Raw genomic sequence first — 51,739 nt, 5'->3', positions numbered from 1 at the left:
GCCCGCCCCCGCCGCCCCCGCCGAAAGCCCCGAGCTCAAGCGGGTCCTCACGTTCGACCGGGAACACCGCGGCGATCCGTCCTCCTACGAACGTATCCTGACCGAGTACGACACCTTCATCGCCTCCTCCGCCGATCCCGTCTTCATCGAACGGGCCCGCAAGGCCCGCGCGGAGTTCGAAGCCTTCATGGAGCGTCGCGCCGAAGAGGAACTCGCCCGCCTCCCCGCGGCCGGCGACCCGGTGGCGCGACGGCGCGCCCTGGAAACCTTCCCCCCGCCGCTTCTTCGCCTCACCGCCGCCGGACGCCGCGCCGCCGAGGAGATCGAACGCCTCCCCGCCCTCGTGCGCCGCAAGTTCGAGGAGGACGAGCGTCGCGTTCACCGGCTCCTCGACGAAGGCGCCTTCCGCGAAGCCCGCGCGCTTCTGGAATCCATGCGCGACTACGCCGAGGACGCCCAGCGCCGCCGCGCGGAGGAACTGCTGGCGGACCTGCCCCGCCGCGAACGCGAGTTCGAGGATCCGCTCGTGCGCGCGTATGAAGCCGTCCGCCGCCGTTTCGAGGAACTTCTCGTCAAACGCCGCGCCGGCGCCGCCTGGAGGGAAGCGGCCGACTTCCTGCGCGCTCCCCGCCCCCCGGCCGAGCGCGACCGGCTTCGCGCCGAGGGCGTCCCCTACGATCGATTCCTCGCCCTGGCCCCGGAATCGAGCCTTCCCTACGAAATCCTGGCCGACGCGCGCACGGACCTGGGCCATCTCCTCCGGACGGCCGGCGAAACGCTTCCGTACCGCATCCTGACCGATCTGCTCGACGCGCTCGACCTCGAGTGGCTGCTGCGCCGCGTCGCCGTGGGGCTGGGGACCCTGCGCGACTCCGGCCGCGAGGTGACGCTGGCGACCTTCGGCGCGGCGGGCCGGATCGACTTCGGTCCCCAAGGCTACCTTTTCCAGGCCAAGGGCCGTCCCGCGCGGCCTCTGTCGATCGCGGAACTTCGTCCCGAGGACCTTGTCCTCCTGGCGGCGGCCTCGCAGGGCCGCACGCTCGAGGAGGCCTACGAAACGGACGCGTCGCTCGCGCGCGCGGCGGCGGTGGCGTTCCTCTATTCGGCGGATCCGGAGCGCCTTCCCCGGGCGCTCCGGTGGCTGGAGCAGGCGGCGCGGCTGGACCCCGAATTCCCCGCCCCCCGGCTGGCGCGCCTGCGCGCGGAAGGCCGGCGCCGCGCGCGGGAGGACCTGGCCGCGGTCCGCGCCGAGGCGGCACAGGGAAAGCTCGAGGAGGCCCGCAAGGCGGCCGCCGCGCTCGAGGACGCCTGGGCCCACGATCCGGAGATTCGCGACGAGGCGGCCCGCCTCTCCTCGGAGGTGATCACCCTCCTCCTGGAACGGGCCCACGAGGCGCGCGATTCCGGGCGGGTCAAGCAGTACGCCCGCGAGCTCCGCCGCCATCATCCCGGCCGGCACGACGAATCCCGGGTGTTGCGCCTCTATGGACAGGCGCTCCGCGCCACCGGCTTCTGGGACTTCCTGGCCGCCGACCCCGCCGGCGACGCCTGGACCTGGGACGGCAAGGCCCGGGGCGCCCCGGCCCCCGCCCGCCTGGAGGGCGCCGAGCTGCGCCTGGCGGCGGGACGCTCGATCGCCCCGGCCCCCGGTCGCGCCCGCGGGGCCTCGGGACTCTCCGCCCAGGTCCGCGTTCCCGAGGCCGCCCCGTCCTTCCACGCGGGCGTCCGCCTGGGAAAATTCCGGCTGGTCCTGGCCGACGCCTCCCGCGCCGCGCTCCTGGAGGAGGTCGAAGACACTTCGCGCCTGGTGCGCTTTTTCCCGCTGGAACGGCCGCGCGGATCCGACGACTGGACGGAACTGGCGCTGGTCGCAGAGGCGGGGGACGTGGCCGGATTCGTAGACGGAAAGCCCGTCTTCATCCTTCCCGCCGCCGCTCCGGCCGAAGGCGCGATCGCGCTCGTGACCGATGTGGAAGCGAGCTTCCGCCAGGTCCGCCTGCGCAAGTAGCCGCGGCGCCTATTTCCCCGCGGGCTGGGCCAGACGGCCGGCGCTGAACAGAAGAAGCCCCGCGATCAGATAGGCCAGCTCGGCCTTCAGGTTGTTGTAGGAAAGCCCCACAAGAAGGCCGACTCCGACCACGCAGATGCCGAACCCCATGAGGATCCGGCTGACGGCATAGCGAACGATGGGAGACTCCAGGGGTTCTGAAACCCCGTACGCTCAGGGTTCCTTTTTCGGTTCTTCCTTGGGCGCTTCGGCGGGAGGCGCCGCCGGCGCTTCTCCTCCTTCCTCGCTCTTCGCGGCGGCAGCCTTGGCGGCTCGCTCCTTGAGAACGTCGGCCGAAACCTTGCCCTCGCCGGCGCAGAAGTCGCACTTCCGCGATCCCTTGCAGACCGGGCACGCCCCGGGCTTGGCGTCCTTGCCCGTGGCGCAGTTCGGACACGGAGGAGACTTGCCGAGGTACGTGATGTAGCCGTTCCCCTTGCAATTGAAGCACTTCCCGTCCGGCTGTTCCATGAGGAAGCACGCCTGGCAGGAGCCGGAACCGCGGCAGTAGCCGCACCGGTAGGCGTTGGCCCATCGGACGCGGGCATCGCACCCCTTCCGGTCGGGGCATCGCTCCGTCCCGAGCTCCAGGGTCCGGCCGCACCCCGGACAGGCGGTCTTGACGGAGCGCACGTCCTGGGCGAGCTGCTTTGCGGTGTTCGGCGAGGGCCCGAGGAACTGGACCACTCCGTCCTGGACGCCGCCTCCGCACGCCGAAAGCGCGGCCGCGCCCACCCACAGCCAGGCGTCTCTGAGCCTCATGCGATTCGCCCTCCAGGGCACCCGCCCACTATATAAGGACGCGCGAGAACCGTCAAACCCCGGCGACCGTCACGTCACGATGGCCAGGACCTGGCCTTCGTAGACGAGCTTTCCGCGCACGACGGCCTGAGTGGCCGCGCGGGCGCCCCGGCGGGACATCTCGAGCATCTTGGCCACGATAAAGACGCGGTCCCCCGGCCGCACCACGCCCCGAAAGCGCACCCCGTCGATCCCGCCGAAGACGACCAGCCGGTCGGCGATCTCCGGGACGCCCGTCTTGTAGGCCACCAGCGAAACCTGGGCCGCCGCTTCGACGAGAAGAACCCCGGGAAGGATCGGGTTGCCGGGAAAGTGCCCCGAAACCCAGAACTCGTCCGGCCGGACGTCCTTCCACCCCACGGCGATCATCTCGCGGGGATCGTTATGACAGATCCCGTCCACGAGGGCCATCGCGTCGCGATGCGGGAGAATGCGGGCGACCCCCTCGCGGTCCAGAAGCGGCCGGAGAGGCTCGAAGCGGGACAGATCCGCCAGAAGAGGGCCGGGCATACGCGCGGATTCTATCGGCGTGCGCCGGCCTTGCCAACAAAAACGCCTACACCCCGAACTGTTTGCGGATCTCGTCCTTGAAGCGCTGCTTGGGCTGAGCCCCGACGATGCGCGAAACTTCCTTGCCTCCTTTGAAGAAGACGATCGCGGGAATCGACATGACCCCCAGGTGAGCGGCGGTCTCCTGGCTGTCATCCACGTTGGCCGCCACGATCTTGACCTTGCCGCCGTACTCCTTGGCCAGTTCCTCCATCACGGGAGAGAGCCGCACGCAGCTGGGTCACCACTCCGCCCAGAAGTCCACGACCGCCGCCGGGGCGCCGAGGACTTCCTGCTGAAAGTTCTGATCGGTCACTGCGGGTAGGTGGGCCATGAGAAATGCTCCTTTCCGGCTGCACGTTGTACCACGGCCGGGGGCGGAATCAAGGGTTACTTGCGCCCGCCGCGGCCGGGAGGCCTTTCTTCAGAAACTCCACGAATTCGGACACCGACGGACGGCCGCCCAGGCGCGCCACTTCGCGCCCGTCCGGCGTGAAAATCACATAGAGCGGCAGCGCCCCGCCGAACCGCTCGTTGAGCAGGCGGTTGTTTTCCTCGTCCATCGCCCGGCTTCGGGGACCTTTCCGGTCCGTCCAAAGCTCGGCCACGACGTAATGCTCCGAAAGGATCTTCTCGACCTCGGGAGCCGCCAGAACCGTCCCGCGGTTCGCCAGGCAGTTCGATCAGGTGACGCCGGTGAATTCCACGAAGAGAGGTTTGCCCCGGCGCTTCGCCTCCTCCAGTCCGGCCGGAAGCGTGGTCCCGTGGATGGGCGGCGGCGGCACGATGGTTTCCAGCAGTCCCAGCCGCCGGCCCGTGAACCCGTAGGCCATGACGCCTCCCAGCGCCAGGAACAGCCCCGCCGAGACGAGCCGGAAGAACCCCGGCCGCGCGCGGAAGAAGCGCAGCAGGTAAAGCGCCACGCCCACCCCCACCGCCGTATAGAGCGCGAGCACCACCCAGCGGTTCAGGACCCCGATCTCCCAGGACTGATCGGCCTTGGACAGATAAAAGACCGCGAGCCCGAGTTCCACGAACGCCATCGAGGTCTTCACCGTCCCCAGCCAGCCCCCGCTCCTGGGCACCTCCCGGAGCAGCCCGGGAAAGATTCCCATCACGAAGAAAGGAAGCGCCATCGTCGCCGAATAGGCCAGCATCGCAATGAGCGCCGAAAGGCGGTGCCCCTGGGCGGCCAAGGTGAGGATCGTCGCGGCGATCGGAATCGTGCAGGTGAAGGTCACGATCGAAAACACCAGGCCCAGGATGAAGGCTCCGCCCACGCCCTGCCGCGGCGTTCCGGCGAGGCGGGACTCCAGTCCGAACGGAAGCCGGATCTCGTACCATCCGAAAAGCGACCCGGTGAACCAGAGGAACAGAAGCCCCACGCCCACGTTTACCCACGGATTGGCGGCGAACTCGCGCGCCCCGCCGGCTCCGAGCAGAATCGTGAGTAGAAAGCCGAGCCCCGTAAAAGACAGGATGATCCCCAGCGAGTACGCTCCGGAAAGGACCATGCCGTGCGAACGCGATCCGGCCGCCTGCTTGAGAAAGTACGTCAGCGTGATCGGGATGAGCGGATACGTGCAGGGCATGACCAGAGAGATCAGGCCACCCGTCATTCCGAGAAGGATCAGCGCCCAGACGCCCCGGCGCTCGAAGTCCTCGGCCCCCGCCGCCGGCTGAACTTCGCCCTGCGCCACGACGATGGGGAACGAAAACGGCGTCCGCGCGGGAATGCAGACCGCCGAGCAGATCTGATAGTCCACCAGGCCCTTCACTTCGAAAGGACCGGGAGCCGGGCCCGGCTTGAGGTAGACGGGAACCGTGAACGTGACCGTCCCTTCGTGGTAATCGTACGCCTCCAGTCCCGCCTCGGCCGGCTTGGTCTTGGGCTTGGGTTCCTCCACCTTGCCCGCCGGCTCGGCCGCTTCGAAAACGAATTTCGTGGGCGTTCCGGTCGTGGTGGGATAGGTCGGATAGATGTACCATCCCTTGGGGATTTCGACCTCGAAGGACACCCGGAAGGTTTCGCCCACGCGGACTTCGCTCTTCTCGGGACGGATCGCGACGATCCGGATTTCGGGCTTCTTTCGCGCGAAGCCTCCCGGCTCCTGCGGCGCCGGCGCCGCCGCGGCAACAGCCAGAATCGTTGTCCAAAGAAACATGGCGGTATTATATAGGGAACGGGGAAGGACGGAACCGAATTCCCCCGATGCAACGGAGCCGACCATGGCCAAACACGCGATTCTGGAAACCGAACGCGGCACGATCACGCTGGAACTCTTCGAGCGGGAGGCCCCCAGAACGGTGGCCAACTTCGAGAAGCTGGCCAACTCCGGCTTCTACAACGGCGTCTCGTTCCACCGCGTCATCGCGGACTTCATGATCCAGGGCGGCGATCCGACCGGCACGGGCCGCGGCGGACCGGGTTACGAGATCGAATGCGAGATCCACCCCGACCGCAAGCACGTCCGCGGCGCCCTTTCGATGGCCCACAAAGGGCAGTGCCGCCACGACCCGAAGACCGGACGGCGGCTGTCCGGCCGCTGCACCGGCGGATCCCAGTTCTTCATCACCCACGTCGCCACGCCCCGCCTCGACGGCGTGCATACGGTCTTCGGGCAGGTCCTCTCGGGTCAGGACGTGGTGGATCGCATCGTCCAGGGAGACCGGATGCTGCGCGTCGAGGTGCGGACCGTCTCCGGGCCTACTCCGGCAACCGGTTGAGAAGCGCCACGAACTCCTCAGGCGGCGCAAAATCGATCGACCGGGCCCGCACGCGCGAGGGCAGATCCGTCATCCTCCCGTCCCGCCACCAGAAGAGACCCGGATGGATGGACCCCGGGCCTTCCTGGTACATGCCGAAGGCCACCGCGATCATGGACTGAAGAACGGGCACTACCTTCATGTCCGCGATCGGGTGGTAAAGGACGGCGTGACGGTGGGGCACGGCCACCAGCGCGCCGTGCTCGGGGGCCGGCCCGAGATATTCCCGCAGGAAAAGCGCGTGCGAGGCGGTGAAGAAGCTGTCCCCGGCCAGTGCGTAGAAGGCCGCCCCTCCTTCCACCTCGAAACGGCGCGGCTCCAGAAGCCCCTCGGCGCGCACGTTGGCCAGGCCCAGCGCGAAGAGCTCCTCCTCCGGGCGACCCCAGGCGCCCAGGTGCTCCCGAGGCACGGTGCTCACGGACGAAGGCAGATCGTAGACGAGCGTTTCGACCAGGCCCGGCGCGGGCACGCGATGGACCAGCCGCTCGGGCCCCATGTGCCGCAGGTAGTCCGGATGGTAGAGCCGCACCTTGAGAAGGGAGCGCACGTCGTCGAAGCGCCGGGCGCGGGCGTCGATCTCGCGGGATTCCTCGGAGAAGCGGAACGTGCTGTCGAAGTGGCGGGCCACCACGGACGGCCACTCGCCGCGGGGAGAGGCGTGACAGAGCTGGGCCAGGTTCAGCAGGCCGTACTCGGAGGGATCCGGACCGGGGGCGGGCAACCGCAGGATCCCCTCGTCCAGCTCATAGGCCAGTCCGCGGCGCTTCATTTCGGCGTCGAGAACGGCCAAAAACGCCCGATACCCCTCGGCGTCGAAAAAGCAGGCCCATCCGGGAACGTCGTCCCGGGAGCCGAAAAAGCGGCCCACCAGGCTCACGCGAGGAGGATAACCGCGCCCCGGCCGGGAAGCAACGGCAAGTCCGCGGCCGCGGAACCTATTTCGCCAGCGCGGCCCGGATCACGGGTCCCACCGCTTCGTTCCAGATCTTGTAGCCCTCTTCGTTCAGGTGGAGGCCGTCCTCCCGCAGCAGCTCCGGCCGGGCCTTGCCCTCGGCGTTCTCCATGCGCGGCCGGGGATCGATGAAGCCCAGACGGGAATCGGTCTTCGCGAACGCGCGGATGAGCTCGTTGACCCGGCGGCACGCCGGATCCTGGGCGGCCCTCTTAAGATTCGGAAAGAGGGAGATGAAGTAAACGCGCGTTTCGGGAAGCGCCGCGTGAATCTTGCCCACGAGGTCCTTGAACGCGGCCAGAACGTCCTCCGGCGATTTCCCGGCGTTGATGTCGTTGCCCCCGGCGAAGACGACGACCACCCGGGGCTTATAGGGAATCACGATCCGCTCCGCGTAGCGCGCCGCGTCGGCCATCTGGGACCCGCCGAAGCCGCGATTGAGGACCGGGAGATCGGGAAACGCCTCGCGGAGATTCCAGAGGCGGATCGAGGAGCTGCCCACGAAGACGACGCCGCCGGGGGCCGGCGGAGCGGCGCGGTCCTGCGCCTCGAACGCGCGGATGTCGGCTTCCCATCGGTCCTGAAGCGCCAGGGCCAGGACCAGCCCGATCGCGGCTCTCATCATGACAGGTGTCCTCCTGCGTTCGAAACGGTCCCCGAAGGATCTACGCCGGAATCTCCGGCGTCGCCCTTGCCGAGAGCGCTTCTTCGGGCGGGAATGGAGCCGGGCATGGGATTTGAACCCACAACCCCCGCTTTACGAAAGCGGTGCTCTGCCGTTGAGCTAGCCCGGCCCGCGCGGGAGGGCATTAGAATACACCGCGACGGGGATTTTTCAAGGACCGCCGCCCCGCCACGACAACGCCAGCCACGCAACCCCGACGCCCGCGCAGGCCGCCGACGCCGCCCCCAGCGCCCAGCGGTAAAGCCGAAGTCCCCGCTCCGTCCGCGCCGGCGCCGCCCAGCCCAGCGCCGCCGCGAAAAGCGTCATCGCCCCCACCGTCCCCGCCGCGAACCCGGCCAGATACGCCGCCGCCTCTCCTCCGGGCAGCGCGAACCCGGGAATAACTCCCAGAAGGTGCGAAGCCCCCGCCGCGCCGTGCAGCACCCCCACCCCGAACGCCGTGTGGCGGTGAACGTGCGCGCCGGGCGCGTCGTGGTCCTCGCCGGACGCGTGAACGTGGAAGTGAACGTGCTCCTCATCCCCGTGGCGGTGCGCGTGCGCATGAAGCCGCCGGCCCAGGAGACGGCGAAACCCCCACACCCCAAGCGCAATCAGCGTCGCCCCCACGATCCGCTCGCCCCACTCGGAGATCGCCTCCAACGGAAGCGCCAGCCGCATCCCGAACGCCAGGGCGGCCAACGCCCCCCCCCCCTCCGAGTGCCCCAGGCCCCAGCGAACCCCCACCTTCCACGCCTCTCCCCGTGCCCAGAGCGAAAGCGGCGCCAGCGCCGCCAGATGGTCCGGCCCCGTCAAGACATGCGCCGCCCCGGCCAGAACGCCGGCCGCCAGCATCGCGATCCCCGTCATGAGGGCGCCCATCTTACCAGCGCCGCCTCCCCAAGGCAGGAGAAAAGAGCCCTTGACTCGATCGACCCGAGGCGGCGACAATGCCGTTGGTTCCACCGGACCGGACCCAAGGACCCTACTTTAAGGACCCCGCCCGTGAATCCCGCGAAAATCGGCGACACCGTCCAAGTCCATTACGTCGGCCGCCTCGACGACGGCACCGAGTTCGACTCCTCCCGCGATCGCGATCCCATCCAGTTCACGATCGGCAACCACGAGGTCATCCCCGGCTTCGAAAGCGCCGTCGTCGGCATGACTCCGGGAGAAACGAAAACGCAGAAGGTCCCCGCCGCGCAGGCCTATGGACCCTACCGCCCCGAGCGCATCTTCGCCATCGAGCGCGCCGGCTTCCCGCCCGACATCGAGCCGGAACCGGGCCTGCGCCTCCAGGTCACCGACCGGATGACCGGCAAGGCCTTCCCCGTTTCGATCCTCCGGGTCACCGACGATGAGGTGACGCTCGACGCCAACCATCCGCTCGCGGGAAAAGACCTCTCGTTCGAGATCACGCTCGTCTCGATCCGATAGCGCCCTGCCGCGGATTTTGGTAGCATCCCCGGCGGTGCGGGCCTTCCGAATCTTCGCGACCGCGCTTGCGGGCCTCTCCGCCGGATGCTCCTCCCCCGCGCCGGCGGACCCGCCCCCGCTCCGCCTGCGCGAACGCTGGGTCTACGCCCCGTTCGACCTTCGCGAACCGCGCGCCGTCGAGAAACTCGAATCCCTCATGGCCCGCGCCGCCCGCGCGGGCTACAACGCGTTCCTCCTCGAAGACCCCAACTTCGGCAAGCTCCCCCTCATGGACGCCGCCTACTACGCCCACCTCGAACGCGTCAAGCGCGCCGCGGCCGCCCACCGCCTGGACCTCGTCCCCGCGCTCTTCCAGATCGGACACTCCCAGAACCTCCTGGCTCAGGACCCCAACCTCGCCGAAGGGCTTCCTGTCCGCGATGCGCTCTTCGTCGTCCGCGGCGGCACGGCGCGCCTGGAACCCGACCCGCCCGTGGCGCTGCGCCCGCGCTGGGACTGGAAGGATCCGATCGTCGGCGACGACGGAACCGTCCGCGACCCCCGCGGCCGCTACGCCCGCATGGTCCAGAAGGTCGCCGTCCGCCCGTTCCGGCAATACCATGTCTCCGTCCGCGTCCGCACCCGCGAGTTCCGCGGGACCCCCCGCGTTCTCGCCGTGGGCAAGGGCCGCCTCCTGAACTACCGCTTCCTCGGCGTGCGCCCCACCCAGGACTGGACCGAACACCACGCCTTCTTCAACTCCCTGGACAGCTCCGAGGTCCGCCTCTACCTGGGATGCTGGGACGGCGAAACGGGAGAACTGTCCTGGGCCGAGCCCCGCCTGCGCGAAATCGGCCTGTTCAACCTCCTGCGCCGCCCCGGCGCGCCCCTCTCCGTCCGCACCGAGGACGGCCGCCCCCTCGTCGAAGGCCGCGATTTCGAGCCGGTCTCCGACCCCGGCCTCGTCGAAATCCTCGAACGCCGCTCCTACGACGCCTGGCACGACCCCCCCGTCCTGCGCACCGCCCTTCCGGACGGCACGCGCCTTCGCGTCTCCTACTACCACGCCCTCTCCATGCCCGACCACGGACAGACCATGATCTGCCCCTCCGAGCCCAGGACCCTCGAGATCCTGCGCGACCAGGCCCGCCGCCTCCACCGCCTCTTCCGTCCCCGCGCCTTCTTCATGACCCACGACGAAGTCCGAGTCCTCAACTGGGACGAGTCCTGCCGCCGCCGCGCCCTTACCCCCGCCGGCATCCTCGCCGAGAACGTCCGCTCCTGCGTCTCCATCCTCCGCGACATCGACCCGCGCGCGGACATCTACGTCTGGAGCGACATGTGGGATCCCTACCACAACGCCCGCCCCAACTACTGCCTGGTCAACGGCGACCTGACCGGCTCCTGGGAAGGCCTCGATCGCGACGTCATCGTCGCCGACTGGTACTTCGACCGCCGGGAAGAAAGCCTGAGCTGGTTCGCCTCGCGCGGACACCGGACGCTCCTGGCGGCCTACTACGACAAGATGCCCGAACGCGCCCGCGACTGGATCGAAACCGCCCGCCGCACGGGAGGCGCCGTGGGCATCATGTACACGAGCTGGTTCGACAAGTACGAGGATCTCGAAGTCTTCGCGCGCCACGTGGAGGACGCCCTCGCCGCCCGATGAACTCCCGCCGCCTCATCGTCAACGTCGCCACCCACGACTACGTGGCCCTCCAGAAGGAGCTGGCCCGCAACCTCGCCGCCCTCGGATATCCGGCCGAAAGACTCCGCCTCTGGACGGACGAACTTCCCCCGGAAAGCCCGCCCCACGCGGAGGCCCCCTACGCCTTCAAGCTCTTCGCCTTCCGCGAGGCGTTCCACGCCGGCTTCCGCTCGATTCTCTGGGTCGATTCGCCCTGCCGCTTCCTGGAGCCGCCCGACGCGCTTTTCGAACGGATCGAGTGCGAAGGCCACCTCCTCGTGGCGGGCGACGAGCGCCTGGGCCACTGGACCTCCGATCTCTGCCTGGCCGCCTACGGCCTCACCCGCGACGACGCGCTGGGGCTGCCCCTCATGAACGGAAGCCTCATCGGCCTGAACCTCGCCCACCCGCGATCCCGCGCCTGGCTCGAGGAGCTTTTCGACGCGCTGCGCCGGGGCCTTTTCGCCGGACCCTACTTCAGCGAACACGCCCCCGCGTCCCTCCGCGCCCGCAAGCCCCGCAAACCCGTGGGCTTCGTTTCCCCCGACCCTCGCTGCTGGGGACACCGGCACGACGAAGCGATCGGAACCTGCGCCGCGCGGCGCCTGGGCCTTCCTCTCGTCCCCGCCGCCGAAATCTACAGCGCCGTCCGGATCGCCACGTAGACGAGCGCCCCGGCCAGAAGAACCGCCCCGATCACCGCGGCGGCCACCGCCGAACGCTTGAACGCCCGCGACAGGAGCGTCCAGACCGGGTTCGGAGCGCGCGCCACCGCCAGCGGCGCCCGGATCCCCGCCCGCGTCGTCTGTCCCCGCCCGCCCCCACGACGCCGTCCGCGCCGCGACAGAGCCGCCGGGGTCGGAAAAAAGAACGGCCGAAACGGCTCGAACACTTCCTCCTCGAGGAGCGGACGCTCGGGATCGAACGACACGTGATCCAGATCCAGAAGCTTCAGGATCGGGCTCTCCTCCACCCGGCTGGTCAGCGGATGCGGCCGCAGCGTGGAACGCCCCCGTCCCGCCCAGGCGTCCAGCGTCCGCACCAATCCCCGCCTCCGCCGCAGCGCGCGCCGCGAGGCTTCGTCGCCCCGCCCCGTGTGCTCGACGAGCAGGTTCACCCGCGCGCGCCGGATCGCCGCGATCCGCTCCGCCTCCCCGGGCGATTCCGCCTCCCAGCTCACATTGAGCTCCGTGTCGAGCCCCATGCTCCGGTTGTTCGTGTTGGCCGACCCCACGCTCAGGAAACGGTCGTCCACGACCAGCACCTTGGAGTGAATGTAGCGGTCCCGCTCCACGCCGCCCGGTCCCGGCGAGGCGACCCAGTAAATCCCGAGGTCGTGCCCCGTCCGGGCCGCCGCCCGCTTGAGGCCGCGGAAGAGCGAACATTGAAGCGCCCCCATAGAGAACTCTTCCGTCAGCGAGTGCATCCCGCGGGGATAGACCAGCACGATATCGAGCCTGCCGCGCCGCGGGTCCGCCATCCGGCGCAGGAGCGCCTGGTATACGGCGGCGGAGCCGAAGTATTGGCTCTCGATGTAGATCAGCTCCTCCGCGGCGTCGATCGCGTCCACGTAAAGCCGCCGGATCTCGCGGATCGAGGGCTGATCCGGCACGAGCGTCCGGGCCACGGTACGGCTGAGACCCACGGAACCGGGCCCCAGCGCGACGCTGGGACGCGGCTCCTCAACGGGCGCTCCCTCGGCCGGCGGAAGGTCCAGCTCCGGTCCGCCCGCGCTCCTCCAGCGGGCACGGAAGAGCTCCGCCAGCTCCGCCGCCGCCGGGCCTTCCAGATACGCCTGCACCTCGTGGTACGGTCCGTAGTCGGCGCGTCCCGGCTGAAGGCGCGCGGAATCTTCGGCCCGGTGCGCCCGATCGTCCCACCGATCGTGACAGAGGTCCATGGAACCGGCGAACGCCAGCCGGCCGTCGATCACGGCGAACTTCTGATGGTGGCTGGCCCCCACGGCATGCCGGTCGTCGAAGCGGAACCGGAGGCGCCCGTGATCCCCGCGGCTGAAGAGGCGCGCCTGGAACCATTCGCGCTGAAGCATGAATCCCGGGCTGTAGTCCCAGCACAGAAGATAGATCCGCAGCTCCGGAGCGCGCCGGCACAGGCCGTCCAGGAACGGCAGCAGCCGCACGTCCTCGCCGCCGGCCGCCGCGCGGTCCGGCCCGCGCAGAAGCTCCACCGTGCTGTCGAATTGCCATCCCGCCGCCGCAATCGTGCGCCGCGCCCGGCGCGCGGCCTTCCAGAACTCCCGAAAGTACGCGCGCCCGTCCACGAGGAGACCCGAGGCGCGGACGTCCCGCAGGGTCCAGCAGGTCCGGCCCGGCACGAGGATCCGGCGGAAACGGCCCTTCATGACGTCACGGCCTCCACCGCCGGCCGGGCGAAGCGATCCCCCAGAACGCTCAGCAGCACCACCCCCGGTCCGGTGCCCAGAAGCGTTCCCAGGAAAAAGTCCCGAAACCGCACTTCGGAGGCGCCCGCCGCGAGATTCACCAGCCCGTAAGGGGCCGGGATCTTGCGGACCAGGAACACCGCCAGAATCCCGCGGCGGACCACGCGTCCCTCGAAACGCCGGATCCGCTCCCCGAGCAAGCGCCGCAGGCGCTCCCGTCCCAGCCGCCTCCCCACCGCGAAGCTGGCCGACGCGCCGGCCATCGCCCCGGTCAGCGCGTACGCCGCTCCCGGCCAGGCGCCGAACACCATCCCGCACGCAAACGCGAGCGCCAGAAGCGGCACCATCATGAAGCCTCCCGCGATGAAGACCGCCACGGCGAGCGGCCCCGCGTACCATCGCGCCCCCAGCGATCCGGCCCATGCGGAAACGTGCTCCGGCCGGAGCCAGTTCCCCAGCGGCGTCCCTTTCCACACCGCCGCCAGCACGGCCACCGCCAGCGCGAAGATCGCGATCCCCGTCCAGGGATACGGCGGACGCGCCGCGCCGACGACTTGGTCAGATTTCAAGATCCACCACGACGGGAAGATGATCCGACGCCATCCACACGGACCGATCCGACGGCACCTCGACGCCGCGCACCTCGACTTCCGGATCCGCGAAAACCCCGTCCAGCGGCACCAGGGGGAGGAAGCTGGGCCATGTCGCCGGCGGCCGATCCCCCGCGACGGCCCGCAGCGCCCGCGCCAGCCGCCGCCACGCCGGCGATCGCGGCGTCATGTTGAAGTCCCCGCACAGGATGCGCGGCGGACGGCAGTCCGGATGGCCCAGCCATTCTTCCCCCAGGAGAAGGTCCGCCTGAACCCGGCGCTCTCCCCGCGTAAGCCCCAGATGGGCCGTGAGCACCTGCACCGGCCGTCCCCGGGCCCGAACCTCGACCCAGAGCGCGGCCCTCGGCTCCAGCTTCATGCCCAGAAGGGTCGGAAGCGGGCCCGAGCGCACCTTCCGCATCGGAAGCCGGCTGAGAACCGCGGCGCCGAACTCCTCCTCGGCCACCCGCACGGCTCCGTGGAAATGCGCATCCATCTGGAGCGCGTCGGCGATCCGGCGGGGCTGGTCCATGCGGCCGGTCCGCGGCCGGTTCACGTCCAGTTCCTGAAGGCAGGCCACGTCGGGATCGAATCGCGCGAGGATCGCCGCGATCCGCTCGGGCCGGTGGCGGCCGTCGAGCCCGATGCAGCGGTGCACGTTGTAGGTCATCAAGCGGACCGTGGCCATCCCGGCGCGCGGGGGAGGGCCTTTCGAGCCGGCCCGGATCTTCCCTCAAGAGGATCCCCTCGCCCGATCCGCCGTTACGCCGCCGCCCCGTAACAATCCCGGGCTCACCGGATCAGGGGGACCGGTGCGGGTAGGAGGACAGGTCATGAGCATGCGTTCGGGCTTCTGGCGCGCGGCCGGGGCGGGCGCGCTCCTGGCGATCGCCCCCCTGGTCGGGTGCAGCGACGACGACGAGGACGGCGCCCCCGCGGGACCGCCCGGGGCTCCCCCCCCCGCCGCCGGCGCGGGCGAAATCCGGTTCGTCTCTCTCGCGGCCACGGGCTCCGAGAGCGCCGCTTCCGCCGAGGTGCGCGTGGCCCGCGTCGGCGGCACGCGCGGGCGCGTGAGCATCTTCTGGGCCGCCCATCCCGGCAGCGCGGACCCCTCCGACTACGCGTTCGATCCCTCCGCCCCGCATGAAATCGTCTGGGCCGACGGCGAGGGCGGTGAAAAGCCCATCGCCGTCCCGCTCGTCAACGACGCGCTGCCGGAGGGGGACGAGCACTTCTTCGTCTTCCTCGGCTCCCCCTCGGGAGGCGTCACGATCGGGGGTCCCGACGGAGCCACGGTGACGATCCAGGACGACGACGCCGGCCCGGGCGGGGCGTTCCAGTTCCGGCTGAGCCGGCATTTCGTGGACGAGCGCGCGGGCCAGGTGCCGGTGGAGATTTCCCGCTCCGGCGGCGCCGCGGGGGCGGCCACCGTGAACGTGCGGCTCCAGGACCACACCACGACGCCGCCCGACACGTCCTTCGTCTCCCCCCTGACCGTCGCCTTCGCCGACGGCGAAGTCTCCAAGACGATCGCCGTCGAGATCGTCAACGACCCGATCCGGGAAGGCGAGGAGCATTTCACGCTCCATCTGGAATCGCCCTCGCCGGGATCCTTCGTCGGCACGCAGTCGCAGACCCGCGTGGACATCCTGGACAATGACGATCCCGGCACGATCGGCTTCCTCGTGGACGCCGTGTCGGTGCACGAGGGAGCGGCCACGCTCTCCCTGATTGTCCGACGGACGGGCGGAACCCAGGGCGCGGTGACCGTGGAGTTCTCCGGAGTGGACGGCACCGCCCTGGCCGGCTCGGACTATTCGGTGACCCCCGGAACGCTTCGCTGGGAAGACGGCCATTGGGGCGACCGGACGATCACGGTCACCCTCTTCGCCGACGCCGTCCCGGAAGGCTCCGAGACCTTCGACGTCGTTCTATCCTCCCCGACGGGCGGCGCGGTTCTCGGAACGGCTTCCCTCCGGGTGACCGTCACCGAGTAGCTCGACCCTCCGCCTGAGACGCGGGCCCCGCCCCCGGCGTTACACAGGTGAGGACGCCGGGGGCGTCCCCCATAAGGATCCCCATATTCCCGCTTGACAGAAACGGCCCCGTTTCCGAGACTCTCGACCATGCGCGGCGGCGACGCGGAGCTTGAGCCCGAGGCGCTGGAGCGCCTCCGGTCGGCGCGCCGTCTGCGGGAACGGCTGGAGGCGGCGGGCGTGCCGCTGCGCCCCTGGGAGGCTTATGCGCTCGTGTCCTCGGGCCTCCTGCCCCTGCGGACGCTGGCCTGTGCGGGAAGCCGGCCCGACCCGGAGATCGCCGAAGCGCTGCATCGGTTGCGGCTCGAGCGCGCGCCGCGGGTCGAACTTCTCGAGGAGTTCCTCGCTCCCAGCCTCCTTGACCCGGAGGCGATCGAGCGCCGCGAGATCCTGCTGGGATTTGCGGCCTGCTCGCCGGCCGCCCTCGAGGCGGCGGCGCGCTGGGCGGCCGATCCCGCGACCGCCGCGCGCGAAGCGGACGGCCGGCTGCGCGTCATGGAGCGCATCGCCGAACGCTACCGGCGCGCCCTGGCCGGCGAGGGGCCCGAAGCGCCCGCGCCGTCCGCTCCTCCTCCCCCTCCTCCCCCGGCGACGCCCGACCCGGTGCCGACCCTCGAGGAGATGGCGGCTCCCGCCTGGGGGGCCCTGCCGCCGGGAGTGGATCTCGAGCGCCTCCTGGACCTGCGGCTGGTGCGCCGCCTGGCGCGCGTCTTCGAGGCCCAGGGCCGGCGCGTCGAGGACTGGGAGGTTCTTTGTCTGCTTTCGGAGCACCCGCATCAGGCCCGGGCGGCCCTCGAGCGCGCGCTCCTCCTGCATGCGAAGGGCGATCCGGAGGCCCCGCGCGCGCTGGCGACGCTGGACCGCCTGCTCCTGCGCGTGCGGGCCCGTCACGGAGATCTCTTCCTGCGCCTCCAGGATCTGGCCCGCCGGCTCGAGCTGGCCCCCGGCGAACCGGAGGTGCGCGACCTGGCGCTGGGCTTCGTCCTGGCGGCGCCGCGAAGCCGCCGGCGCGCCGAACGCTGGACCCTCGACGTCGAAGGGCACCGGCGTCAGGCCGCGTTCTACCTTGAGCACGTCCTTGAAAGCGCCCGCGCGCACCGGGCGGCGCTGCCGTCGGAGGAGACCGAGCCGGTGCCGTGAACCCCGCGTGCCCGACGCCTGGATGAGGAGGGATGGACATGATCCTCGAATGCGCCTGCGGAAAGATGTACCGGGTCCGCGACGAAGCCGCGGCGAGCGGCTCGCGGTGCCCCGCCTGCAACGGCGAGCTGCGCCCCGCCGCCCCCACGGCCGCCCCCGATCCCCGCGGGCGCGACCTCGAGGCCCGGGCCGCCCGCCTTGAGCGCGACCTCGAACGCGAGCGCGAAGAGCGGCGGCGGCTCGAGGAGAGCCACGCCCGGGCTCTCGCGGAGAAGCAGAAGACGCTGGAGGCTCTGGACGCCAGCCTGGCCTCCTATCGCGGCCGGCTCGAGGAGCTCCAGAAGCAGCTCGAGGCCGCCGAAGCCCGCCGCCTGGCGGACCTGGACGCGTTCCGGGAGCGCGCGCGGGAGCAGGAGGAGAAAAACCGCGCGGCTCTCGAGCGCCTGGCCGAAACCCACCAGCGTTCGCTGGCCGAGCTCAGAGCCGAGATGGAGCGGAGGATCGCGGAGAAGGACCGGGCCCTCTCCGAGGGCCGCCAGCATCTCGACCGCGAGGCGGCGGAGCGGCGGCGCCTGGCGGAAACCCTTTCCCGCCTCCAGGAGGCCGCCGACCGCTCCGTGCGCGAGAAGGACGCCGCGCGGGCCGCGCTCGAGGCCACGCTGTCCACGTACCGGGAAAAGGCCGACGAGCTTCAGAAGCGCCTGGACGAGCTGGAACGCCTGCACCGGTCGGAACTCGAGTCCGCCGCCGGCCGGCTCCGCGCGGCCGAAGGCCTTCTGGCGCGCCTGGACAGCGCCGAGCGCTTGGCCGCGGACCTCGACCACAGCCTGGACGCCATGGAGACGCTCGTCACGGGCCTTCGCGAGCGCGTGCGCCGCCTGCGCGACGGGCTGCGGGTTCCGGCGGACGCCGCCCCGCCGGTCCCGACGTCGGTGGAAAAGCCCGTTCCGGCCGAGGTCGAGGCGATCGTCCCGAGCCGGCCCGAGGGGCCCGCGCCCTCTCCCGCGGGGGCGGCGGCCGAGGCGGTTCCTCTCATCTCGCCGCCGGAATAGGCGCCGGCGGCTTCAGATTTTGATTGCCTCCGGAGCCGCGCCTCATTGTAATCAAGGGGTCCCGCCGGACGTCGGGGCGGCGGGGGGGTTCGAGTCCTTTTTCGGAGTGGACATGTACCAGGACAAGCAGTTGACGTGCGTCGAGTGCGGCACGACGTTCACCTTCACCGCCGCCGAGCAGGAGCGCTACGCGCAGCGCGGGTTCACCAACGAGCCCAAGCGCTGCTCGCCGTGCCGCGCCGCCAAGAAGGCCGCCGGCGGGGGCGGCGGGATGGGCGGAGGCATGGGAGGCGGCATGGGCGGCGGCGCCCGGCGGGAAATGTTCCAGGCGGTTTGCGCGGAGTGCGGCAAGCCCGCCCAGGTCCCGTTTAAGCCCCGCGGCGACCGTCCCGTGTACTGCAGCGATTGCTTCGCCAAGAGGAGATAGGGAGAAACGCCATGCCCAAGAAGGCCGAAAGCGCGTTCATGAAGCCGCTGCAGCCCAGCCCGGCTTTGGCCAAGGTGACCGGGGAGAAACCCCTCCCCCGCAGCGAGGTCGCCAAGAAGCTCTGGGCCTACATCAAGAAGCACGGCCTGCAAGACCAGAAGAACAAGCGCATGATCAACGCCGACGACACCCTCAAGGAGATCTTCGGCGGCAAGAAACAGGTTTCCATGTTCGAGATGACCGCCCTGGTCAGCAAGCATCTCAAATAGCCGGCCCCGGCCCGCTCGGGAAGCCGTTCCCTTTCCCGTGGGATCGAGGGAGATGCTCCGCCTGCAGCCCGGCGGCCGGGAATCTGCGACGGGGGCGGCCCGCGCGCCGTAAGAGAAGAGTGAGGAGGATTTGCTCATGAGAACGCTTGCGCTCGCGACCGCCCTGTGGGGCTGCCTTGCCGCCGCACCGGCCGCCCAGGAAAGCTCCGAGGGAGGCCTGCCGACCGTCCCGGCCGCCGACGCCCAGGCGCTCGAGAAGCTCCGCCAGCTCGGGGCTCTGGCCATGCCCCTGGCCGCCAACACGAACGCCCTCACGGTGGACTTCCGGTCCGCGGCCGATCAGGTCGGAGACGCCGCTTTGGAGGCCCTGGCCCCCGTGGCCGAGCAGGTGGTCTGGTTGAATCTTGCCGCCACGAAGGTCACCGACGCCGGCCTGGCCCGGCTGGCGGGCCTCAAGCACCTCCAGCGGCTCCACCTCGAAAGGACCGGCATCGGAGACGAGGGGCTCGCCCATCTCAAGGGGCTGGCCGACCTGCGGTATCTCAACCTGTACGGCACGAAGGTCTCCGACAAAGGACTCGAACACCTCAAGGGCCTCAAGAAGCTCCGCAGCCTGTTCGTCTGGCAGACCCAGGTCACCGAGGCCGGCGCCGAGGCGCTCGTCAAGGCCGTCCCCGGCCTCTACGTGAACCGCGGGTGGGAAGCCGAACAGGCCAAGCTTCCGCCCCCGCGCGAGGAACCCAAGCCGGAAGCCGGCTCCTCCGCCAAGCCGATCAACGCGAAGTGTCCCCTTTCGGGCAAAGAGGTCAAAGCCGACGCCACATTCCTCTACAAGAATCAGCTCATCGCCTTCTGCTGCGCCAACTGCAAGGCCAAGTTCGAAAAGGAGCCCGAAAAGTTCGTCTCCAAGGTCGAAGGCTTCAAGGACCCGGAGAAAAAGTAACGCCCGCAAACCAAGGGGGGCGTTCCTTCCCCCGGGGAGGGAACGCCCCCCACACTTCGACTTCCGTAACGCCCGATGCCGGTTCCGCCTCTCCCGAAGGAGGGCCTCTTGCTCCGGAGAAGCGGAATCCGATCCCATCATGAGCGAACCGGCCCCGCCCGCGCTTTGCTTTGTCGGACCTGCGGCTCCGGCGGGCCCGGCGTCCCTTCCCGATAACGGACCGCGCCCCTCACGGCTCGGTTATTGAGAAAACCATGTCCGCGTGCGAGGCGAAACCGCGCATCCCGAAGGGGGACGGGCGCCCGCGATTCGCTCTTCGTGATGGACGATCGATTCCCCGAGAGCTTCGTTCCCCACAATGCCGTCCGGCGCCCCGGCCGCCCAGGCCCGGGGCGGCGCCCGAAGGAAAGCGTTCGACCGCCGGACCGGCGGGATTCGGCGGTATAATGGAAGGCGGCGTCACCGCGCCGGGGGCGCGGACGGACCGCCGGTCGTGCGAGGTTCAGCCATGAAGATCAACCCCGAAAAACCCCCCAGCGAGGTCCGCGAACCCGCCGCGCGCGGAGGGGGCCGCGCCGTCGAAATCCTCGACGTCACCAGCAGCGCCTTCGGGAACGGCCAGCGCATGCCCTCCGAACACGCCCGCGACGGAGCCAACCGGTCGCCGTCTCTGAGCTGGACGCGCGTGCCGCGCGGCACGCGGGCCTTCGCCCTCCTCTGCGAGGATCCCGACGCTCCGGGCGAGGAACCCTTCGTCCACTGGCTCATCGCCAACATCCCCGCGGCGATCGACGAACGGCCGTTGACCTCTCTTCCGGAAGGGATCTCCAAGGAAGGCCGCCCGCCCGCACTTCCCGGATCGGTCCAGGGCGCCAACGATTTCGGCGAGATCGGCTACGACGGGCCGGCTCCGCCGCGCGGCCACGGCACGCACCACTACCACTTCCGGCTGTACGCGCTGGACGCCCCCCTCGAACTGGGCCCCGGCTTCCGAAAGCCTCAGCTCCTGCGCGCGCTGGAGGGACACGTCCTGGGAACCGGAGCCCTCATCGGAACCTACAGCCGCTGACGCTCCGCCGCGTCAGAGGTCCAGGATCCGGACCCGCTCGCCCGCCGGCCGATTCAGGTCCACCCATGCGGCCGAACCCTCGGCCAGCTCGCCGGGGTTGACGACCGTGGTGCGGACCACGCGCTCGACGCCGCGCGCCTCCTGAGGCCCTCCCACGGCGCAGAGGTGCGGATGGCCCGTGTGAAGAAGCTCCGACACGATCGGGTTCCCCTCGGTCCCGCCCAGCCGGCCCGTGGGCGGCACCGCCAAAAGAAGCACCTTGAGCGAAGGCTTCGAGTTCCAGAGAGGGCGCAGGAAATACTCCGCCGTCGTGTGCGACTGGCGCACGACGGGCGCGCCGGCGTCCTCCGACGGGGTCAGCTCCCCGCCGATGCCCGCCACCGCCCAATCGCCCTGCGCCAGAAACGAGGCGTGCGCCAGGCGAACCCCCGGGTACTCGACCTCGGCGTTCATGCCCAGGCGCAGAAACGTCCCCAGCGGCGCGTCCGAAGGTCCCGGAATCGCCACCGTCCGCGCCGGCAGGCGTCCTGCCGTCTGGAAGAATCGCTCGAGAAACTCCGCCTCCTCGCGGGAACGTTCCCGCCGCGAGGCGGGCGGAAGAACATCGCCCACGAAGAGGACCGCGTCCGGCCGCCAGCGCCGGACGGCCTCCTCGAGGCGCCGGAGCGCCGCGCCGCGGCCCCGGATCCTCCCCGCAATCAGGAAGCGCCGCACAGCGGAATCTCTCCCGCTTGAGGAGCCGCCGGAGGGATGCCGCGTTACCGGGCCGCGCACTCCGGGCATGCGGGATCCCGCCGCAGGCGCACCGTCCGAAACTCCATCGACCGCAGGTCGCCCACCAGGAGCCGCCCCGCCAGGGGTTCGCCCAGGCCGGAAAGCACCTTGATGGCTTCCATGGCGCCGAGCGTGCCGGCCACCCCCGCCGCGGCCCCGAAGACCGGAAAGCGCCGCTTCCAGCCGGGAGGCTCCTCCGGATAGAGGCACCGAAGGCACGGCGTCCGGCCGGGCAGGATCGTCGTCACCTGAACCTCGAGCGCGTACATGGCGCACTCGACGAGAGGCTTGCCCTGCCGCACCGCTTCGCGGTTGAGGAGAAACCGCTCCCGAAAGAGCGGCGCCGCGTCCACGATGAGGTCCGCCCGCGCCGCCAGACGCGCCGCGTTTTCCTCCCCCACGTTCTCTCCCACCGCCACGATCTCCAGGCGCGGGTTGAGTTCCCGCAGGCGCCGCGCGGCGGACTCCACCCGCGAACGTCCCACACCCTCCGCCGTCATCAGGATCTGCCGGTTGAGATCGCTCGGACGCACCACCCCTTCATGCGCCAGGACGAGCCGTCCCACGCCGGCCGCCGCCAGGTAGTACGCCGCCGCGCCGCCGACGCCCCCCACGCGGGAAACCAGAACGGTCGCACGTCGAAGCGCCTCCTGGCCCCGCTCGCCGAAGCCGGGGATGTCGAGCTGCCACTCGTAGATCGCCCGATCGTCGGGTCCCATCCCCGCTCTCCCCTACCCGCCCGAAATCGGCGTGGAAACCCACACGGTCTGTCCGTCCGAAAGCGCATCCCCCGGCCGCGCCTGCTCGTCTCCCACCGCCACCAGCACCGAGGGATGGAGCGTCCCGTCCGGCCGCAGGAGCAGCGCCCGGAGCCGGTCCCCGTGGCGCTCGGCCAAATGGGTCAGGAGACGCGCGACCGTGGCGGGGCCCGGAAGATCCACCACTTCTCCTTCCCGCCCGGCCGCCTCGCGAGCCTGGGCCCCGTACCGCACCGTCAGCTTCATGCGGACGCCTCCTCCCGTTCCAGCGCCTCCCGCCCCATCGGCCTCACGCGCCCGGCCTCCAGGACGAACAGCCGGTCTCCCAGCCGCAGCGCCTCCCTCCGGCTGTGCGTGACGTGAAGCGTCGTCACGCCCATCCCGCGGCGGACCTCCTCGAGAAGAGCGAACATCTCCTCCCGCGTCTCCTCGTCGAGCGCCGTCAGAGGCTCGTCCAGGATCAGAACCCGCGGCGCCGCCGCCAGCGCGCGGCCCAGCGCCACCCGCTGCGCCTCGCCGCCGCTCAGTCCCGCCGGCCGGCGGTCGAGCAGCCTTTCCAGACCGAGCCGCCCCGCCAGCTCGACCACGCGGCGGTCGATCTCGACCTCCGGCCTCCCGCGAAGCCGCAGCGCGAAGGCCAAGTGCTCCCGAACCGTGAAGGTCGAAAAGAGCGCCCGATCCTGGGGCACGTACCCCACGCCCCGCTCCGCGGGAGGAAGCCCCGTCACGTCGCGCCCCCCCAGGACGATCCTTCCGGCTTCCGGCCGCCGCAGACCGCAGATCGTTTCCAGAAGCGTCGTCTTTCCGCCGCCGGTGCGGCCCATGAGAACCCCGTAGCCCCCTTCCGGAACCTCGAGATTCACGCCCTCCAGGAGAAACGCTCCGGCCCGGACGCGCAGCCCCTCCACCGAAATCACGGGCGCATCCCCCGGGCGAACATCCCCTCGGCCCCGAGGCGGCGCACCCACACGATGACCGCGAGCGAGACGACCACCATGAAAAGCGATACGGCCACCGCGCGGTTGAGCTCCCCGATCGAAAGCTCCAGGAAAACCGTGGTCGACAGCACCTCCGTCCGAAGGCGCGTGGCGCCCGCGAAGACGAGAACCGGCCCGAACTCCCCGAACGAACGCGCCCATGCCAGCGTCGCCGCCGCCAGGATCCCCCGACGGGCTTCCCGCAGGGCCACCTTCCGGAACGCCTGCGCCCGCGTGCAGCCCAGGGTCATGGCCACCTGCTCCGCCCGCGGGCTGATCTCCTCGAAGGTCACCCGCAGCGTCCGCACCGCGAAGGCCGCCGCCACCGCGAACTGCGCCAGAATGACGCTCGGCACCGAGTAGGCCACCCCGGGCACCGCCCGGAAGAGAATAAGCAGGCTCAGCCCCACAACGAGCGGCGGAAGCACCACCGGAATGTCCACGATGGCGTCCACCCAGCGCTTGCCCGGAAACGACGTCCGCGCCAAAAGATAACCCAGCGGGATGCCCACCGCCAGCGACGCCGCGGCGCTGGCGGTCGAGGAAACCAGGCTCAGGATCGTCGCGTACCGGATCTCCGGGCTCCGAAAGACCGCGCCGAGATCGCCCCACCGGATGAAGGCCGCGTCCGCCGCGATCATCGCCCCGACGAGCACGACGTACGATCCGCCCAGGAGACTCAGCCCGATCCAGAAGGGGCGCTCGCCGTTCATCGGCCCCGGATTCTCCCCGCCCCCCACGCCGCCCCCGTCAGGAGCGCCACGATCCCGGCGCCCATCGCCGCCCCCCAGGGGCTGCCGGCCGGCTCCGCCGCCGGCGCGGCGCCCTGCGCGCCCTCGGCCGGCTTGAGAAGCGGCGCCCCTTCTTCGATCACCTCCAGGCCGCACAGGAGGGGACGCCCTTCCCGCGCCCGGAACTCCACCGCAAGCTCCCGCGCCGCCTTCACGCCGCGAAACTCCCGCACCACGCCCCGGCGGGGCCCTCCGGCCTCGCGAACCACGTCGAACCCGGCCAGCGCCGGCCGTCCCTGCAGCGCCACGTCGAAGATCCGCTCGCCGGGCGCCCGGTCCCCGGGCTCCGCAAAGAAAAGCCGGACCGTGTAAGGACGCTCCTCCCGGGCGGCCGGGTCGAGCGTGACCGTCACGGACTCCAGGCCCTCCAGGCCGGAAGCGACCACCCAGGCGGGACCCTCGCCCCCCATCGCGGAAGAATGCCGGCGGAAGGAAGACGCCTCCTCGGGCTCAACGCGCACCTGGACGGCCGGGGACTTCCCCGCCACGGAGGGCCACTCCAGCCAGAGGGTCCCGTCGTCCGCCTTCCGGTCGCCGGGAGCTCCGAAGTTCAACCCCAGCCGCCTCACGCGTCCGCGCAGGTCGGTCGAACCGAAGAACGTCCACATTTCGTTCTCCGGCATCGGCACGAGCGCGAGAGACCCCTGGTTCTGGTAGCTGCAGGTGCAGGTGCGCGTGTAGTCGGGCGCGACGAGAAGCCCGCCGGCCACGACGAGGTTGTTCGTGCAGCCGGAGCGGAATCCGCCCAGATTCCCCGTGCCGCCGTCGCGCGCCAGATCGAAATACCCCGCGGCTCCCGACCGGAAGGTCAGCAGGTGCTCCGAGGCCATCGGCGTGTTGCACCCGTAGTTGCGCGTCCACGTCCAGGGGACGCTTTCGAGCGTCACCGGATGAACCCGCTTCAGCGGCTCGCCCGTCCGCAGATCGCACGCGCGATCGGCCATGAACACCGTACCCCCGCGGATCATGGCGGGACCCGAATATTCCCTCCGTTCCCACAGCACCCGGCCGTCCGCCCCGCGGCGGGCGCGCATCCCGCGCGGCTCGTCCTTGAGCGTATCGCGCGCCACGCGGCCGGCTTCGACAAGAACGTCGTGCTCCTCCGAGTAACTCAGCCACGTGCCGAAAACCTTCTCTTCCGTCTCCCAGAGCACGCGCCCCGTCGCCAGGTCGAAGACCACGAGGCGCGGCGGCGGAGGCTCGGGCGCTCCGTCCCTCTTCAGGCGCGCCGCCTGCATTCCGGAAAGACGGTCGATCGCGTAGAGCCGCCCGCCTCCGGCGCAGACGGCGTTGTGCCGGAATCCGCTGCGCGCCTCGGCGGTCCAGAGCGGCTTTCCCGTAAACCGGTCCAGGACCGCGAGGCGGCGGCTGGACGACATCGCGTCCTGGTCGCCCAGCGCATGCAGAAGCCGGCGCATGAAAAGGTCGTCATCGTCGTCGTCGGGATCGTCCCCTCCCTCGGGCGTCTTCCCGCGGAGCGCCTCATGGCCGCCCAGAGGCTCCGCCCCCCCGATGAGGTAATCGCCGACGACGTTAATGTAGCCCCAGAGAGGCGGATCCTTGGCGTGGGGGCCGGGAGGGAGCGTGAACTCGCCGATCCGGGCGCCGGTCGCCGGATCGAGCTTCACGCAGGATCTCCCGTACGCCACGTAGATCCCGTCGCGGGTCGAGATGAAGTTCGTACCGCTGGCGTTGGCTCCGGGCTGGTGAAGGGTGTTGTCGAAGAACTTTCCCACGCCGGGGAGCGGCGCTTCCCAGAGCAGGCGGCCCGTGTAGATGTCCAGCGCGCGGAGTTTGTCCACGCCCTCGATCAGAAGCCGTCCCTCGATCACCTGCGGCTGGGGGCCGTGCCCGTGCCGGGGGAGGATCCCCTCGTTCGACGGCCCGCCGAACCAGAGAAGCCCCAGCGGCGCCTTCACGATCCGATCGCGGGAAACCCGCGTGTTGGCCGCATCGGCATGCTCGTGCGTCCAGTCGGCCGCGCCGGGCAGGGGGCCGCGAACGAAGATCCGCCGGCCCTCCGCTTCCCGCTCCCGAAGCTCGCCCGTCCGCACGAAGCGCGAGAACGCTTCGGCGGCCGGCGCGTCCGCCGGGAAGGAGGCCGTTCCGCCATAGGGACGCAGGAGGCGGAAAAGCGCTTCGGCGAAGCGACCGTCGATCGCCGTTCCCGCAGCGAGGGCCTCGTCGGCCACCGCCAGATCCGCCCCGTAAGGCGGCCAGGGAAACTCGCAAGGATCGCCCACATGGGCCTCGACCCGATCGCCGTAGAGTCCCGCCGCCGCCAGACGCCCGCGGAAGGCGGCGACGCGGACGGGATCGGGATCCACCGCAAGGATGCGAAGGCCGCTTTGCCGCACGAGTTCCACGACGAGATCGCCGTCGCCCAGCCCCCACACGGCCGCATACCCCTCGCGGACGCCGGCTCCCTGAAGAATCCGGCGGGCGCGATCGCCGGCGGGCGTTTCTCCGAGCGGCTCCGCCCTCCAAGGATGGACCGCGGGCGGCCGGTTTTCCGCGCCGAAGCAATAGATCCTTCCCTCCTTCGTCGCGGCGAACAGGCGCCCGCCGGCGGCGGCGAGGGACAGCGGGGCTCCTTCGATCGGCGCCTCCCAGACGCGGCGTTCGGGGTCCTCGAGATCGACCGCGTAGAGACGACCCTCCGTTCCCGCATAGAGGCGCGGCCCGGCCCGGAGAAGGGCCTCCACCCGCGGGCCGTCGAATTCGTCGGGCCGTTCCAGGCGCGCCCGGGCACGCCGCACCGTCCGCCCCCGGCGGTCTTTCGTCTCGACGATTTCGATCGCGGAAGGAAGGGCCAGGCGGCGCAACCCTTCCTTGCGGTCCGCCCACCAGACGTCGCCGTCCGCCGCGACGAGAGGTCTTCCCAGATCGGCCACCCAGAGACCGCTTTCGCGGTCGAACATCGAGCCGCCGCAGAAATACACCCGCCCGGCGGCGGTCACGTCGAATCCCCCCTTGCGGTTGCCCTCGGCGAGGCGAAAGTGGACCAGCCGGCCGGTGCGCCGGTCGTAGCAGGCCGGAACCGAACGTCCGCCGGGGACGAGGAGCCATTCCCCGGAGACCGCCAGCGGCCCCTGGGGCGCCACGCCCGCGAAGGCATCGGCGTTGTGCGGCTGGGGGATATAGAGCGCGCCGTCGCCGTCGTTGGTCCAGAGCACCCGGCCCGTGCGGGCGTCCACGGCATGCAGAAAGGTGCCCATGAACGGCCAGATGCCGGCGGCGAAGTAGACCACGCCGTCGGCGACCACGGGGGCGCCCCGGGCCGGCCACGAGGACACCAGCCGCTCGTGTCCGAGAACCCGGCGATCGGACGGCCCGCCGCGCACGCTCCAGAGGAGGGCGCCGCGTTCGGCGTCCAGGCATCGGAGCCGGCCGTCGTCGGAAACGAAATAGACGCGCCCTTCCCAGACGGCGGCCGGAAACCGCACGGGTCCGTCGGCGAAGAAGCTCCATCGGAGCGCGCCGGTGCGGACGTCGAAGGCGAAAAGCCGGTCCGTGCGGGAGGAACCCACGAAAAGGGTGCCTCCGGCCACAACGGGCTCATCGACGGCGTCGAAGGGCAGGCGCGTCTGATCGGGCCAGGCGGGTCGAGGCGGCGGAAGTTCGCGGACCCACTGAAGGCGCAGGGGATGGGGCAGCGCGGCGGGAGAGCTTCCGGTGCGCTCCGGATCCCGGCGCCACATCGGCCAGTCGTCGTCCCCCTGAGCGACCGGACCCGCCAGGGGAACAAGCGCGAGAAGCAGCGTCCGCACGCGCCCTCCTTCAGGAAGTGGAACGACCGAACAGCCGCAGGCCCGTCCCCACCGCCAGGAGAGCCGCGAGCCCCGCTCCGACCCAGAGAAGGGCGCGCGACGATCCGGAAGGCCGCGCCGGCGGCGGGGATTCCTCGGCCGGACGGCGCGTTCCCAGAACCGGAGGGGGCGGCGGAGGCGGCTCTTCCGGCGCGACGCCCGCGAGGGAGGACTCCCAGTCCACCTCGAAGAGAAGGTCCACGCCCGGGTTGAGTTCCTTCACCTGGCAGGAGCACGCCCCGGTGAGAAATTTCGCGGCTTCCTCGATCCCTTCCGGGGAAAGGTCCTTTCCCCAAAGCGGCCAGAGGGCCCGGCCGCGGCCGAAGACGGGGATCGCGACGGGTTCGTCGACTTTCGCCAGTTCCGGCTCGGCGGCCCGCAAAAGCCCCGCGAACGCGCGCTCGCGGTCCTCGGAAGGAGCGATCCGGAGGATGGAAAACGCGATCTTGAGGGGAACTTCCGAGAGCAGAGGCGGATCGTCCTCTACCGGAACGGGAAGTTTCAGCACCTTCTCGAGGCGGTCGAGTTCCGCCCGAAGCCGCGCCGCCGCGGCGTCGTCGGCCTCCTTCCGTCCGGACTCGAGGAGCACCCATACGGCGGAATCTCCGGACAGAAGGCGACGGGCCGCTTCGCGGCGCGCCGGGGAGTCGAGCAGGCCGTTCGAACGCAGATCGGCCAGGGGGCCCGTCCAGGCGGGAGGGAAGGCCGGCCCGGCGTTTGGAAAACGCACGACCACCCACGGCAGGGGCCGATCTCCCTGAGCCTTCCAGAGCGCCGCGTCGTTCTCCTCCGGAGAGCCGGCCAGATCGACTTCCCGGAGGTCAATATTGGCGTTCGAACGGCGAATCTCCCGGAGGAAGGCGCGCTCCGCCTCTCCGAGAGGCCCTCGCCGAAAGACGATCGCCTCGTAAGGGGAGGCCCGCCAGCGCTCGAGGGCGTAGCGGAAGACCGGGATGTTGCAGACCGCCAGCGACAGGGCCAACCAGGCGAGCGGCGTCATCATCTACATCAATATAACGGAGCCCGCGTCCGGGGTTCCATGCCTTCCGTCGGCCCCGGAGCTCTGAAGGCGGACTTCAGAAGTACCGCTCCAGACGTTCGACCGGCTCCAGGATCCGCCGGCGCGCCAGCGCGCGCAGGCGCCGCCGCTGATCTTCATCGAGATACGCCAGCGGCGACTTGCCGTCCACGCGGGCGAGCATGAGCACCGCCACGTGGGCCATCGTCCGGGCTTCCAGCTCCGGGCCGGGCCCGTAGGCGTCCACGAACGCCCGCGCCGCGTCCCGGTACCGCGCGTCCGCGAAGACGAAGGACTTGATCAGAAGATGATTGAGCATGAACGCCAGATCGAACGCGGGATCCCCCCAGTGGGCCACCTCGTGGTCGAGCACCCACAGGCCGCCCGCGTGAACGAGGACGTTCTTCGGGCTGTAGTCGCCGTGCACGAGCGTCTCGGACCGGAAGTCCGCGCGGATCGGAAGGTCCGGATGGACGCGGCGAACCGTCTCGTAGTAGGGCTCCACCCGAAGCTCGTAAAAGTACCCGGGCCCCGCCAGGGCCCGGCGCGCCTCCTCGTCGGGGCGGCGATGCACGAGCGCCAGGCGGCGCCCGAGCTCGTGGGCGATCGAGCGGCGCACGTCCCCCGCCATGAGGAGGTCCTTCCAGCTGGGCCCCTCGGCGTACTCCATCGTGTAGGCGAACGCCTCGGGCTCGACCGAAAGGACGCGCGGGACGGACTCGGGCCCCACGATCCGGGACCAGGCGCGCAGACTTTCGATCTCCCGGAAGACGCGGCGCGGGTCGCTCGTCCACTCCATCGCCACCTTGAGGCGCGGGAGGAACTGCTTGCGCACGTGGCCCTCGTCCGTGAGCACCACGTCGCCGCTCACGCCGCCTGAAAGGACCTTCATGTCAGCGGATCTTGCCGCGGGCGGCCACCGCCCACTTCCCTTCGACCCGCCCGCCGCGGCCGTACCAGATCTCGTCGTGCAGGTTCACCGTGGCGCAGACGTGACTCGGAATCACCCACACTTTCTCCCCCACCCGGGGCGGCGCGCCGCCGCCCAGCCGCACGTACCCGTGCTCTTCGTTCATCTTCCCCATCGTCCACTCCGGCCGGTCGGGAAAAAGGCCGAACGTCCCCCGGTCCTTCGTCGGATCGCTCGAAAACGTCTTGGACCCTCCGTCGATGACGCATTGACCGGGCACGGCGGTGCTCACCACGGTGACGAGCACCCGAAGCGCGCAGTCGGAAACCGACGCGCATCCGGCGACGATGCTGTTGGCGTCGTAGAAGACGTACGTCCCCGGACGAATCTCCGTGGTCTGCGGCACCAGAAGCGTGCGGGACGCCCCGGGCGTCGAGCCCCCGGAGACCACCCGCGCCCGGAGGCCCGCCCGGCCGAGCGCCTCGAGCCCCTGCTCGATCTTCGCCGCCGCGCGCCGGAAGCCTTCGTCATCGAGCCAGGAGGGCCAGTAAAAAAGCCCCTCGAACCGCCGGCAGGCCCGCGCCACGCGCACGAGACTCTCCGCGTCCTGCACCCCGCATCGCCCCACCCCCACATCGACCTCCACGAGCGCCGGCAGATCCCCCGCCGCCTCGGCCGCCTCCACCGAATCGACGGCCACCGTCACCCGCCGTCCCTGCCGGGCGAGTTCGCGCGCCCGCTCCGCCTTGGCGGGCGCCAGGGGATAGGCGATGAGAACGTCGTCTCCCGGGAGAACCTCCGCCTCCCCCACCTTGGCGACGGTGATCCCCACCGCCCCGGCCTCGAGCTGCATCCGGGCGATCTCCGGCACCTTGTGGGTCTTGACGTGCGGCCGGAGCGCCACGCCCCAGGCGCGGCACTGCGCCTGCATGCGCCGGATGTTGCGCTCCAGCGCGTCGAGGTCGACGTAGAGCGCCGGGGTGTCCAGGTCCAGGGCGTCCATCGGCGCGCCCTCCGTCACCGGCGCGCAATGCACTCGATCTCGACCGAGATCCCCAGGGGCAGCGCCCCCGCCTGGATCGTGGTCCGCGCCGGCGCCGGCGCGGAGAAAAACGCGGCGTATACCTCGTTCATCGCCGCGAAATCCCTGATGTCCCGGAGATAGACGTTGCACTTGACGACCTTGTCGAGCGACGAGCCGGCCGCCTCGAGGATCGCCTTGATGTTCTCGAGCGTCCGGCGCGTCTCCGCGCGCACGTCCCCGGGCGTGTACTTCCCGGTCGCCGGATCCAGGGGTCCCTGACCGGAGACGAAGATCAGGTCGCCGCTGACGATCGCCTGGGAATACGGCCCCACGGGCTTGGGAGCCCGGTCGGTCAGGACGGGAGTCCTCATCGTGCCCTCCGAGCGTTCCGAATCTCCGTGCCCTTCTATCAAACGCTGGCGCCCCTGTCACGCGCTACCTACAATGGCCCGCATGCGGCGAGCCCTCTGGACGGTCCTCCTCTGGGCGGGATGCGCGGGACCGGAATCCGGGGAACCCTTCGATCTCGTTGTGTCCGGAGGACGCGCCCTCGATCCGGAAACCGGCCTGGACGCCGTCCGCCACGTCGGAATCCGCGGCGGTACGATCGCCGCCGTGAGCCCGCACCCCCTGCGCGGCGGGGTCGAAATCGACGCCCGCGGGCTCGTCGTCGCCCCCGGCTTCATCGATCTGCACTCCCATGGCGACGTCGCCTCGGTCGAGGCGGATCTGGCCAACCAGGCGCGCAAGGCGGCCGACGGCGTCACTTCGGCCCTCGAGCTGGAGGTCGGGACGGCGGACGTGGACCGCTGGTACGCCGACCGCGCGGGCCGCTCCCTGATTCATTACGGCGTTTCGATCGGCCACATTCCCGTGCGGATGGAAGTGATGGGCGATTCCCCCGCGTTTCTTCCTCCCTCCTCGGCGCGGGCCAACACGGTGGCCGCCTCGGACGACCAGGTGGCCGAGATCCGGCGCCGGATCGAGCGGGGACTGCGGCGCGGAGCGGTCGCCGTGGGGTTCGGCATCCAGTACACGGGGGCGGCTTCGCGCTGGGAGATCCTCGAAGCCTTCCGCGCCGCGGCGGCGTTCGGCGCCTCCTGCCATGTCCATATGCGCCACAACGGCCGCCGCGAGCCCGCCAGCAGCACCGCCGCGCTTCAGGAAGCGATCTCCGCCGCGTTCGTGACCGGCGCGCCCCTCCATGTCGTGCACCTCCATTCCACGAGCGGCCGCCTCACCGCGCGCCACCTCGAAATCCTCGCGGAGGCCCGCGCCCGCGGGCTGGACGTCACGACCGAATGCTATCCCTACACCTTCGGCATGACGAACCTCAACTCCGGCGTCTTCGACGGCGACTGGCGCGCGGAACTCGAGATCGATTACCCCGACGTCCAATGGGTGGCCACCGGCGAGCGCCTCACCCCGGAGACGTTCGCCCGGTATCGCGCCCAGGGGGGCCTCGTCGCCATCCACTCCATCCCGGAGGACGCCGTCCGGGCCGCGGTGGCCCATCCCCTCGTCCTCGTCGCCAGCGACGGTCTGGCCCAGAACGGCCGCGGCCACCCGCGCAATGCGGGCACCTACGCGCGCCTTCTGGGACGCTACGTTCGAGAAGAGAAGACCCTGAGCCTGATGGACGCCGTCCGGAAAAGCACGCTCCTTCCCGCCCGCAGGCTGGAGCGCCACGCTCCGGTCTTCCGGCGCAAAGGCCGCCTCCAGGCGGGCGCCGACGCGGATCTCGTGGTCTTCGACCCCGCGACCGTCATCGACCGCGCGACCCTCGAGGATCCGGGCCGCCCGCCCGAGGGCATCCGGCATGTTCTCGTGGCCGGCGTCCCGGTCGTCCGCGACGGCAAGCTTCAGACCGGCGTCTCCCCGGGGCGGCCGCTCCGGGCGCCGATTCGGGAATGAAGACCTTCCTCGCCCTTCTGAAGCTCTACCGGCTGCCGTTCGTCTTCACCGCGGTGGCCGACAGCGCCGCCGGGTATCTGGTGGGGCTCGGTTCGCTCAGCCCGAACGGATGGACGCTGGCGCTCCTGGCGGCGGCCTCGGCGGCGCTCTACGCCTTCGGAATGGCGGCCAACGATCTGGCCGATCTCGAGCGCGACCGGGCGGCGGCCCCCCGGCGGGTCCTGCCCTCGGGACGGCTTTCGCCGTCCGCGGCGCGCGCGGCGGCGCTCGGGGCGCTGGCGGTTTCCGCGCTCGCGGCGATCCTGGCGCCGGGCCGGGGCGCCGCCCCCCGCATCCTCGTCTGGGCCGCCGCCGCCGGCGCCGTCGTGCTCTACGACTTCTTCCTGCGGGCTTCGTGGGTGATGGGCTCGATCCGCGCGCTCAATTTTCTCATGGGCGCGGCCGCCGCCGCGGCGGATCTCAAGGAACTGGCCGCGCCGCGCGAAACGTTCCACTTCGCGGCGACGAGCTTCGTGTACGTCACCGCCCTCACCGCGATCTCCCGCCAGGAGGACAGAAAGGAAATCCGGGCTCCGGCGATCTATCTGGCGGTGGCCGCCATGGGAGTCGCCGCCGCCTGGGCGGCGCTTCTCGGGCCCGGAATTTCGGGCGCCGCCTCTCCCGCCCGCTGGCTGGTCCTCCTCATCCTCGTCGCCGGCCTCTCCTGGAGGGCCCGCGGCGCCGTGAACCGCGACGGAGTGATGCTCCTCGTGCGCGACGGCGTGGGAGGGATCATTCTCCTCGACGCGATCTACCTTCTCTCCGCCGGGTTCCACGACGAAGGTCTGGCGGTCGCCGCCCTGGTGCTTCCGGCGGCCCTGGGCGTCGCGCTTTTCAAGAAGCTCCCCTGAGGTCTACTTCGCCTCCGCCGGCGCCGGACACCGCAGGCACACGTCGGTCTTTCGCCCTCCGACGACGATCACGGGCTGCGTCGTCACCCGCTCGCCCAGAATCTGCTCGAACACGGTCCCGTAGAGGCGCTCGAGAGGAAGCAGAGCGTACGCCGCCAGGAGCCGATGGACGCGCGGGGCGTGGGTCTGGACCGGAGCGGGGGCGCATCGGGCCACCCCCTTGGCCTTGGCCGCATCTTCGGAAACCAGGGCCGCCAGGCGGATCGACACGTCCGGACCGTCCACCGGAGGCGGGGGAAGAACCGGCGCCAGAGGACGCCCTGACGGATCGCGCCACGTGAGAGGACCCTCCGCCGGCGGGTCGACGGGATCGAATTCCACCGGCTGGACGGCGAGCCTGTATTCCGCCCGGAGCCGCTCCGCGTGCCGGCGGCGGAAGAGGACCTTGAAGGGCGTCCCCGTGCGGGACGCCTCCTCGACGGCAGCTCGCGCCGTGTCCACCACCCAGCGCGCCTCGCGCAGAAGCTCCTTGGCCCCCACCGGTCCGGCCACCGCGTGAAGGACGCGGCCGTCCGGCGCGCAGAAGTAGGCGGCCACGTTGCCCCCCTGCTTCTGGCCGCCGACGATGCGGAAGGTGGCGACCTTCTGGAAACCCGCCGCGAAATGACGGCCGAGATAGGATCCGACCTCGGGATTCGCCAGAGCGTTCACCCGGAACGCCTGGGCGTTGTTTCAGGTGAAGCGCGGGTCCTCGAAGTTCCCGGAGACGTGAAGAAGAAAGACAAGCTTCCCTTCCGCTTTGGCCTTTCGCGCCGCTTCCGAGGGACTGTCCTCCCACACGACCGCCGTGCCGTAGGTCCGCCCCCCGCAGCGACCGCAGGATGCGCCCTCTTCATCGCGCGCGCCGGCCACGCCCGCCGCCAGCGCCGCCCCCAGAATCGCCATGGCCGCCCGCTTCATGGACCACCTCCTTCGTCGCGCTCTTCGCTCCTTGGACGCAAGGATCGCGCCCGCGGTTCCCGAAAAGCACGGTCCCTTTTTCGGAACCGCCCGCCCCGCCCCGGCGTCGAAGGGCCGTGAGAAACGGGAGGTCGGCCATGAAGCGCTCGGCGATGTCGGCGTTCCTTCTGCTGGCCGCCGCCGGATCCGCGGCGGCGCAGGGAATCGTCATTCCGGAGGATCCGAAGATTCCGCCGCTGGCCCTGGAACGGCACCACGTGCGGGTGGAGATCCACCACCCCGTGGCCACGACCGAAGTGGAACAGATCTTCGTCAACCACACGGACCGGCCCCTCGAGGCGCAGTACGTTTTCCCCATCCCCCCCGGCGCCGCGATCAACCGCTTCACGATGCTGGTCAACGGGCAGGAAAAGGCCGGCGATCTCCTCGAGCGCGACGAGGCGCGGAGGATCTATCAGCAGATCGTCTCCCGAGTCCAGGATCCGGGACTCCTCGAATACCTGGGCGGGAATCTTTTCCGCATGAGCCTGTTCCCCATTCCGGCGCAGGGACGCCAGCGGATCACGCTCCGGTTCGATCAGGTCCTGTCTTCCCACGATGGACTGACGACGTACGTCTATCCGCTCCCGGCGGGGCCCCGCGACGCGGCTTCGGAAACGGGCTCCTTTTCGATGGAGATCGCGCTGCGATGCCCCCTTCCGATCCTGACCCTTTACAGCCCCACTCATCCGGTGGAGATCGTCCGGTCCGGGGACCGGGAAGCGCGGGTCGCCTTCCGCGAACCCCGCGGCCCGCGAGCGCGGTCCTTCCAGCTCTACTATTCGATAAGCGAGAAGGAACTCTCCTTTCACGTCCTGACCCACCGGCCGGATCCCCGGGAACCGGGCTACTTCCTGCTCCTGATCGCCCCGCGGTGGCGCGCGGAAGCCTCCCGCGTCGTCGAACGGGATTTCATTTTCGTCCTCGATACCTCGGGCAGCATGGCGGGCCCGAAGATCCAGCAGGCGCGCAACGCCCTCAAGCACGGCCTCCGAACCCTCGGAGACGGGGACCGCTTCGCGATCCTGCGGTTCTCGACGGGCGTGGAGGCATGGAAGCGCGAGTGGGTCGGCGCCCGCGAGGGCCGCGAGGCGGCGCTCGCCTGGATTGACGCTCTCTTCGTCGAGGGGGGCACCAACATCGCCGACGCTCTGGAGGCGGCGCTGGCCTTTCCCCGCGACCCGTCCCGGCCGTGCTCTGTGGTCTTCCTGACGGACGGAAAACCCACGGTGGGTTCCACCCGCGACCCCGGCGAGATCCTGGGACGGCTGAAGCGGGCGAGGTCGGGTCCCGCCGGGGCGTCGCTGCGGGTGTTCACCTGGGGCGTGGGCTACGACGTGGACACGCATCTGCTGGACGGAATGGCCGAAATCGGGGCCGGCCTGTCCGAGTACGTCCGTCCGGAAGAAGACATCGAGGCGAAGGTCTCCGCCTTCTTCGCGCGGACGGCGCGGCCGGTCCTGGCGAATCTGGAGGTCGGACCGCTCGGGGACGGAGTCCAGTTCGTGGACGTCTATCCCCGGACGCTCCCCGACCTTTACGCGGGATCCACGCTGATTCTGGCGGGCCGATATGCGGGGGCGGGAGACACGGCCGTGCGGCTGGCGGGGCGGCTGAACGAGACGGCGCTCGTCTTCGACGGAGAAGCCTCCTTCCCCGCGGAGGAAACGCGGCATTCCTTCGTCGCCCGCGTCTGGGCGATGCGCCGCGTGGGTCACCTCCTCGATACGATCCGGCGCCACGGCGAGTCGCCGGAGCTCCTCCAGGACGTCGTGCGGCTCTCCCGCGAATACGGCATCCCCACGCCCTACACGAGCGCGCTGATCCTGGAGGACGGGCGCGGGCCGGTGACGGACCGGTCCCGCCCCGCTGCGGCGTCCGTCGCGGAAGAACCGAAGGGCAAGGCGCTCGTGAATCAGTTCGTCGGCAGCGGCGCCCGCGCGACTTCGGAGCCGGAACAGGACGAAAGGCTCCGGCGGGAAGCGGCGGAGGCCGCCCGGGCGCTCTCCGACGGCTTCAAGGAAAAGAGCGGCCGAACCGCGGTCGAGACGGCCGACGCTCTGCTCAAGCTCAAGCAGGCCGAATCGGCAGGTGAGCCTCTGCGCGTCCAGGCGCAGCGGGCCGCCGGAACGCGATTCCTCTTCTACCGCGGATTCTGGGTCGACGAGCGCTTCGAGGCGGAGCACGCGGTCACGCGCCTTCGCTTCGCCGGAGCGTCGTATTTCCGGCTGCTCGAAAAGCGGCCGGACCTGGCGGAAGCGCTTCGACTCGGAACGTCGGTGATCTATGTGACGGCGCCCGGCAAGGCGCTCGTCGTGGATCCCGGGGGCGCGGAGACGATCCCCGACGAGGATCTGGACGCGCTTTTCCGGCCGGCGCCGGCGAAGTAGCTCATCCCGGCCGCCGTTTCCAGAGCGCGTAGACCGGAAACCCCGCCAGCGCGATGCCCAGGCCGACGAGAGGGGCGGTCCGGCCGGCGGTCAGTTCGGAGGCCACGATCGCCGCCAGGCCCGCGGTGGTCCCCGCCAGGAAGAAGAGCGGCACCCACGGATAGCCCGGCGTGCGGAAGGGGCGCGGCGCCTCGGGCATCCGGCGCCGCAGGACGAACACCGCCCCCACCGCGAAAAGGAGCGCGAACCACTCCACGACGACGAAGTAGGTGGTCAGCGCGTCGAAGTCGCGCAGGATGAAGACGAGCGCCACGGCCATGCCGGCCTGAAGGAGGATGGCCGCCGCCGGGGTTCCCCACCGCGGGTGGGCGCGTCCCAGGAAACCGAACGTGAGCCCGTCGCGGGCCATGGCGTAGACCACGCGGGGCTTGGCCAGAACGTTCCCGTTGAGCGCCCCGAAGACGCTCGCCATGATGCAGGCTCCGAGAACCGTCGCGCCGGCGGGCCCCACGAGGGACGCGACGATCCGCTGGGGGACATCCGGTCCTCCGGAGACCATCCGATCGACCGGCATGGCGTAGAAGTAACCCACGTTGGCGGCCACGTAGAGGACGACGATCGCCAGGATCCCGGCGATGATGATGCGTTTCATGAGGCGTTCGGGAGCCACGACCTCGCCGGCGATCATGCTGACGGCGATCCAGCCGTCATAGGCCCAGATGACGCTCGCCGCGCCGCTCCCGAGGGCGGCCCAGCCCACGGCGCGGCCCGACGGCGCGAGGTTCCCGAGGGACCCCGTCGCGGTCGCGAAGCAGGCCAGCGTCAGGGCCGCGAGGGCGGCGACCTTGACCAAGGTGAAGAGCCCCTGGATGGCCGTGCCGAAACGGGCGCCGAGCAGGTTGGCCGCCGCGAGAAGGGCGATGACGCCCGCGGCCAGGACGGAAGGAACGGCGGGGGGAAGGCTGCCGGGCGGGCGGCCCAGAAAGCCGAGCAGGAGCTCCGTGAAAAAGGTCGCCAGGGCGCCGATCGTGGCAGGCGTCGTCACGAGAAGGTAGAGCCAGCCGAAAACGAACGCGACCGCGTCGCCGTAGGCCGCCCGGAGGTAGACGTAGACGCCGCCCGTCCGGGGCAGAAGCGAGCTCAGCTCCGCCAGAGCCAGCGCCCCGCAGAGGCTCACCAGCCCGAAGCCCGCCCAGAAGGCCAGAATGACGAGCGGATCGCCGACGTCGCGCGCGAGCGTGTAGGGCTTGCGGAAGATGCCGCTGCCGATCGTGATCCCGACGATGAGGGCCGTTCCGCCCCAGAAGCCGATCACGCGGCGGAGGTCGCCCCGGTCGGGCTCGTGCATGGGCACGAACGTACCACGCCGGTCGGAAACGGGCAACGAACTCCGGCCGGGGCGGGAACGTAATCCTAGGGAGGGCCCGAACATGCCGAATTACGCCCGCGCCGCGCTGGCGCTGCTGGCCGGTTGCGCTTCCGCTCCGGCCGGAGAGCCCGGAATGTTCCGCTTCGAAGCCCGCCGCGGCGCCGAGCGGATGCCGCGGGAATGGAAGGCGTCCGAAACGGCGGTCATCGTCTGCGACATGTGGGACAACCACTGGTGCCGCAGCGCCGCCCGGAGAACAGCGGAGCTGGCCCCCCGCGTGGACGCCTTCGTGAGGGCCGCCCGGGCCCGCGGCGCGCTGATCGTCCACGCCCCGAGCGACGTCGTGGCGTTTTACGAAGGAACGCCCCCGCGGCGGCGCGCCCGGGAAGCGCCCGAGGCCAGGCCGCCGGTCCCCATCCAGGCCCGCCGCTACGACCCGTCCCGGGAAGGCCCCTTCCCGGTGGACGACTCGGACAACGGTTGCGACGACGATCCTCCCTGCCCCGTGGTCACGAAGCCCCCTCCCTGGACCCGCCAGATCGCCGCGATCGACATCGCCCCCGAGGATGCCGTCACCGACCGCGGCCAGGAGGTCTACAACCTCTTCGCGCAACGGGGCGTCCGCCATGTCTTCATGACGGGCGTCCACACGAACATGTGCGTCCTGGGGCGCTCGTTCGCGATTCGGCAGCTCGTGCTGCTGGGATTCGACGTCGTGCTCGTGCGGGACCTTACCGACAGCCTCTACAACCCCCGCCGGCGGCCGTTCGTCAGCCACGACCGCGGCACCGAGCTCATCGTGGAGCACATCGAAAAGTACTGGTGTCCCTCGACCACGGCCGCGGCGGTCCTGCGCTGAATCCTCCGGATTCTTCCCCCCGGTCGCCCGCGATGGTATAACCGTCGCGTTCCGTCCATTGCAAAGGAGCGCGGCCATGAAGCGTTTCGTCCTCCCGGTCCTTCTCGTGGGCGCCGGTTTCGGCGCGGCGGGTCTGGTCCTTCCGGCGTCCTCTCCCGCTCCCGCGGGACCGATTCCGACGAGCCTCTGGACGCTCGAGCGGACCGAAGCCAAGTCCTTCGACTGGGGCGAGGCGCGCCTCATCCACACCGCCGCGGAGACGCACGGCGTGAAGGACTGCCTGGTGGGCCACGTGACGCTCAAGCCCGGACAGACGAACCATCCGCCCCACCGGCACGCGGAAGAGGAGTTTCTGGTGCTCGTGGAAGGCGAGGGGACCTGGCACATCAACGGCAAGGACCATCCGGCGCGGAAAGGCGACGTCGTCTACACCGCGCCCTGGGATCCGCACGGAATCACGAACACCGGGTCCAAGCCGCTTACCTTCTTCGTCGTCAAGTGGGGCTACAAGGGCGTGCCTTCCCCGCCGCCGCCGGCCGAAGCCAAGTAGCCGGGCGTTGAGCCGCCGCGGCGGATCGGGTATTCTCGCCTTTCGGTTGCAGGATCGGCCGGGGACGTCCATGCCCACGGAGATTCTCCCGGACCTCGGGGCGTCGCAGGAGACGCGGCTCCAGCCGCCGTATCACGTGATTCTCCTGGACGACTCGGACCACACGTACGAGTACGTCATCGAGATGCTGGGGCGCCTCTTCGGATACGGGCGCGAGACGGCCTACCGCATGGCCCGCGAGGTGGACACGACCGGACGCTGCGCCGTCTTCACCGGTTCCCTGGAACAGGCGGAGTTCAAGCGCGACCAGATCCACGCCTACGGACCCGACTGGCGGGTGCCCCGATGCGCGGGCTCGATGTCGGCGGTCCTCGAACCCGCGGAGACGTAAAGCATGGAGGAGGGCTTCGTCCGCGTGGCGGCGCTGGCGGACGTCCCGCCGGGCGGCATGCTGGCCGTCCGCGTGGAAGGCGAAGAGGTGGTCCTCTACAACGTGAAAGGCATGCTCTTCGCCACGCGCGACTCGTGCACGCACCAGCATTATCCCCTTTCGCGCGGCGCGCTCCGAGGAAAGTACGTGCGGTGCGGGTTGCACGGCTGGGAGTACGACGTGACGACCGGGGCGTATCAGGGAGATCCGAGGATCCGGGTGCGCTGCTTCCCGGTCAAGGTCGAAGAAGGGCAAATCTACGTGGGGACGCGTCCCCTCCCGCCGCCTCCGCCGCCGGCTCCGGCCCCGTCGCGGGACGAAGCCTGAAGGCTCGCCTACTTGACCTTCGTCATGCGGCCGAAGATCTTGAGCTTCTTAAACTGGTTCAGGATGTCCTCGGCCTTTTCCTTGGGGACGTTCTTGGCCAGCGGAATGACCAGGCGCGTCGTCAGCTCCTTGGCCTCGGCCGTCGAGCACCCCTTCACCTTGGCGATGAGCTCGGCCGCCTTGTCGCGCTTGGAGGTGTCGGTGATCTTCGAGAGGAAGACGTTGTAGAGATCGCCCGATTCGGCCGGGGCCTCGGTCTCGGCCAGGGGCTCCGCCGGCTCGGGGGCGGCCGGAAGTTCCTCCGCCGGGGCGGTTTCGGCGGCGGCGTCGAGCGGTTCCGAGGGGGCCTCCGGCAGGAGATCCATGGGTTCCGCCGGAGCGGCCGACGGCTCCGCGGCGGGCGCCTCCGGGAAATCCTCGAGTTTGATGTCCTCGACAGGAGCGGTTTCGGGCAGGTCGAGCGACTCTCCCTCGCCCGCCAGCGGCTGGACGCCCTCGACGCCCTCGACGCGCGGGGCGGCGGCCGACGCATCGTAGCGGGACGCGCCCGCGCCGACGGCGGCGCGCGCCGGCTCCGAGGCGCGGGTCATAGCCTTGACTTCGGCCACCGGACCGTTGCTCGGAACGGCGGCCGGAGGCTCGGCCAGAGCGAGCTTTCCCAGGCGGCGGAAGAGGAACGTTTCGCCGCAGCTCGGACAGACGAAGGCGTTGTTTTCCCACTCGAACGCCAGGCCGTTCGTTCCCGGAATGCCGCCGGCGGTGAACTGGGGCCGGACCGGCCAGTTGAGCTTGGGAAGCTTGGCCGCGACGCGGGCGGTCACGCGGAACTCCATCCCCGTCTTCGACAGCTCCGTCAGGGTGGGCGTGATCGCCTTCACTTCGGCCTTGGTCAGCTTCTGGGCGAAGATGATGGGAGCGCTCTTGCAGATCTGGGTGGCGATCGTCTCATCCAGGGAGAAGGCGCGGGCGAACTGGCGGGCGGCCTCGGGAAGGTTCCCCGCGTCCACCTCGGTGACGATCAGGCTGAATTCGCCGACCTCGGCCATGGTGCGCGCTCCTTACAGAAAGAGGAGATGCTTCGCTCAGCCCCGTCGGGTGTCAAGCGCGGAGTCTAACACCGCGTTTCGTTCAAGTCAAGCCGCGCTCACAGAAGCCCGTGCTCGCGGTACCAGGCGAGCGTCGTCCGCAACCCTTGCGCCGGATCGATCCGCGCGCGCCAGCCGAGCAGGCGGTCGGCCTTCCCGGGATTGCACGTCCAGGCCGGCTGCGTCATCTCGAGGGCCTTGTCCCGTCCGAAAACGGGCCGCAGTCCCGCCCATCGCGCCCCGTCTTCCACGACCGCGCCGAGGAAGCGCACTACGCGGTCGGGAACCGCCACGCGCAGTCCGCGACGGCCCAGCCCCTCCTCGACGAGATCCAGAAACCCGGAGACCGCCAGCGGCTCCGGGTGCGCCAGGTAGAAAATCTCGTTGGCCGCCTCCGGAGCCTCCGCGGCGCGAATCAGACCTTCGACAAGATCCGCCACGTGCACGAGGCTGATCCGCTTGGGCCCGCCCACCTCGGGGCGCACCCCGCGCGCGACCGTCCGGAAAAGCTCCAGAAACGCCATGTCCCGCGGACCGTACACCGCGCACGGCCTCACGATCGTGACCGGCATCCGCTCGCGGCGGCTCCAGACCTCCCGCTCCCCTTCCCATTTGGACCGCCCGTAGTGGGAAATGGGAGCGCACGGCCTTTCCTCGTCGAGATTCTCCCCGGGGCCGGCCGCCGCCAGGGAGCTGACGTGCACGAAACGGCCCGCCCGAGACGCCTCGAAGACCCGGCGCGCCAGGTCCCGGTTTCCCTCGAGATACGCGGCGTAAGAGTCCGCCCGGATGACGCCGGCCACGTGGAAGACAACATCCGCGGGCGGAAGCTCGAAGGGGCCGCGGAAATCCACCGTCAGGCGTTCGAAAGGCCGGCCGTCCAGCCAGCGCGGCCGGCTCCCGGGACGCAGAACCGCCGTCACGCGCCAGCCGCGGTCCAGCAGCCGGTCCACGAGGTGCGATCCCACGAACCCCGTGGCTCCCGTCACCAGCGCCGTCGGCATGGAGGTTCAGTGTACCACCCGCTTCCGGCGACGCCAGCATCGGCCGGCCTCCTTGACCTTGCCGCGAAAGCAAGGGTATATTGGGTCCCACTCGCCCTTCCGTTTCAGGGAGAACGCTCCATGGGATGGCTTCTGACCGCCCTGGCGGCCGCGACGCTCCAGGTCGAGGGAACCCCCGCCGCCAAACTCGGAACCGCGATCGGTCCCGTTGAAACGCGCCCCACGGCGGAGGCTGCCTACGCTCCTTTAGCCCCCGGCCAGACGATTCCTCCCGGCTCCTGGATCCGCACGCCCGCCCGCTCCAAGGCCGTCTTCGAATGCCCCGACGGGACCGAGCTGCGCGTGGACGAGAACACGGAACTCCAGCTTTCCGTCCGAAGGATCGAACTCGCCAAGGGCCGCTTCCAGATCCGAGTGCCCGACGGACCGGCGTTTTCGATCAAGACGCGGTTTTCCCCCATGGAAATGACTTCCGGCCTGGTCGAAATCTCCTTCCGGGAGCGAGCTCCCGACGAGCCTCCCGAAAAAACGCCCGGCCGGACCGTCACTCAGATCACCTGCCTGGACGGCGTCATCAGCGTCGTCTCCCGGCGCTACACCCAGAAGCTCACGCCGGGATACGTCTGCTACCTCTTCGACGGCCAGCTCAACACCCCGGACCCGTGCGAAGAGCCGGCCCTGGCCTCGGCCTGGCTCCATGAGCTCCTCCTGGCACGCGACCCGCGCCACCCCGAGATGCGCGAGCGGTTTCAGACGCTCCTGCGCCTGCTCGGCGGCACGCGCTTCGCCCGGGCGGAAGAAGTCGTGCGGGCGACCGGATCGAACGCCGCCCCCTACCTCGCCGAGCATCTCAAGGCCCCGCCGGGGCCCCTGGACACCGATCGCCGCCGGCGCGCGGCGACGCTTCTGGCGGAACTGGCCTCCGCGGGAGCCGCGGCGGATCTCGTCGAGATCCTCAAGGACGGCGACCCGGAGGTGCGCGTCCGGATCGCCGCCGGCCTGGAGCGCCTGGCCGGCGCGAACCTGGGATTCGACGCCGCGTACTGGCGGGGTTCGGATACGGAGAAGGGACGCCGGGCGTGGCAGGATTGGGTCCGGAACCGAAAATAAAAGGAGCCTTCCGATGCGCCTGACCCTCGCGCTTCTTGCGGCCGCCGCCCCGGCGGCCGCCGCGCAGGACGCGCTCGTCACCACCGAATGGGTGTACAAGAACCTGCGCGACGACAAGGTCCGCGTCCTCGAGGTCAGCGTGGACCCGGGCGTCTACGAGCGCGGCCACATCCCGGGCGCCTGGGGCCTCAAGTGGCATAGCGAGCTCTGCGACCCCGTCGGCCGCGACATCGTCTCTCCCGAGCGCTTCGAGGAACTCTGCCGCAAGGCCGGCATTCACGAGGACACGACGGTCGTCCTCTACGGAGACAACAACAACTGGTTCGCCTGCTGGGGATACTGGATCTTCACGATGTACGGGCATCCCAAGGTCAAGCTCATGAACGGCGGTCGCAAGAAATGGGAGCTCGAGAAGCGCCCCCTCGACACAACGGTCCCCTCCTTTGCTCCCGGAACCTTCAAGCCGCGCGCCGCGAACCTCGCGCTGCGCGCCCGGCTCTCCGACGTCCTCAAGGCCGTCCGGAACGAAGAGCCCGCGGTGCTCGTGGACGTGCGCTCTCCGGACGAGCATGTGGGCAAAGTCTTCGCCCCCCCGGGAATTCAGGAGCTGGCCATCCGCGCGGGGTGCATTCCCGGCTCGCGCAACGTCCCCTGGTCCAAGGCGGTCCAGGAGGACGGGACGTTCAAGAGCGTGGAGGAGCTGCGCCGGCTTTACGCGGAGGCGGGCGTGGACGGCTCGAAGCCCGTCATCACGTACTGCCGCATCGGCGAGCGCTCCAGCCACACCTGGTTCGTTCTGAAGTTCCTCCTGGGCTACGACGCCCGCAATTACGACGGCTCCTGGACGGAGTACGGAAACGCCGTCGGCGTGCCCATCGAGAACAAAGCCGGGACGGTCTGGACCGGAAAGTAATCGTCGATGATCCGGTGGGTGGCCGCGGCGGGCGCCGCGGCGGCGATCCTGGGCGGCGCCTACGGGCTTTACGGCGCCGGCACGACGCGCGAGCGGGAGCGCTCGTTCACGGTCCTGGCGGGCGCGGCCTTCGGGTTCGTGCTTCAACGGTCGCGCTTCTGCATGGCCTCCGCCTTCCGGGATCTGTTCCTGGCCGCGGACCGGCGCCGCGCGATGGGCCTCCTGGCCGCCCTGGCCGCGGGAACCGCCGGATATGCCGTGGTCTTCGGCGCGTGGGTTCCGGATCCTTCGGGCGGCTATGTTCCCCGGCAGACCCACGTGGCCCCGGCGGGATGGCACCTGCTCGTCGGCGGCGCGGCCTTCGGGATCGGCATGGTCCTGGCCGGAGGCTGCATCAGCGGACAGCTGTACCGCCTGGGGGAGGGATCGCTCGCGGCTCCCGTGGCGCTGGCCGGAACGCTGGCGGGATTCGTGGCGGGATTGGCGTCGTGGAACTTCTTCTACCTGCGATCGGCCGCCGCCGCGCCGGTCGTGTGGCTGCCCCAGAAACTCGGCTACGCGGGCGCGCTGACCCTTCAGCTCGCCGCGCTGGCCGGAATCGCGGCCGCGCTCCTCTGGAAGTTCCCCGCCCCTCCGCCCCGGACGTCCGAAACGCCGACTCTGGCGGGCGTTCTCCGAAAAATCTTTCGCGACGGCTGGCCGCCCGTCGTCGGAGGCGCGGTGATCGGCATCCTCGGCGCCGTCGTTTACCTCCGAACGGTTCCGCTGGGAGTCACCTCCCAGCTGGGGACCGTGGCCCGCTGGGCCGGAGGGAAATTCGGAATCGTCCCCGACCGGCTCCTCGGCCTGGAGGAGATGGCCGGCTGCCGCGCCGTCGTGGGAGAGACGCTCCTGACCGACAACGGACTTTTCGTCCTGGCGCTCGTGGGGGGATCCCTCGTCGGGGCGCTTCTGGCGGGCGAGTTCCGGATCCGTCGGCCCCGGCCGAGAACGTGCCTGCTGGCCCTTGCGGGAGGAGCGCTGACCGGATTCGGCGCGATGATCTCGCTCGGCTGCACGGTCGGGACGCTTCTTTCGGGAACGATGGCGATGTCGCTTTCGGGATGGGTGTTCGCGGCGGGGCTCCTGGGTGGAACGTGGGCGGGCGCGGCCGTGTTGCGGAGGCTGGCGTGAGCGGCGAAACGGTGGACATCCGGGGGGAACCCTGCGGGATGCCGGTCCTGCGGGTGGAGCGCTTCCTCAAGGAGCGGTCCGGGGGGAACCCCTTCGCGGTGCTCGGCGATCACGAAGACACCATGGAGCAGCTTCGCTTCCTGGCGGCGCGGCACGGCTGGACGTGCGAGATCGTCCGCGACGGTCCGGGCGTGTGGCGCGCGGAGTTTCGCCCGGCGCCGGAAGGGCGTCGTTGATCGGCCGCCCCCCGCCGCCTATAGTGGCGTCGTGAGCATCAACGTCTCCCAGATCTTCGTGCGCTATCCGGACGAGAAGGACGCCGGGGAGGTCCTGGCGGCGTACCTCGCGGGGGGCGGCGAGCGTCCGCCCTCGTTCATCGTCGCGCGGACGCCGGGACCCTGGCTGGCCGTGCTGGCGGCCGACAACGCCCCGGCGCCGGAAGCCGCGCAGCTTCTCTCCCGCGCCCTGGAAGCGACCGCCCTCTGGTACGGCCTGGCGGGAAACACGCTCGCGTACCGCCTGATCCGTTACGCCTGGGGACGCGAAGTCGAGCGCATCCAGGAGCCGCCGGAGATCTTCGAGCCGGGCGCCTCGTTCGCGCTGCCCGAATACCGGGACGTCGAAGAAATTCTTTACCGGAAGCTCCGCGCGGAAGGGATCCCGGCGGACTACGTGTACCTTTTCGCCGAGGAGGTGGGCGCCGGCGGCGGAGGCCGCGAGGCGGCACGGACCGACGCCGCCGTGGTGCGGGCGGGGCGGATCGAGCCGTTCGTCCACCGCGTTCCTCGGCGCGGCATGGACGCCGTCCGGACCCTCTTCGATCTCTACCGGGAAGGCGAACAGGTGGTCTACGAAATGCTCCACCTCCAGGGCGCCTTCGACGAAGGGCGCGCGCAGCAGCTCCTGCGCACGCTTGAAGGCGTATGCCGGCGCCGGACGCTCCCGTCGGGGTGGAAGGTGCGGTACCTGGCCGGCTCGGCGCGGGACCCCGAGCTCGGCCGCCGGCTCGCCGCCGCGCACGCCCGGGGGCGCTTCTCGTTCGAGCTGGAGCCGCCTCCCACGGAGTGACCGCATGCCCGCCCGACCGGCCCGCCCCGCCGAGATCACGCATCTCTTTTTCGATGCGGGCAACACTCTCGTCTACGTGAACATGGAGGTCGTGGCGGAAACGCTCGCCCGCCTGGGGCTGCGCGCGGAGCCGGCGGAGCTTTGGCGCGCGGAACACCGCGCGCGGAGGATCGTGGACGATCCCGCGGTGATCCGGGGAAGCACGGACCGGACGCGCTGGGCGCTCTACTTCGCCGCGATCCTCAGGGAGTGGGGCCTGCGCGACTCCGGGCGCCTCCGGCGGGCGCTCGGGATCCTCGAAGCCCGGCACGCCCGCGCGAACCTCTGGGAGGTCGTCCCGCCGGAGGTGCCCCCCGCGCTCGACCGGCTCCGGCGGCGGTTCCGCCTGGCGGTGATTTCCAACTCCAACGGCACGGTCCGCCGCAAGCTCGCCCAGGTGGGCCTCCTGCCGTACTTCGATCTCGTCGTCGATTCCCACGAGGAAGGAATCGAAAAGCCCGATCCGCGGATTTTCCGCCTGGCGCTCGAACGCCTTCGTGCGTCGCCGGGGCGGGCGGTCCACGTGGGCGACTTCTACCACATCGACGTCGTCGGGGCGCGTGCGGCGGGCGTGCGGCCGGTGCTTCTGGATCCCGGGGACACCCACGGGGACAAGCCCGTCCGCCGCCTCCGGAGCGTCGCCGAGCTTCCGGCCTGCGTTGACGGTCGTTCGCCGGTCCCGATATAATGACGGGAGTCCTCCGCGTCGCTTATGCCCTACCTCGTCGTGCGGGAATCGGGGTCCGAGCGCACCGTCCCGATCACGGGGCCGGAGGTGCTCATCGGCCGCTCGCGCCAAAATCACGTCAAACTCATGACCGAGCAGGCCAGCCGGCAGCACTGCCGGCTCATGCGCTCTCCGCAGGGAGGGTACCGGCTGATCGACGGCAACTCCTCCAACGGGACCTTCGTCAACGGCGAGCGCGTCTCGGAGAAAGATCTGGCCGATGGAGACGTCATCACCGTGGGTCAGGCCACGATCGTCTTCCGGGCCGGGGAACCCTCCAAGCCGGTTCCGCGGCTTCCGGATCCGGGAGCGCTCCGGCTGCCGCTGGAGGACCGAAACGTGCGGCTCCTCCTGCAGACGGTGGTCAATGCCGCCTCCTGTCAGGATCTGGACGCGTTCCTGCGCGACGTCGTGGACGACGCGGTCGAGATCGCGCAGGCGGAGCGGGGCGTGCTTTTCGTGCCGGATGCCGGGGGGCGTCTCAAGCCGCTGGTGGCGCGGGATCAGGCGCGCCGGCCGCTCGGGGAGCTCGTGGGGATCAGCCGATCGATCCCGCAGCAGGTCTACGAGCGGCGCCGCTCGATCTTCGTTCTCGACACGGAAACGGCGGAGGAGGTGCGCTCGGAGAGCGTGGAGCTTTACCACCTGCGGACGGTGATGTGCGCGCCGCTGAAGGTCGGCGAGCGGCTCCTGGGCGTGCTCTACGTGGACAGCCACGCCAAGGCGCGCGAGTACAGCGCGACGGATCTGGCGATCTTCGAGGCGGTGACGAACTATCTGGCCCTCACGATGGAGAACGTGCGGGCCGCGCAGGAAGCCCAGCAGCGGGTCGAGGAGCGCCGCCTGGCCCTGGAGCGGGAAAACGCCGTTCTGCGGGCGGCCCTGGAGCGGCGCAAACACCTCATCGGCGAGTGTCCCGCGATGAAGGCGCTCTACGAGACGGTCCGCAAGGTCGCCCCCACGGACGCCACGGTTCTCGTTCTGGGCGAGAGCGGCACCGGAAAGGAGGCCATCGCGCACGTTCTGCACGACCTTTCGCCGCGTTCGGCGGCCCCCTTTGTGGTGATCGACTGCGCGGCGATTCCGGAGACGCTTCTGGAAAGCGAGCTTTTCGGTTACGAGAAGGGGGCCTTCACCGGCGCCACGTCCCAGAAGCCCGGCAAGCTCGAAATGGCGCAGGGCGGGACGGTGTTTCTGGACGAGATCGGGGAACTATCGCTCAACCTCCAGGTGAAGCTCCTGCGGGCCCTCGAACAGAGGGTGATTCATCGGGTGGGGGGTCTTGAGCCCGTGCCCATCGACGTACGCCTCGTGGCGGCGACGAACCGGAACCTGGAAGAGATGGTGCGTCAGGGGAAGTTCCGGCAGGACCTTTATTTCCGGTTGAATGTGGTGTCGGTGGTGTTGCCGCCCCTTCGGGAACGGGGCGACGACGTGATACTTCTGGCGGAACATTTCCTCCGGGAAGCCGCCGCCGCGGCCGGCCGGTCCATCAAGAGCTTCAGCGAAGAAGCGCGGGCGGCGCTCAAAGCCCACCGGTGGGAGGGCAACGTCCGTGAGCTCAAGCACCGGGTCGAGCAGGCGGTCATCTTAACGAATAACCTTTACATTTCTATTGAGGACCTCAACCTGGCGGGCGCCGCAGGAGCGTTCCGAAGTCTTGAGGAAGCCCGGGACCACTGGGAGAAAAGCTACATCACCCAAGCCCTTGCGCTCCATGAGTTTAACGTGACCCACACAGCCAGGGCGCTCGGAATCTCTCGCCAACACCTTCAGAACCTCATCAAGAAACACGGGATCAGTCGAGTTTCGGACACGCTCGAGGCGGAGCCTGTTATTCCCGAACCACCCCCGGCGAAGTGACAAAATATCGCTCAAGACCCCATTAACAGACAACAAAAGATGACACTTTAACACATTGTAAATCATGCACTTAAAACATAAAACCCAAGCTGACAACTTAAATTGGCGGTTTGAGGAGTGACACCGCCGAAATTAGCGTTTTTTTGCAGGTTTTTAGCTGGCATGACCCTTGCTTAGCTAGCAGTGCGCACTTGCGCAAAAATTAGATCCCGCTCCAACTGCCCCGACCCGTCGTCGGGGCGCTTTATTTTAAATTCGTTCTGGTCCCTCGCGCCCACCCTTCAGATCGCGGCAAGACGCCCCCTTCATCATTCTCTCTGCGCGTACGGTTCCCTCGCTCCGGCGCGACGCTCCCTATGAGACCTAATTCGACACATCAGAGGGCGATACTCCCATCGGGCAAGGAGGCCCGGCGTTACCCGCGTTACGAAACGTAATGCGCAGCGGGCCTGGAGCGCCCGGCAGGTCGAGGGCGGCTCCGTGGCATGTTCCTTGCGTATTGCTTGACGGCCTTATTGGAGGAGAGTGTAATGACGCCAGTCTTGGGAAAGGAGAGAGTGATGCCCGTCCAAATCCCGGCCCCTCGCGATGAGCGCCGCGCGGAAGCCCTGAAGACGGCCCTGGCGCAAATCGAAAAACAGTTCGGCCGGGGTTCCATCATGCGGCTGGGGGCGGATACCCGGCTGGACGTCGAAGGGATCACCACGGGATCGCTCGCGCTCGATCTGGCGCTTGGGGGCAAAGGCATTCCCCGCGGGCGCGTCACGGAGGTCTTCGGCCCCGAAGGCTCCGGCAAGACGACCCTCTGTCTCACCGTCATCGCCAACGCCCAGAAGGCGGGCGGGACGGCCCTCTTCATCGATGCGGAGCACGCGCTGGACCCGGCCTACGCCGCCAAGCTCGGCGTCAACCTCGAGGAGCTCCTCCTCAACCAGCCCGACAGCGGCGAGCAGGCCCTCGAGATCGCCGACATGATGGTCCGCTCCTCGGGTCTCGACGTCATCGTCATCGACTCCGTCGCCGCGCTGGTGCCGCGCGCGGAGCTCGAAGGCGAGATGGGCGACCAGCACGTGGGTCTCCAGGCACGCCTCATGAGCCAGGCGCTCCGCAAACTCACCGCCAGCGTCGCCAAATCGAAGACCGCTCTCATCTTCATCAACCAGATCCGCGAGAAGGTCGGAGTCATGTTCGGGAACCCCGAAACGACGCCGGGCGGCCGGGCGCTCAAGTTCTACTCCAGCGTCCGCATCGACGTTCGCCGCATCGGCCACCTCAAGGACGGCGAGGCCGAAATCGGCACCCGCGTGAAGGCGCACATCGTCAAGAACAAGATCGCCCCGCCCTTCAAGAAAGCGGAGTTCGACATGCTCTTCGCCAGCGGCATTTCCTACGAGGGCGATCTCCTGGATCTCGGCGAAGAGCACCAGGTGCTGGAACGCTCCGGCGGGTGGTACTCCTTCAAAGGGGAGAAGCTCGATAACGGCCGCGAAAAGTGCCGGCAGATGCTTCGGGCCCGGCCCGATCTGGCGCTCAGGATCGAAAACGAGATCCGCGCCAAGCTCGGCGTGGAGCCCCGGCGGGCCCCGGGCGCCACGGCAGCCCCTTCCGGCGCGGCTTCTGAAGCCAAACCGCCGGCCCGGACCGAAAAGCACGACGACGAAAAGAAGCCCGCTCGAAAGTAAGCGGTGGCCTTCTTGGGGGAACGGGGTCCAGCCCCGTTCCCCATTCCCCCTCTCCGACGACGAGGCCGCCCCGCAGGGAGGGTATGCCCGATGCGCCCGGAAGAGCTCAAGAAGATCCTGGAACGGCGCCCCTTTGTCCCCTTCCGCCTTCTGCTCACCAGCGGGGAACGTGTGGAGGTGCGCCACCCGGAAATGGTCCTGGTGGCCCGTTCGCACATCGCCGTCGCCTTTCGTCCCCGCAACGGCATCGCCGAATACGTCGTCTGGTACAGCCTGATCCACATCGTGAAGGTTTCGCCTCTTTCCCGGACGCGCCGGCGCCCCCGAACGGCCTGAACCGCGGCGCGGCCCTTCGCCCTTGACACGCCTTCGAAGGCCTCCGATAATCCACCGCCCCCGACGATGAAGATCGACGAAATCCGGGAACGCTATCTCGAATTCTTCCGGCAGCGGGGCCATACGGTCTACCCGTCGGACTCC

General features: G+C 69.9%; 55 protein-coding genes and 1 tRNA gene. 28 read left to right on the top strand and 28 right to left on the bottom strand.

From position 1 onward, the window contains the following. A partial coding sequence (locus tag VNO22_17435; GenBank protein HXG63157.1) for a hypothetical protein occupies positions 1 to 2,008 on the top strand: 2,008 nt, incomplete at its 5' end. A gap of 9 nt (positions 2,009 to 2,017) precedes the next feature. Here VNO22_17435 and VNO22_17430 read toward each other — a convergent pair. From VNO22_17430 to VNO22_17405, 6 genes are all read right to left on the bottom strand, one after another. Beyond that, positions 2,018 to 2,158: a hypothetical protein gene (locus VNO22_17430; GenBank protein HXG63156.1), complete on the bottom strand. Its 141-nt coding sequence runs from the start codon at positions 2,156 to 2,158 to the stop codon at positions 2,018 to 2,020. Between the two features lie 63 nt (positions 2,159 to 2,221). Continuing rightward, positions 2,222 to 2,809 carry a hypothetical protein gene (locus tag VNO22_17425; protein ID HXG63155.1) on the bottom strand — a complete coding sequence of 196 codons (588 nt, stop codon included), beginning with the start codon at positions 2,807 to 2,809 and terminating at the stop codon, positions 2,222 to 2,224. Between the two features lie 69 nt (positions 2,810 to 2,878). Next, positions 2,879 to 3,358: a 3-hydroxyacyl-ACP dehydratase FabZ family protein gene (locus VNO22_17420; GenBank protein ID HXG63154.1), complete on the bottom strand. Its 480-nt coding sequence runs from the start codon at positions 3,356 to 3,358 to the stop codon at positions 2,879 to 2,881. Positions 3,359 to 3,404: 46 nt separating this feature from the next. Beyond that, a complete protein-coding gene (locus VNO22_17415) occupies positions 3,405 to 3,629 on the bottom strand; it encodes a thioredoxin domain-containing protein (protein ID HXG63153.1) in 225 nt (74 codons plus the stop codon). Positions 3,630 to 3,780: 151 nt separating this feature from the next. Then, positions 3,781 to 4,005, bottom strand: a complete 225-nt coding sequence (locus VNO22_17410) for a hypothetical protein (protein ID HXG63152.1) — start codon at positions 4,003 to 4,005, stop codon at positions 3,781 to 3,783. 75 nt (positions 4,006 to 4,080) lie between these two features. Further along, positions 4,081 to 5,562, bottom strand: a complete 1,482-nt coding sequence (locus VNO22_17405; protein HXG63151.1) for a cytochrome c biogenesis protein CcdA — start codon at positions 5,560 to 5,562, stop codon at positions 4,081 to 4,083. Between the two features lie 64 nt (positions 5,563 to 5,626). Between VNO22_17405 and VNO22_17400 the strand changes: the two genes are divergently transcribed. Next, a complete protein-coding gene (locus VNO22_17400) occupies positions 5,627 to 6,124 on the top strand; it encodes a peptidylprolyl isomerase (protein ID HXG63150.1) in 498 nt (165 codons plus the stop codon). Here the strand turns inward: VNO22_17400 and VNO22_17395 are convergent. The 4 genes from VNO22_17395 to VNO22_17380 form a co-directional block, all read right to left on the bottom strand. After that, entirely contained in the window at positions 6,105 to 7,040 is a 936-nt protein-coding gene (locus VNO22_17395; GenBank protein HXG63149.1) for a hypothetical protein, read from the bottom strand. The two genes, VNO22_17400 and VNO22_17395, sit on opposite strands and share 20 nt — an antisense overlap. A 58-nt stretch (positions 7,041 to 7,098) precedes the next feature. Next, the gene (locus VNO22_17390) at positions 7,099 to 7,740 is read right to left on the bottom strand and encodes a GDSL-type esterase/lipase family protein (GenBank protein ID HXG63148.1); all 642 of its coding nucleotides are present in this window, start codon (positions 7,738 to 7,740) and stop codon (positions 7,099 to 7,101) included. Positions 7,741 to 7,834: 94 nt separating this feature from the next. After that, positions 7,835 to 7,909 (bottom strand) — tRNA-Thr (locus VNO22_17385). A 41-nt stretch (positions 7,910 to 7,950) separates the two neighbouring features. After that, entirely contained in the window at positions 7,951 to 8,646 is a 696-nt protein-coding gene (locus VNO22_17380) for a nickel transporter (protein ID HXG63147.1), read from the bottom strand. 135 nt (positions 8,647 to 8,781) lie between these two features. Here VNO22_17380 and VNO22_17375 point away from each other — a divergent pair, with 135 nt between their 5' ends. From VNO22_17375 to VNO22_17365, 3 genes are read left to right on the top strand one after another with little or no spacing between them, the layout of a single operon-like run. After that, complete coding sequence (locus tag VNO22_17375) at positions 8,782 to 9,213, top strand: peptidylprolyl isomerase (GenBank protein HXG63146.1); 432 nt, start codon at positions 8,782 to 8,784, stop codon at positions 9,211 to 9,213. Positions 9,214 to 9,247: 34 nt separating this feature from the next. Then, positions 9,248 to 10,861: a hypothetical protein gene (locus VNO22_17370; GenBank protein ID HXG63145.1), complete on the top strand. Its 1,614-nt coding sequence runs from the start codon at positions 9,248 to 9,250 to the stop codon at positions 10,859 to 10,861. Continuing rightward, complete coding sequence (locus VNO22_17365; GenBank protein ID HXG63144.1) at positions 10,858 to 11,544, top strand: hypothetical protein; 687 nt, start codon at positions 10,858 to 10,860, stop codon at positions 11,542 to 11,544. Before VNO22_17370 ends, VNO22_17365 begins: the two co-directional genes overlap by 4 nt. Here VNO22_17365 and VNO22_17360 read toward each other — a convergent pair. The 3 genes from VNO22_17360 to VNO22_17350 are packed head-to-tail and all read right to left on the bottom strand — an operon-like array spanning position 11,517 to position 14,540. Then, a complete protein-coding gene (locus tag VNO22_17360; GenBank protein ID HXG63143.1) occupies positions 11,517 to 13,241 on the bottom strand; it encodes a phospholipase D-like domain-containing protein in 1,725 nt (574 codons plus the stop codon). The two genes, VNO22_17365 and VNO22_17360, sit on opposite strands and share 28 nt — an antisense overlap. Next, positions 13,238 to 13,849, bottom strand: coding sequence for a VTT domain-containing protein (locus VNO22_17355; GenBank protein HXG63142.1), 612 nt, complete (start codon positions 13,847 to 13,849; stop codon positions 13,238 to 13,240). Before VNO22_17355 ends, VNO22_17360 begins: the two co-directional genes overlap by 4 nt. Beyond that, positions 13,839 to 14,540: an endonuclease/exonuclease/phosphatase family protein gene (locus VNO22_17350; protein HXG63141.1), complete on the bottom strand. Its 702-nt coding sequence runs from the start codon at positions 14,538 to 14,540 to the stop codon at positions 13,839 to 13,841. Before VNO22_17350 ends, VNO22_17355 begins: the two co-directional genes overlap by 11 nt. 163 nt (positions 14,541 to 14,703) lie before the next feature. On the opposite strand from VNO22_17350, the gene VNO22_17345 reads away from it, so the two are divergent. The 7 genes from VNO22_17345 to VNO22_17315 all read left to right on the top strand — a co-directional run bounded on the left by VNO22_17345 (position 14,704) and on the right by VNO22_17315 (position 20,806). Further along, on the top strand, positions 14,704 to 15,867 hold the full coding sequence (locus VNO22_17345; GenBank protein ID HXG63140.1) for a Calx-beta domain-containing protein: 1,164 nt from the start codon (positions 14,704 to 14,706) through the stop codon (positions 15,865 to 15,867). Positions 15,868 to 15,996: 129 nt separating this feature from the next. Next, positions 15,997 to 17,046: a hypothetical protein gene (locus tag VNO22_17340; GenBank protein HXG63139.1), complete on the top strand. Its 1,050-nt coding sequence runs from the start codon at positions 15,997 to 15,999 to the stop codon at positions 17,044 to 17,046. A gap of 38 nt (positions 17,047 to 17,084) precedes the next feature. Then, positions 17,085 to 18,098 carry a hypothetical protein gene (locus VNO22_17335; GenBank protein ID HXG63138.1) on the top strand — a complete coding sequence of 338 codons (1,014 nt, stop codon included), beginning with the start codon at positions 17,085 to 17,087 and terminating at the stop codon, positions 18,096 to 18,098. 112 nt (positions 18,099 to 18,210) lie between these two features. Continuing rightward, complete coding sequence (locus VNO22_17330; protein HXG63137.1) at positions 18,211 to 18,525, top strand: CxxC-x17-CxxC domain-containing protein; 315 nt, start codon at positions 18,211 to 18,213, stop codon at positions 18,523 to 18,525. Positions 18,526 to 18,536: 11 nt separating this feature from the next. Then, positions 18,537 to 18,794, top strand: a complete 258-nt coding sequence (locus tag VNO22_17325; protein HXG63136.1) for an SWIB/MDM2 domain-containing protein — start codon at positions 18,537 to 18,539, stop codon at positions 18,792 to 18,794. A 136-nt stretch (positions 18,795 to 18,930) separates the two neighbouring features. Next, positions 18,931 to 19,737 carry a hypothetical protein gene (locus VNO22_17320; protein HXG63135.1) on the top strand — a complete coding sequence of 269 codons (807 nt, stop codon included), beginning with the start codon at positions 18,931 to 18,933 and terminating at the stop codon, positions 19,735 to 19,737. 508 nt (positions 19,738 to 20,245) lie between these two features. Further along, positions 20,246 to 20,806 (top strand): YbhB/YbcL family Raf kinase inhibitor-like protein, encoded by a 561-nt coding sequence (locus tag VNO22_17315; protein HXG63134.1) that lies wholly within the window; start codon positions 20,246 to 20,248, stop codon positions 20,804 to 20,806. Between the two features lie 12 nt (positions 20,807 to 20,818). Here VNO22_17315 and VNO22_17310 read toward each other — a convergent pair whose 3' ends face one another. The 10 genes from VNO22_17310 to VNO22_17265 form a co-directional block, all read right to left on the bottom strand. Continuing rightward, complete coding sequence (locus VNO22_17310; protein ID HXG63133.1) at positions 20,819 to 21,520, bottom strand: hypothetical protein; 702 nt, start codon at positions 21,518 to 21,520, stop codon at positions 20,819 to 20,821. A gap of 44 nt (positions 21,521 to 21,564) precedes the next feature. After that, on the bottom strand, positions 21,565 to 22,299 hold the full coding sequence (locus VNO22_17305) for a HesA/MoeB/ThiF family protein (protein HXG63132.1): 735 nt from the start codon (positions 22,297 to 22,299) through the stop codon (positions 21,565 to 21,567). A gap of 12 nt (positions 22,300 to 22,311) precedes the next feature. Beyond that, positions 22,312 to 22,584 (bottom strand): MoaD/ThiS family protein, encoded by a 273-nt coding sequence (locus tag VNO22_17300; GenBank protein ID HXG63131.1) that lies wholly within the window; start codon positions 22,582 to 22,584, stop codon positions 22,312 to 22,314. Then, positions 22,581 to 23,255: an ATP-binding cassette domain-containing protein gene (locus VNO22_17295; protein ID HXG63130.1), complete on the bottom strand. Its 675-nt coding sequence runs from the start codon at positions 23,253 to 23,255 to the stop codon at positions 22,581 to 22,583. Before VNO22_17295 ends, VNO22_17300 begins: the two co-directional genes overlap by 4 nt. Further along, positions 23,252 to 24,028, bottom strand: a complete 777-nt coding sequence (locus VNO22_17290) for an ABC transporter permease (protein ID HXG63129.1) — start codon at positions 24,026 to 24,028, stop codon at positions 23,252 to 23,254. Before VNO22_17290 ends, VNO22_17295 begins: the two co-directional genes overlap by 4 nt. After that, the gene (locus VNO22_17285) at positions 24,025 to 27,876 is read right to left on the bottom strand and encodes a PQQ-binding-like beta-propeller repeat protein (GenBank protein ID HXG63128.1); all 3,852 of its coding nucleotides are present in this window, start codon (positions 27,874 to 27,876) and stop codon (positions 24,025 to 24,027) included. Before VNO22_17285 ends, VNO22_17290 begins: the two co-directional genes overlap by 4 nt. A gap of 10 nt (positions 27,877 to 27,886) precedes the next feature. Beyond that, positions 27,887 to 28,918 carry a hypothetical protein gene (locus tag VNO22_17280; protein ID HXG63127.1) on the bottom strand — a complete coding sequence of 344 codons (1,032 nt, stop codon included), beginning with the start codon at positions 28,916 to 28,918 and terminating at the stop codon, positions 27,887 to 27,889. Between the two features lie 73 nt (positions 28,919 to 28,991). Then, on the bottom strand, positions 28,992 to 29,825 hold the full coding sequence (locus VNO22_17275) for a phosphotransferase (protein HXG63126.1): 834 nt from the start codon (positions 29,823 to 29,825) through the stop codon (positions 28,992 to 28,994). Between the two features lies 1 nt (position 29,826). Further along, complete coding sequence (locus VNO22_17270) at positions 29,827 to 30,846, bottom strand: alanine racemase (GenBank protein ID HXG63125.1); 1,020 nt, start codon at positions 30,844 to 30,846, stop codon at positions 29,827 to 29,829. Positions 30,847 to 30,860: 14 nt separating this feature from the next. Then, positions 30,861 to 31,238 (bottom strand): Rid family detoxifying hydrolase, encoded by a 378-nt coding sequence (locus VNO22_17265; GenBank protein HXG63124.1) that lies wholly within the window; start codon positions 31,236 to 31,238, stop codon positions 30,861 to 30,863. Positions 31,239 to 31,320: 82 nt separating this feature from the next. Here VNO22_17265 and VNO22_17260 point away from each other — a divergent pair, with 82 nt between their 5' ends. Further along, on the top strand, positions 31,321 to 32,781 hold the full coding sequence (locus tag VNO22_17260; GenBank protein HXG63123.1) for an amidohydrolase family protein: 1,461 nt from the start codon (positions 31,321 to 31,323) through the stop codon (positions 32,779 to 32,781). Then, complete coding sequence (locus VNO22_17255) at positions 32,778 to 33,671, top strand: UbiA family prenyltransferase (GenBank protein HXG63122.1); 894 nt, start codon at positions 32,778 to 32,780, stop codon at positions 33,669 to 33,671. Before VNO22_17260 ends, VNO22_17255 begins: the two co-directional genes overlap by 4 nt. A gap of 3 nt (positions 33,672 to 33,674) precedes the next feature. Here VNO22_17255 and VNO22_17250 read toward each other — a convergent pair whose 3' ends face one another. Continuing rightward, positions 33,675 to 34,382 carry a hypothetical protein gene (locus VNO22_17250; protein HXG63121.1) on the bottom strand — a complete coding sequence of 236 codons (708 nt, stop codon included), beginning with the start codon at positions 34,380 to 34,382 and terminating at the stop codon, positions 33,675 to 33,677. 21 nt (positions 34,383 to 34,403) lie between these two features. Next, a complete protein-coding gene (locus VNO22_17245) occupies positions 34,404 to 34,631 on the bottom strand; it encodes a hypothetical protein (GenBank protein HXG63120.1) in 228 nt (75 codons plus the stop codon). Positions 34,632 to 34,768: 137 nt separating this feature from the next. On the opposite strand from VNO22_17245, the gene VNO22_17240 reads away from it, so the two are divergent. After that, positions 34,769 to 37,060: a VIT domain-containing protein gene (locus VNO22_17240; protein ID HXG63119.1), complete on the top strand. Its 2,292-nt coding sequence runs from the start codon at positions 34,769 to 34,771 to the stop codon at positions 37,058 to 37,060. 1 nt (position 37,061) lies between these two features. On the opposite strand, the gene VNO22_17235 is transcribed toward VNO22_17240, so the two are convergent. After that, the gene (locus VNO22_17235) at positions 37,062 to 38,408 is read right to left on the bottom strand and encodes an amino acid permease (protein ID HXG63118.1); all 1,347 of its coding nucleotides are present in this window, start codon (positions 38,406 to 38,408) and stop codon (positions 37,062 to 37,064) included. Between the two features lie 82 nt (positions 38,409 to 38,490). On the opposite strand from VNO22_17235, the gene VNO22_17230 reads away from it, so the two are divergent. The 4 genes from VNO22_17230 (at position 38,491) to VNO22_17215 (ending at position 40,595) form a co-directional block, all read left to right on the top strand. Then, positions 38,491 to 39,288, top strand: coding sequence for an isochorismatase family protein (locus VNO22_17230; GenBank protein HXG63117.1), 798 nt, complete (start codon positions 38,491 to 38,493; stop codon positions 39,286 to 39,288). Positions 39,289 to 39,364: 76 nt separating this feature from the next. Then, complete coding sequence (locus VNO22_17225; GenBank protein HXG63116.1) at positions 39,365 to 39,838, top strand: cupin domain-containing protein; 474 nt, start codon at positions 39,365 to 39,367, stop codon at positions 39,836 to 39,838. Between the two features lie 70 nt (positions 39,839 to 39,908). Continuing rightward, positions 39,909 to 40,229, top strand: coding sequence for an ATP-dependent Clp protease adaptor ClpS (locus VNO22_17220; protein ID HXG63115.1), 321 nt, complete (start codon positions 39,909 to 39,911; stop codon positions 40,227 to 40,229). Positions 40,230 to 40,232: 3 nt separating this feature from the next. After that, complete coding sequence (locus VNO22_17215) at positions 40,233 to 40,595, top strand: Rieske 2Fe-2S domain-containing protein (GenBank protein ID HXG63114.1); 363 nt, start codon at positions 40,233 to 40,235, stop codon at positions 40,593 to 40,595. A gap of 8 nt (positions 40,596 to 40,603) precedes the next feature. Here VNO22_17215 and VNO22_17210 read toward each other — a convergent pair whose 3' ends face one another. Both VNO22_17210 and VNO22_17205 read right to left on the bottom strand, forming a co-directional pair. Next, complete coding sequence (locus VNO22_17210) at positions 40,604 to 41,641, bottom strand: hypothetical protein (GenBank protein ID HXG63113.1); 1,038 nt, start codon at positions 41,639 to 41,641, stop codon at positions 40,604 to 40,606. Positions 41,642 to 41,739: 98 nt separating this feature from the next. After that, the gene (locus VNO22_17205; GenBank protein HXG63112.1) at positions 41,740 to 42,684 is read right to left on the bottom strand and encodes an NAD-dependent epimerase/dehydratase family protein; all 945 of its coding nucleotides are present in this window, start codon (positions 42,682 to 42,684) and stop codon (positions 41,740 to 41,742) included. Between the two features lie 120 nt (positions 42,685 to 42,804). On the opposite strand from VNO22_17205, the gene VNO22_17200 reads away from it, so the two are divergent. The 9 genes from VNO22_17200 to VNO22_17160 all read left to right on the top strand — a co-directional run bounded on the left by VNO22_17200 (position 42,805) and on the right by VNO22_17160 (position 51,595). After that, a complete protein-coding gene (locus VNO22_17200; protein HXG63111.1) occupies positions 42,805 to 43,794 on the top strand; it encodes a FecR domain-containing protein in 990 nt (329 codons plus the stop codon). A 13-nt stretch (positions 43,795 to 43,807) separates the two neighbouring features. After that, complete coding sequence (locus VNO22_17195; protein HXG63110.1) at positions 43,808 to 44,707, top strand: sulfurtransferase; 900 nt, start codon at positions 43,808 to 43,810, stop codon at positions 44,705 to 44,707. 6 nt (positions 44,708 to 44,713) lie between these two features. Next, positions 44,714 to 45,880, top strand: a complete 1,167-nt coding sequence (locus VNO22_17190) for a YeeE/YedE family protein (GenBank protein ID HXG63109.1) — start codon at positions 44,714 to 44,716, stop codon at positions 45,878 to 45,880. Continuing rightward, positions 45,877 to 46,116, top strand: coding sequence for a sulfurtransferase TusA family protein (locus tag VNO22_17185; GenBank protein ID HXG63108.1), 240 nt, complete (start codon positions 45,877 to 45,879; stop codon positions 46,114 to 46,116). Before VNO22_17190 ends, VNO22_17185 begins: the two co-directional genes overlap by 4 nt. 31 nt (positions 46,117 to 46,147) lie before the next feature. Further along, positions 46,148 to 46,948 (top strand): hypothetical protein, encoded by an 801-nt coding sequence (locus VNO22_17180; protein ID HXG63107.1) that lies wholly within the window; start codon positions 46,148 to 46,150, stop codon positions 46,946 to 46,948. Positions 46,949 to 46,952: 4 nt separating this feature from the next. Further along, positions 46,953 to 47,675 carry an HAD family hydrolase gene (locus VNO22_17175; GenBank protein ID HXG63106.1) on the top strand — a complete coding sequence of 241 codons (723 nt, stop codon included), beginning with the start codon at positions 46,953 to 46,955 and terminating at the stop codon, positions 47,673 to 47,675. A gap of 24 nt (positions 47,676 to 47,699) precedes the next feature. Continuing rightward, positions 47,700 to 49,577 (top strand): sigma 54-interacting transcriptional regulator, encoded by a 1,878-nt coding sequence (locus VNO22_17170; protein HXG63105.1) that lies wholly within the window; start codon positions 47,700 to 47,702, stop codon positions 49,575 to 49,577. Positions 49,578 to 50,149: 572 nt separating this feature from the next. Continuing rightward, entirely contained in the window at positions 50,150 to 51,259 is a 1,110-nt protein-coding gene (gene recA / locus VNO22_17165; protein ID HXG63104.1) for a recombinase RecA, read from the top strand. Positions 51,260 to 51,349: 90 nt separating this feature from the next. Continuing rightward, positions 51,350 to 51,595, top strand: a complete 246-nt coding sequence (locus tag VNO22_17160; GenBank protein HXG63103.1) for a hypothetical protein — start codon at positions 51,350 to 51,352, stop codon at positions 51,593 to 51,595. Positions 51,596 to 51,739 lie beyond the last annotated feature (144 nt).

Source organism: Planctomycetota bacterium (genome assembly GCA_035574235.1).
Taxonomy (GTDB): domain Bacteria; phylum Planctomycetota; class MHYJ01; order MHYJ01; family JACPRB01; genus DATLZA01.
The sequence above is the reverse complement of the archived record's forward strand: the minus strand, read 5'-3'. Positions and strand labels throughout refer to the sequence as shown.

Excerpts from the sequence above, each read along its gene's own strand:
- VNO22_17345 (HXG63140.1), top strand. The coding sequence starts at position 14,704 with ATGAGCATGCGTTCGGGCTTCTGGCGCGCGGCCGGGGCGGGCGCGCTC.
- VNO22_17365 (HXG63144.1), top strand. The coding sequence starts at position 10,858 with ATGAACTCCCGCCGCCTCATCGTCAACGTCGCCACCCACGACTACGTG.
- VNO22_17315 (HXG63134.1), top strand. The coding sequence starts at position 20,246 with ATGAAGATCAACCCCGAAAAACCCCCCAGCGAGGTCCGCGAACCCGCC.
- VNO22_17260 (HXG63123.1), top strand. The coding sequence starts at position 31,321 with ATGCGGCGAGCCCTCTGGACGGTCCTCCTCTGGGCGGGATGCGCGGGA.
- VNO22_17280 (HXG63127.1), bottom strand. The coding sequence starts at position 28,918 with ATGATGACGCCGCTCGCCTGGTTGGCCCTGTCGCTGGCGGTCTGCAAC.
- VNO22_17405 (HXG63151.1), bottom strand. The coding sequence starts at position 5,562 with ATGTTTCTTTGGACAACGATTCTGGCTGTTGCCGCGGCGGCGCCGGCG.
- VNO22_17235 (HXG63118.1), bottom strand. The coding sequence starts at position 38,408 with ATGCACGAGCCCGACCGGGGCGACCTCCGCCGCGTGATCGGCTTCTGG.
- VNO22_17325 (HXG63136.1), top strand. The coding sequence starts at position 18,537 with ATGCCCAAGAAGGCCGAAAGCGCGTTCATGAAGCCGCTGCAGCCCAGC.
- VNO22_17305 (HXG63132.1), bottom strand. The coding sequence starts at position 22,299 with ATGGGACCCGACGATCGGGCGATCTACGAGTGGCAGCTCGACATCCCC.
- VNO22_17300 (HXG63131.1), bottom strand. The coding sequence starts at position 22,584 with ATGAAGCTGACGGTGCGGTACGGGGCCCAGGCTCGCGAGGCGGCCGGG.
- VNO22_17215 (HXG63114.1), top strand. The coding sequence starts at position 40,233 with ATGGAGGAGGGCTTCGTCCGCGTGGCGGCGCTGGCGGACGTCCCGCCG.
- VNO22_17400 (HXG63150.1), top strand. The coding sequence starts at position 5,627 with ATGGCCAAACACGCGATTCTGGAAACCGAACGCGGCACGATCACGCTG.
- VNO22_17210 (HXG63113.1), bottom strand. The coding sequence starts at position 41,641 with ATGGCCGAGGTCGGCGAATTCAGCCTGATCGTCACCGAGGTGGACGCG.
- VNO22_17200 (HXG63111.1), top strand. The coding sequence starts at position 42,805 with ATGGGATGGCTTCTGACCGCCCTGGCGGCCGCGACGCTCCAGGTCGAG.
- VNO22_17225 (HXG63116.1), top strand. The coding sequence starts at position 39,365 with ATGAAGCGTTTCGTCCTCCCGGTCCTTCTCGTGGGCGCCGGTTTCGGC.
- VNO22_17230 (HXG63117.1), top strand. The coding sequence starts at position 38,491 with ATGCCGAATTACGCCCGCGCCGCGCTGGCGCTGCTGGCCGGTTGCGCT.
- VNO22_17330 (HXG63137.1), top strand. The coding sequence starts at position 18,211 with ATGTACCAGGACAAGCAGTTGACGTGCGTCGAGTGCGGCACGACGTTC.
- VNO22_17175 (HXG63106.1), top strand. The coding sequence starts at position 46,953 with ATGCCCGCCCGACCGGCCCGCCCCGCCGAGATCACGCATCTCTTTTTC.
- VNO22_17195 (HXG63110.1), top strand. The coding sequence starts at position 43,808 with ATGCGCCTGACCCTCGCGCTTCTTGCGGCCGCCGCCCCGGCGGCCGCC.
- VNO22_17205 (HXG63112.1), bottom strand. The coding sequence starts at position 42,684 with ATGCCGACGGCGCTGGTGACGGGAGCCACGGGGTTCGTGGGATCGCAC.
- VNO22_17340 (HXG63139.1), top strand. The coding sequence starts at position 15,997 with ATGCGCGGCGGCGACGCGGAGCTTGAGCCCGAGGCGCTGGAGCGCCTC.
- VNO22_17265 (HXG63124.1), bottom strand. The coding sequence starts at position 31,238 with ATGAGGACTCCCGTCCTGACCGACCGGGCTCCCAAGCCCGTGGGGCCG.
- VNO22_17320 (HXG63135.1), top strand. The coding sequence starts at position 18,931 with ATGAGAACGCTTGCGCTCGCGACCGCCCTGTGGGGCTGCCTTGCCGCC.
- VNO22_17255 (HXG63122.1), top strand. The coding sequence starts at position 32,778 with ATGAAGACCTTCCTCGCCCTTCTGAAGCTCTACCGGCTGCCGTTCGTC.
- VNO22_17190 (HXG63109.1), top strand. The coding sequence starts at position 44,714 with ATGATCCGGTGGGTGGCCGCGGCGGGCGCCGCGGCGGCGATCCTGGGC.
- VNO22_17350 (HXG63141.1), bottom strand. The coding sequence starts at position 14,540 with ATGACCTACAACGTGCACCGCTGCATCGGGCTCGACGGCCGCCACCGG.
- VNO22_17245 (HXG63120.1), bottom strand. The coding sequence starts at position 34,631 with ATGAAGCGGGCGGCCATGGCGATTCTGGGGGCGGCGCTGGCGGCGGGC.
- VNO22_17275 (HXG63126.1), bottom strand. The coding sequence starts at position 29,825 with ATGAAGGTCCTTTCAGGCGGCGTGAGCGGCGACGTGGTGCTCACGGAC.
- VNO22_17360 (HXG63143.1), bottom strand. The coding sequence starts at position 13,241 with ATGAAGGGCCGTTTCCGCCGGATCCTCGTGCCGGGCCGGACCTGCTGG.
- VNO22_17430 (HXG63156.1), bottom strand. The coding sequence starts at position 2,158 with ATGGGGTTCGGCATCTGCGTGGTCGGAGTCGGCCTTCTTGTGGGGCTT.
- VNO22_17160 (HXG63103.1), top strand. The coding sequence starts at position 51,350 with ATGCGCCCGGAAGAGCTCAAGAAGATCCTGGAACGGCGCCCCTTTGTC.
- VNO22_17170 (HXG63105.1), top strand. The coding sequence starts at position 47,700 with ATGCCCTACCTCGTCGTGCGGGAATCGGGGTCCGAGCGCACCGTCCCG.
- VNO22_17335 (HXG63138.1), top strand. The coding sequence starts at position 17,085 with ATGATCCTCGAATGCGCCTGCGGAAAGATGTACCGGGTCCGCGACGAA.
- VNO22_17220 (HXG63115.1), top strand. The coding sequence starts at position 39,909 with ATGCCCACGGAGATTCTCCCGGACCTCGGGGCGTCGCAGGAGACGCGG.
- VNO22_17240 (HXG63119.1), top strand. The coding sequence starts at position 34,769 with ATGAAGCGCTCGGCGATGTCGGCGTTCCTTCTGCTGGCCGCCGCCGGA.
- VNO22_17420 (HXG63154.1), bottom strand. The coding sequence starts at position 3,358 with ATGCCCGGCCCTCTTCTGGCGGATCTGTCCCGCTTCGAGCCTCTCCGG.
- VNO22_17425 (HXG63155.1), bottom strand. The coding sequence starts at position 2,809 with ATGAGGCTCAGAGACGCCTGGCTGTGGGTGGGCGCGGCCGCGCTTTCG.
- VNO22_17390 (HXG63148.1), bottom strand. The coding sequence starts at position 7,740 with ATGATGAGAGCCGCGATCGGGCTGGTCCTGGCCCTGGCGCTTCAGGAC.
- VNO22_17270 (HXG63125.1), bottom strand. The coding sequence starts at position 30,846 with ATGGACGCCCTGGACCTGGACACCCCGGCGCTCTACGTCGACCTCGAC.
- VNO22_17380 (HXG63147.1), bottom strand. The coding sequence starts at position 8,646 with ATGACGGGGATCGCGATGCTGGCGGCCGGCGTTCTGGCCGGGGCGGCG.
- VNO22_17290 (HXG63129.1), bottom strand. The coding sequence starts at position 24,028 with ATGAACGGCGAGCGCCCCTTCTGGATCGGGCTGAGTCTCCTGGGCGGA.